The organism is Streptomyces plumbidurans, from assembly GCF_019857225.1.
Classification (GTDB): Bacteria; Actinomycetota; Actinomycetes; order Streptomycetales; family Streptomycetaceae; genus Streptomyces; species Streptomyces plumbidurans.
Map to the genome: position 1 here is coordinate 1 of NZ_JAFJSY010000071.1, position 56,115 is coordinate 56,115.

The 56,115-nt window shown below is 71.5% G+C and carries 53 protein-coding genes and 1 pseudogene (1 of these 54 only partly in view); 27 read left to right on the forward strand and 27 right to left on the reverse strand.

Annotated elements, in window-relative coordinates; translation table 11 throughout:
- Window positions 1-193: 193 nt before the first annotated feature.
- Both JYK17_RS32025 and JYK17_RS32030 read right to left on the reverse strand, forming a co-directional pair.
- Window positions 194-409, reverse strand: a complete 216-nt coding sequence (locus tag JYK17_RS32025) for a hypothetical protein (RefSeq protein ID WP_128801011.1) — start codon at window positions 407-409, stop codon at window positions 194-196.
- A 186-nt stretch (window positions 410-595) separates the two neighbouring features.
- Window positions 596-1,828, reverse strand: coding sequence for an MFS transporter (locus JYK17_RS32030; RefSeq protein WP_234548332.1), 1,233 nt, complete (start codon window positions 1,826-1,828; stop codon window positions 596-598).
- Between the two features lie 70 nt (window positions 1,829-1,898).
- Here JYK17_RS32030 and JYK17_RS32035 point away from each other — a divergent pair, with 70 nt between their 5' ends.
- Window positions 1,899-2,849: a helix-turn-helix domain-containing protein gene (locus JYK17_RS32035; RefSeq protein ID WP_222811757.1), complete on the forward strand. Its 951-nt coding sequence runs from the start codon at window positions 1,899-1,901 to the stop codon at window positions 2,847-2,849.
- 118 nt (window positions 2,850-2,967) lie between these two features.
- Here the strand turns inward: JYK17_RS32035 and JYK17_RS32040 are convergent, their stop codons facing one another.
- Window positions 2,968-4,029 carry a Glu/Leu/Phe/Val dehydrogenase dimerization domain-containing protein gene (locus JYK17_RS32040; RefSeq protein ID WP_222811737.1) on the reverse strand — a complete coding sequence of 354 codons (1,062 nt, stop codon included), beginning with the start codon at window positions 4,027-4,029 and terminating at the stop codon, window positions 2,968-2,970.
- 79 nt (window positions 4,030-4,108) lie between these two features.
- On the opposite strand from JYK17_RS32040, the gene JYK17_RS32045 reads away from it, so the two are divergent.
- The 4 genes from JYK17_RS32045 (at window position 4,109) to JYK17_RS32060 (ending at window position 7,139) form a co-directional block, all read left to right on the forward strand.
- Complete coding sequence (locus JYK17_RS32045; RefSeq protein ID WP_222811738.1) at window positions 4,109-4,585, forward strand: Lrp/AsnC family transcriptional regulator; 477 nt, start codon at window positions 4,109-4,111, stop codon at window positions 4,583-4,585.
- A gap of 79 nt (window positions 4,586-4,664) precedes the next feature.
- Window positions 4,665-5,111 carry a MarR family winged helix-turn-helix transcriptional regulator gene (locus JYK17_RS32050; protein ID WP_108014333.1) on the forward strand — a complete coding sequence of 149 codons (447 nt, stop codon included), beginning with the start codon at window positions 4,665-4,667 and terminating at the stop codon, window positions 5,109-5,111.
- Window positions 5,104-6,522: an MFS transporter gene (locus tag JYK17_RS32055; RefSeq protein ID WP_181362571.1), complete on the forward strand. Its 1,419-nt coding sequence runs from the start codon at window positions 5,104-5,106 to the stop codon at window positions 6,520-6,522. The genes JYK17_RS32050 and JYK17_RS32055 overlap by 8 nt, the downstream gene beginning before the upstream one ends.
- Window positions 6,523-6,578: 56 nt before the next feature.
- The gene (locus tag JYK17_RS32060; protein WP_108014334.1) at window positions 6,579-7,139 is read left to right on the forward strand and encodes a cysteine hydrolase family protein; all 561 of its coding nucleotides are present in this window, start codon (window positions 6,579-6,581) and stop codon (window positions 7,137-7,139) included.
- An 836-nt stretch (window positions 7,140-7,975) separates the two neighbouring features.
- Here the strand turns inward: JYK17_RS32060 and JYK17_RS32065 are convergent.
- Window positions 7,976-8,578: a TetR/AcrR family transcriptional regulator gene (locus JYK17_RS32065; protein ID WP_128801014.1), complete on the reverse strand. Its 603-nt coding sequence runs from the start codon at window positions 8,576-8,578 to the stop codon at window positions 7,976-7,978.
- A gap of 46 nt (window positions 8,579-8,624) precedes the next feature.
- On the opposite strand from JYK17_RS32065, the gene JYK17_RS32070 reads away from it, so the two are divergent.
- Entirely contained in the window at window positions 8,625-9,080 is a 456-nt protein-coding gene (locus JYK17_RS32070; protein ID WP_108014394.1) for an SRPBCC family protein, read from the forward strand.
- Between the two features lie 49 nt (window positions 9,081-9,129).
- On the opposite strand, the gene JYK17_RS32075 is transcribed toward JYK17_RS32070, so the two are convergent.
- Together JYK17_RS32075 and JYK17_RS32080 are read right to left on the reverse strand one after the other, a co-directional pair.
- Complete coding sequence (locus JYK17_RS32075; protein WP_222811758.1) at window positions 9,130-10,284, reverse strand: MFS transporter; 1,155 nt, start codon at window positions 10,282-10,284, stop codon at window positions 9,130-9,132.
- A gap of 184 nt (window positions 10,285-10,468) precedes the next feature.
- Window positions 10,469-11,665 (reverse strand): erythromycin esterase family protein, encoded by a 1,197-nt coding sequence (locus JYK17_RS32080; protein WP_222811739.1) that lies wholly within the window; start codon window positions 11,663-11,665, stop codon window positions 10,469-10,471.
- 58 nt (window positions 11,666-11,723) lie between these two features.
- On the opposite strand from JYK17_RS32080, the gene JYK17_RS32085 reads away from it, so the two are divergent.
- Together JYK17_RS32085 and pepN are read left to right on the forward strand one after the other, a co-directional pair.
- Window positions 11,724-12,461, forward strand: a complete 738-nt coding sequence (locus JYK17_RS32085) for a TioE family transcriptional regulator (protein WP_222811740.1) — start codon at window positions 11,724-11,726, stop codon at window positions 12,459-12,461.
- A gap of 113 nt (window positions 12,462-12,574) precedes the next feature.
- A complete protein-coding gene (gene pepN, locus JYK17_RS32090) occupies window positions 12,575-15,013 on the forward strand; it encodes an aminopeptidase N (RefSeq protein WP_108014338.1) in 2,439 nt (812 codons plus the stop codon).
- A 22-nt stretch (window positions 15,014-15,035) separates the two neighbouring features.
- Here the strand turns inward: pepN and JYK17_RS32095 are convergent, their stop codons facing one another.
- Window positions 15,036-15,959, reverse strand: a complete 924-nt coding sequence (locus JYK17_RS32095) for a lysozyme (protein ID WP_108014339.1) — start codon at window positions 15,957-15,959, stop codon at window positions 15,036-15,038.
- Between the two features lie 216 nt (window positions 15,960-16,175).
- Between JYK17_RS32095 and JYK17_RS32100 the strand changes: the two genes are divergently transcribed.
- Together JYK17_RS32100 and JYK17_RS32105 are read left to right on the forward strand one after the other, a co-directional pair.
- Window positions 16,176-17,066, forward strand: a complete 891-nt coding sequence (locus tag JYK17_RS32100; protein WP_222811759.1) for a PfkB family carbohydrate kinase — start codon at window positions 16,176-16,178, stop codon at window positions 17,064-17,066.
- Between the two features lie 241 nt (window positions 17,067-17,307).
- The gene (locus JYK17_RS32105) at window positions 17,308-18,333 is read left to right on the forward strand and encodes a 6-phosphofructokinase (RefSeq protein ID WP_108014340.1); all 1,026 of its coding nucleotides are present in this window, start codon (window positions 17,308-17,310) and stop codon (window positions 18,331-18,333) included.
- Window positions 18,334-18,393: 60 nt separating this feature from the next.
- Here the strand turns inward: JYK17_RS32105 and JYK17_RS32110 are convergent, their stop codons facing one another.
- Window positions 18,394-18,834 (reverse strand): OsmC family protein, encoded by a 441-nt coding sequence (locus tag JYK17_RS32110; RefSeq protein WP_108014341.1) that lies wholly within the window; start codon window positions 18,832-18,834, stop codon window positions 18,394-18,396.
- A 21-nt stretch (window positions 18,835-18,855) separates the two neighbouring features.
- Window positions 18,856-19,944: a PP2C family protein-serine/threonine phosphatase gene (locus tag JYK17_RS32115; RefSeq protein ID WP_108014397.1), complete on the reverse strand. Its 1,089-nt coding sequence runs from the start codon at window positions 19,942-19,944 to the stop codon at window positions 18,856-18,858.
- A 298-nt stretch (window positions 19,945-20,242) separates the two neighbouring features.
- Here JYK17_RS32115 and JYK17_RS32120 point away from each other — a divergent pair, with 298 nt between their 5' ends.
- The gene (locus tag JYK17_RS32120; RefSeq protein WP_234548330.1) at window positions 20,243-20,665 is read left to right on the forward strand and encodes an ATP-binding protein; all 423 of its coding nucleotides are present in this window, start codon (window positions 20,243-20,245) and stop codon (window positions 20,663-20,665) included.
- 26 nt (window positions 20,666-20,691) lie between these two features.
- On the opposite strand, the gene JYK17_RS32125 is transcribed toward JYK17_RS32120, so the two are convergent.
- Window positions 20,692-21,192, reverse strand: a complete 501-nt coding sequence (locus tag JYK17_RS32125) for a cysteine dioxygenase (protein ID WP_108014343.1) — start codon at window positions 21,190-21,192, stop codon at window positions 20,692-20,694.
- On the reverse strand, window positions 21,189-22,124 hold the full coding sequence (locus tag JYK17_RS32130) for an amidohydrolase family protein (protein ID WP_128801019.1): 936 nt from the start codon (window positions 22,122-22,124) through the stop codon (window positions 21,189-21,191). The genes JYK17_RS32125 and JYK17_RS32130 overlap by 4 nt, the downstream gene beginning before the upstream one ends.
- A 226-nt stretch (window positions 22,125-22,350) precedes the next feature.
- Between JYK17_RS32130 and JYK17_RS32135 the strand changes: the two genes are divergently transcribed.
- Window positions 22,351-23,355: a LacI family DNA-binding transcriptional regulator gene (locus JYK17_RS32135; protein WP_108014345.1), complete on the forward strand. Its 1,005-nt coding sequence runs from the start codon at window positions 22,351-22,353 to the stop codon at window positions 23,353-23,355.
- A gap of 26 nt (window positions 23,356-23,381) precedes the next feature.
- Here JYK17_RS32135 and JYK17_RS32140 read toward each other — a convergent pair whose 3' ends face one another.
- Complete coding sequence (locus JYK17_RS32140) at window positions 23,382-25,091, reverse strand: tetratricopeptide repeat protein (protein ID WP_222811741.1); 1,710 nt, start codon at window positions 25,089-25,091, stop codon at window positions 23,382-23,384.
- Between the two features lie 166 nt (window positions 25,092-25,257).
- Between JYK17_RS32140 and JYK17_RS32145 the strand changes: the two genes are divergently transcribed.
- A complete protein-coding gene (locus tag JYK17_RS32145) occupies window positions 25,258-26,466 on the forward strand; it encodes a chitinase (protein ID WP_181362572.1) in 1,209 nt (402 codons plus the stop codon).
- 34 nt (window positions 26,467-26,500) lie between these two features.
- On the opposite strand, the gene JYK17_RS32150 is transcribed toward JYK17_RS32145, so the two are convergent.
- Complete coding sequence (locus JYK17_RS32150) at window positions 26,501-27,145, reverse strand: dienelactone hydrolase family protein (RefSeq protein ID WP_234548532.1); 645 nt, start codon at window positions 27,143-27,145, stop codon at window positions 26,501-26,503.
- A gap of 293 nt (window positions 27,146-27,438) precedes the next feature.
- On the opposite strand from JYK17_RS32150, the gene JYK17_RS32155 reads away from it, so the two are divergent.
- Window positions 27,439-28,170, forward strand: coding sequence for an FAD binding domain-containing protein (locus JYK17_RS32155; RefSeq protein ID WP_222811743.1), 732 nt, complete (start codon window positions 27,439-27,441; stop codon window positions 28,168-28,170).
- 200 nt (window positions 28,171-28,370) lie between these two features.
- A complete protein-coding gene (locus JYK17_RS32160) occupies window positions 28,371-28,838 on the forward strand; it encodes a hypothetical protein (RefSeq protein WP_128801022.1) in 468 nt (155 codons plus the stop codon).
- Between the two features lie 44 nt (window positions 28,839-28,882).
- Here the strand turns inward: JYK17_RS32160 and JYK17_RS32165 are convergent, their stop codons facing one another.
- The 5 genes from JYK17_RS32165 to JYK17_RS32185 all read right to left on the reverse strand — a co-directional run bounded on the left by JYK17_RS32165 (window position 28,883) and on the right by JYK17_RS32185 (window position 34,563).
- Window positions 28,883-29,878 carry an MASE1 domain-containing protein gene (locus JYK17_RS32165; RefSeq protein WP_222811744.1) on the reverse strand — a complete coding sequence of 332 codons (996 nt, stop codon included), beginning with the start codon at window positions 29,876-29,878 and terminating at the stop codon, window positions 28,883-28,885.
- Between the two features lie 50 nt (window positions 29,879-29,928).
- On the reverse strand, window positions 29,929-30,759 hold the full coding sequence (locus JYK17_RS32170) for a PP2C family protein-serine/threonine phosphatase (RefSeq protein WP_108014351.1): 831 nt from the start codon (window positions 30,757-30,759) through the stop codon (window positions 29,929-29,931).
- Between the two features lie 117 nt (window positions 30,760-30,876).
- Window positions 30,877-32,517 (reverse strand): phosphoglucomutase (alpha-D-glucose-1,6-bisphosphate-dependent), encoded by a 1,641-nt coding sequence (gene pgm / locus JYK17_RS32175; protein ID WP_128801023.1) that lies wholly within the window; start codon window positions 32,515-32,517, stop codon window positions 30,877-30,879.
- A gap of 79 nt (window positions 32,518-32,596) precedes the next feature.
- Window positions 32,597-33,799: a serine hydrolase domain-containing protein gene (locus tag JYK17_RS32180; RefSeq protein WP_222811760.1), complete on the reverse strand. Its 1,203-nt coding sequence runs from the start codon at window positions 33,797-33,799 to the stop codon at window positions 32,597-32,599.
- A 563-nt stretch (window positions 33,800-34,362) separates the two neighbouring features.
- Complete coding sequence (locus tag JYK17_RS32185; RefSeq protein WP_234548329.1) at window positions 34,363-34,563, reverse strand: alpha/beta hydrolase; 201 nt, start codon at window positions 34,561-34,563, stop codon at window positions 34,363-34,365.
- 159 nt (window positions 34,564-34,722) lie between these two features.
- On the opposite strand from JYK17_RS32185, the gene JYK17_RS32190 reads away from it, so the two are divergent.
- Entirely contained in the window at window positions 34,723-35,673 is a 951-nt protein-coding gene (locus tag JYK17_RS32190) for an SDR family oxidoreductase (protein ID WP_222811745.1), read from the forward strand.
- 82 nt (window positions 35,674-35,755) lie between these two features.
- On the opposite strand, the gene JYK17_RS32195 is transcribed toward JYK17_RS32190, so the two are convergent.
- The 4 genes and pseudogenes from JYK17_RS32195 to JYK17_RS32210 form a co-directional block, all read right to left on the reverse strand.
- A complete protein-coding gene (locus JYK17_RS32195; protein ID WP_372465346.1) occupies window positions 35,756-36,766 on the reverse strand; it encodes a sigma-70 family RNA polymerase sigma factor in 1,011 nt (336 codons plus the stop codon).
- Complete coding sequence (locus JYK17_RS32200; protein WP_222811746.1) at window positions 36,763-37,725, reverse strand: sigma-70 family RNA polymerase sigma factor; 963 nt, start codon at window positions 37,723-37,725, stop codon at window positions 36,763-36,765. The genes JYK17_RS32195 and JYK17_RS32200 overlap by 4 nt, the downstream gene beginning before the upstream one ends.
- Window positions 37,726-37,894: 169 nt before the next feature.
- Window positions 37,895-39,488 (reverse strand): annotated as a pseudogene (locus tag JYK17_RS32205) (sodium/solute symporter).
- Window positions 39,482-39,865, reverse strand: a complete 384-nt coding sequence (locus JYK17_RS32210) for a DUF485 domain-containing protein (protein WP_372465347.1) — start codon at window positions 39,863-39,865, stop codon at window positions 39,482-39,484. The pseudogene JYK17_RS32205 and the gene JYK17_RS32210 overlap by 7 nt, the downstream one beginning before the upstream one ends.
- A gap of 332 nt (window positions 39,866-40,197) precedes the next feature.
- Here JYK17_RS32210 and JYK17_RS32215 point away from each other — a divergent pair, with 332 nt between their 5' ends.
- From JYK17_RS32215 to JYK17_RS41080, 7 genes are read left to right on the forward strand one after another with little or no spacing between them, the layout of a single operon-like run.
- Window positions 40,198-41,076, forward strand: a complete 879-nt coding sequence (locus JYK17_RS32215) for an FAD binding domain-containing protein (RefSeq protein ID WP_222811747.1) — start codon at window positions 40,198-40,200, stop codon at window positions 41,074-41,076.
- Window positions 41,077-41,078: 2 nt separating this feature from the next.
- Window positions 41,079-41,576, forward strand: a complete 498-nt coding sequence (locus tag JYK17_RS32220; RefSeq protein ID WP_108014359.1) for a (2Fe-2S)-binding protein — start codon at window positions 41,079-41,081, stop codon at window positions 41,574-41,576.
- On the forward strand, window positions 41,573-43,972 hold the full coding sequence (locus JYK17_RS32225) for an aerobic carbon-monoxide dehydrogenase large subunit (protein ID WP_222811748.1): 2,400 nt from the start codon (window positions 41,573-41,575) through the stop codon (window positions 43,970-43,972). The genes JYK17_RS32220 and JYK17_RS32225 overlap by 4 nt, the downstream gene beginning before the upstream one ends.
- A gap of 11 nt (window positions 43,973-43,983) precedes the next feature.
- Window positions 43,984-44,862 (forward strand): XdhC family protein, encoded by an 879-nt coding sequence (locus tag JYK17_RS32230; RefSeq protein WP_222811749.1) that lies wholly within the window; start codon window positions 43,984-43,986, stop codon window positions 44,860-44,862.
- A gap of 3 nt (window positions 44,863-44,865) precedes the next feature.
- The gene (locus JYK17_RS32235) at window positions 44,866-45,759 is read left to right on the forward strand and encodes an AAA family ATPase (RefSeq protein ID WP_222811750.1); all 894 of its coding nucleotides are present in this window, start codon (window positions 44,866-44,868) and stop codon (window positions 45,757-45,759) included.
- Entirely contained in the window at window positions 45,756-46,475 is a 720-nt protein-coding gene (locus JYK17_RS32240) for an SRPBCC family protein (RefSeq protein ID WP_108014363.1), read from the forward strand. Before JYK17_RS32235 ends, JYK17_RS32240 begins: the two co-directional genes overlap by 4 nt.
- On the forward strand, window positions 46,472-47,692 hold the full coding sequence (locus tag JYK17_RS41080; protein ID WP_128801028.1) for a vWA domain-containing protein: 1,221 nt from the start codon (window positions 46,472-46,474) through the stop codon (window positions 47,690-47,692). The genes JYK17_RS32240 and JYK17_RS41080 overlap by 4 nt, the downstream gene beginning before the upstream one ends.
- A 54-nt stretch (window positions 47,693-47,746) precedes the next feature.
- Here JYK17_RS41080 and JYK17_RS32250 read toward each other — a convergent pair whose 3' ends face one another.
- The 3 genes from JYK17_RS32250 to JYK17_RS32260 form a co-directional block, all read right to left on the reverse strand.
- The gene (locus tag JYK17_RS32250) at window positions 47,747-48,220 is read right to left on the reverse strand and encodes a carboxymuconolactone decarboxylase family protein (RefSeq protein WP_108014365.1); all 474 of its coding nucleotides are present in this window, start codon (window positions 48,218-48,220) and stop codon (window positions 47,747-47,749) included.
- Window positions 48,221-48,351: 131 nt separating this feature from the next.
- Window positions 48,352-49,308 carry a LysR family transcriptional regulator gene (locus JYK17_RS32255; protein ID WP_128801029.1) on the reverse strand — a complete coding sequence of 319 codons (957 nt, stop codon included), beginning with the start codon at window positions 49,306-49,308 and terminating at the stop codon, window positions 48,352-48,354.
- Window positions 49,309-49,443: 135 nt separating this feature from the next.
- The gene (locus JYK17_RS32260; RefSeq protein WP_108014367.1) at window positions 49,444-49,896 is read right to left on the reverse strand and encodes a flavodoxin family protein; all 453 of its coding nucleotides are present in this window, start codon (window positions 49,894-49,896) and stop codon (window positions 49,444-49,446) included.
- Window positions 49,897-50,027: 131 nt separating this feature from the next.
- Between JYK17_RS32260 and mgrA the strand changes: the two genes are divergently transcribed.
- A complete protein-coding gene (gene mgrA, locus JYK17_RS32265) occupies window positions 50,028-51,071 on the forward strand; it encodes an L-glyceraldehyde 3-phosphate reductase (RefSeq protein WP_128801031.1) in 1,044 nt (347 codons plus the stop codon).
- Between the two features lie 40 nt (window positions 51,072-51,111).
- Here mgrA and JYK17_RS32270 read toward each other — a convergent pair whose 3' ends face one another.
- Window positions 51,112-51,993 carry a YegS/Rv2252/BmrU family lipid kinase gene (locus JYK17_RS32270; protein ID WP_222811751.1) on the reverse strand — a complete coding sequence of 294 codons (882 nt, stop codon included), beginning with the start codon at window positions 51,991-51,993 and terminating at the stop codon, window positions 51,112-51,114.
- Window positions 51,994-52,100: 107 nt separating this feature from the next.
- Window positions 52,101-53,699: an FAD-binding oxidoreductase gene (locus JYK17_RS32275; protein WP_164932108.1), complete on the reverse strand. Its 1,599-nt coding sequence runs from the start codon at window positions 53,697-53,699 to the stop codon at window positions 52,101-52,103.
- Window positions 53,700-53,779: 80 nt separating this feature from the next.
- Here JYK17_RS32275 and JYK17_RS32280 point away from each other — a divergent pair, with 80 nt between their 5' ends.
- The 3 genes from JYK17_RS32280 to JYK17_RS32290 form a co-directional block, all read left to right on the forward strand.
- Window positions 53,780-54,391, forward strand: coding sequence for a TetR/AcrR family transcriptional regulator (locus JYK17_RS32280; protein WP_108014370.1), 612 nt, complete (start codon window positions 53,780-53,782; stop codon window positions 54,389-54,391).
- On the forward strand, window positions 54,388-55,965 hold the full coding sequence (locus JYK17_RS32285; protein WP_222811752.1) for a glycerol-3-phosphate dehydrogenase/oxidase: 1,578 nt from the start codon (window positions 54,388-54,390) through the stop codon (window positions 55,963-55,965). Before JYK17_RS32280 ends, JYK17_RS32285 begins: the two co-directional genes overlap by 4 nt.
- A gap of 68 nt (window positions 55,966-56,033) precedes the next feature.
- Window positions 56,034-56,115, forward strand: the 5' end (the start) of a protein-coding gene (locus tag JYK17_RS32290; protein WP_222811753.1) for a hypothetical protein. It continues 194 nt past the right edge of the window; the window shows 82 of its 276 coding nt (coding positions 1-82); its start codon is at window positions 56,034-56,036; the stop codon falls past the right edge of the window.

The window sequence follows — 56,115 nt, forward strand, 5'->3', positions numbered from 1 at the left end:
AGCGGTGCGCAGGGCCCGGGCGGGCAGCGCGAGATGCGGGCGAGCGGTGCGGGGGGTGCGGGCGAGCGACGCGGGGCGCGGGCGAGCGGTGCGCAGGGCCCGGGCTAGCAGCGCAGGGCCCGGGCGACCAGCGCAGGATGCAGGCGACCAGCGCGGAAAGGGCATGCTCAGGCCGCCGTCCCTCACGCTTCCCTCACCGCTCCCAGACGTCCGGCCCGCCGCCTCGCCACTCGATCAGGTCGGACTGCCGTACCCACACGTCGTCGACGTCGTCCAGGCCCGCCAGGCGCAGGAACTCGATGATGTCCAGGAGGCCGTACGCCATGCCGCGGAACTGATCGCCCATGCGTACCCGCCGTCCGCCGTCCTCGGCGGGCGGGTAGATCACCACGGGCTGTGAGCCGGCCACGGGACCAGGGTGCGCCGTGCGGCGGATGCGCGCATGCGGGCCGCTTCGGCTCGGAGTGGAGGGGTGGGCGCTGTTGGCTGGGATGTGAGGGCAGGTGAGCGCAGGTCGGGGTCTCGGCCACTCGGGTGAGTTCCGGGGTCGGCCGTGCGCGCGGGTGGGGCACCAACTGCCCTGCCGCCCAAGGTCTCACTTCGCCGTGGTGGCCGGCTTGCCGGTCGCGTCGAGAGCCTCCCCGGCGCGTTCTCCGGTGGATCGTGACAGCCACCAGGTGAGGAACGCCGCGAGCGCGGCGAAGGTCGCGGCGATGGGCAGCAGGAGGCCCGCGGAACCGGTGGTGGTGAGGATGACCGCTCCGATGGTGCTGGCCAGGAAGTTGCCGAGGTACCCGGCAGAGGTGTTCAGCGAGGTCACGAGCGGCGCACCCTCGGGCGGGGCGTAGGCCATGATCCGGTGCTGCTGCGGCCCGATCACCGAGTACGACACGACACCGCCGAGCGCTTCGGCGATCAGCACGGGAACGAAGACCTCCCGAATCGGAAGCATGATCACGAACACCACGGCGACGCCTGTGGTGGCGCCGATCACGACGCGCCGCGGGCCGTACCGGTCGGTGAACGAGCCGGCCGTCAGGTTTCCCGCTGTGGCGGCAACTCCGAACACCAGCAGCAGGAGCGCGAGTCGGGATGGCGCGCCGCCGACAGCCGGCGCGAAGACCGCGCTCATGTACGTGAAGGGAAGAAAGATGCCGATGAACGCCAGCAGTGTGACGACCAGGATCCGCATGACCCGCCGGTCGGTCAGCGGCGCGATGCGCCGCCGCAGTGTCGCGCCTTGACCGAGTTGCATGGGCGGCAGCAGGACGGCGAGGACGACCGCAACGGCACCGGCGACCGCGGCGACGAACCAGATCGCCTTCCGCCAGCCCCATGCTCCACCGATGAGGGTGCCGAGCGGAGCACCCAGCACCAGCGACAGCGTCGCCCCGGCGGTCACCATGGCGATGGCCCTGCCCCTCTGCCGGTCGCCGGCGAGGTGAGCGGCCGTGGCCACGGCGCTCGCGACGAACAGCGCCGCACCGGAACCCGCCAGCACGCGGGAGGCGAGGACCAGTCCGTACATGTGCGCCGACGCGGTCACGGCGTTCCCCGCCGCGAGCAGCGCGACTCCGGTCACGAGGACTCGGCGCCTGGGCCACCTGCCCGTGAATGCGGCGAGGACGGGCCCCAAGAGGGCGTAGGCAATGGCGAACACACTCACGAGCTGGCCGGCTGCGGCAGTACTGACATGCAGCGTTTCGTGGATCTCGGGAAGGAGACCCACGACGATGAATCCGTCGGTTCCGACCGCGAATGTTCCGAGCGTCAGAATCGCGGTCCGTGCTCGCCAGGGGTGCGTGCCGGAGGCCTTTCCATTGGTCATGGGGCCAGCCTGGCGACCGGTAGTTGTCCTGCCGAGTGTCAGGAAAGACGTCATGAGGTACTTTCCTGCCATGCATCGAGTGGTGGCGCTCGTCCGCCCAGGGCAGTCGACCTTTGAACTGGCCTGCGCGGCCCAGGTGTTCGGGATCGAGCGGCCGGAGCTTCCGGCGCGGTACGCCTTCGGCGTGTGCACGGAGGATCCTGGCCCGGTCGCGACGCGCGCCGGGTACGACATGCTCGTGACCGACGGACTGGACGCGCTCGATCGGGCGGACACCGTCGTCGTTCCGGGCTGGCTGCCGCACATGGAGCCGCCTTCACCTGCGGTCGCCCGGGCACTGCGGCGCGCGCACTCCCATGGAGCGCGGCTGGTCAGCATCTGCTCCGGCGCCTTCGCACTGGCCCACGCCGGTCTGCTGGACGGACGAGCGGCGACCACCCACTGGGCGCTGACGGACGAACTCGCCGCGCGTTTCCCGCACGTCCAGGTCGACCCGGACGTGCTGTACGTGGACCACGGCGACGTGGCCACCAGCGCCGGCGCCGGGGCCGGCCTCGACCTGTGCGTGCACCTGGTCCGCAGCGACCAGGGCGCACGGTACGCCGCGCACATCGCACGGACCATGGTCATGCCGCCCCACCGTGAGGGCGGGCAGTTGCAGTACTCGGCGCCGCCGCACCCCGCACAGATCGACGGCACGCTCGCGCCGTTGCTGGAGTGGATCACCGGGCGGCTCGGCGAACCGGTGACCGTCGAAACCCTGGCCGCGCACGTGGGCGTCTCGACGCGTACTCTCGCCCGACGCTTCGCCGACCAGCTCGGTACCAGCCCGGGGCAGTGGCTGCTCGCCCGGCGGATCGCCACAGCCCGAGACCTGCTGGAGTCCTCCGACCTCCCCTTGGACGCCATCGCCCGCCGCGTCGGGCTCTCCTCCGCCACCAACCTCCGCAGACGCTTTCTCGACGCCCTGGGCACCACACCGGGCGCCTACCGCCGGGCGTTCCGAGCCGATTCACGATGACAACCCGCCGGTTCATCACGTCAGCAGTGGGGTGGCGGGCGTAGCGCCCGGGTCGAGAGCGAGGGTGGGCGCCGTCGGTGTTCTTCAGGCACCGCGCGGGGAGGCAGCGGCGTAACCACTACGACGCCGTCGCATCACCTCCGCCGCCGGAGGCCAGCCTGCGCTCCGCCATCTGCCGGGCCGCCCGCAGTGGGGTGACACCCGTCGAGCGTGCCACGTCGAGTACCTGGCTGACGGTGTCGCCGATGCCCAACACCCGCTTGTGGGCTGCCTCGTGGTCGTAGTGCTCCGATTCGCGGCTGAGGACGTAGACGATGCCGCCGGCGCTCGCGACGTAGTCGGGCACCCAGACGATGCCGCGCTCCGCGAGGGCATCTGCGACGGACTCGTCGCTGAGCTGGTTGTTGGCGGGGCCGACCACCAGGGGTGCGGTGAGGCGGGGCACCGTCTCGCCGTTCAGGACGCCGCCGACGGCCGCCGGGACGAGGATGTCGGCCGGTACGGACAGGGCCTCTTCGGGCTCCACCCAGCCGTACCCGCGTTCCAGAGCGGCGTCCTTGCGGGAGTGGTCCACGTCCGAGACGACGACGTGCGCGCCCTCGGCGGCGAGGCCGGCCGCGACGCCGCCGCCGACCGACCCGAATCCGCTGATGACCACGGTGCGACCGGCGCAGGACGCGTCGCCGAACACATGGCGTGCCCCCGCGCGCAGGGCGGCCAGGACGCCCGTCGCGGTGGGGACGCCGGAGTTGCCGGTGCCGCCGTGCTCCTCGGGAGTGCAGTACGCGTACGGCGAGAACCGCTTCAGGACCACCATGTCCTGCGGGCCGGTGCCGATGTCGGGTCCGGTGCGGTAGGACCCGTCGAAGGAGGCGATCAGCTCGCCCAGGTCCTCGAGCGCCAATTGGCGCCGTTCCGCGGTGAGTTCGGTGCCCTTCTCCAGGGCGATCACGCTCTTGCCGCCGCCGAAGTCCAGACCGGCGACGGCGGCCTTGTAGGTCATGGCCTCGGACAGGCGCAGCGCGTCCGCCAGTCCGTCCTGCCAGGTGTCGTAGCGGCGCAGCCGGCAACCGCCGACCGCCGGGCCCAGAGTGCGGGAGTGGATCGCGACGATCAGCGGAAGACCGGAACGGCGGCCGCGCCGGACGACGACCTCTTCATGCGCAAATGCTTGGCTCATGCGTCAGAAGTTAGGCTGATGCGCGGACCACCAGGTGATCCGCCGAATTAAATTCGGCGCCTTCGAGACGGGAGCAGTCATGGACGAACTTGATTCGGCGATCGTGCACCATCTGCAGCTGGACGGTCGGCTGTCCAACCGCGCACTCGCCGAGAAACTCGGCATCGCGCCCTCAACCTGCCTGGAACGCACGCGACTTCTGCACCGGCGCGGCATCATCCAGGGCTACCGGGCGCAGGTCTCCCTGAGCGCGCTCAACCGCTCGGTGCAGGCGATGGTGGCCACCCAGATCCGGCCGTTGCGCCGGGACGTCGTCGCGGCCTTCGAGAAGTCGGTGACCCAACTGCCCGAGGTGGTCTCCGTCTACACCATGGCGGGCAGCGACGACTTTCTCGTCCATGTCACCGCGCAGGACATCGACCACCTGCACGCGTTCCTCCTGGACCACTTCACCGAGAGGCGCGAGATCATCAGCTTCCGCACCTCGATCATCTACCAGCACCTGACCAATCCGGTGCTCGGTCCGCTGCCTCCGACCACCGAGCAGCGCCCCTGAGAGCGACTATCTCCGATTGTCCAGGTTAGCTGCGCAGGTAAACTGGACAACCTGGGCTGTCGTTCCTAGAGTGGTCCGTATGAGTGATCTCGGTGCTCCGTCGCCCACAGCCGTCAGTGCCGCGCACGCCGTGCGGACCGTCGTCGGGCGCCTGCGGCGCCGTATCCGCGCCGCCAGTGACATGGGGGACGTCAGCCTCACCCAGGCGTCGGTGCTGGCCCGGCTCATCGACAACGACGGGCTCACGGTCAGCGATCTCGCCGCCATCGAGGGCATGCGGCACCAGTCGATGGCGAGCACGGTCGCCGCGCTGGAGGGCCCGAAGCTGGTCGAGCGGCGCCGGGACCCCGGGGACGGTCGCCGCATGCTGATCGCCCTCACCGCCGAGGGGCGCCGACGCGCCGAGGAGGCACGACAGGCCCGCGGCGAATGGCTCGCGGACCAGTTGCAGAAGAAGTGCACCGAGGAGGAGAGGCGGACCGTGATCACGGCCATGTCGGTACTGGAGCGACTCCTCCATGACTGACCGGACCACCGTGAAACGCGCCCCCACCGGCACGGCGGGCATCGACCGCCGGCTCATACCCCCGATGATGCTGGGTTCGGTCCTCAACCCGATCAACTCCACCGTCATCGCCGTCGCGCTCGTGCCGATCGGCGCCGCGTTCGGGGCGCCGCCCGCGCAGACCGCCTGGCTGGTCTCGGCGCTCTATCTGGCCACCGCCCTCGGGCAGCCGATCGTCGGCCGACTCATCGACATCTTCGGCCCGCGCCGCCTCTTCCTCGTCAGCACCAGCCTCGTCGGGGTCGCCGGCGTCGTCGGCACCCTGGCGCCCGGCCTCGGGGTCCTGATCGCCGCGCGCGTCCTGCTCGGCTTCGGCACCTGCGCCGGCTACCCGGCCGCCATGGCGCTCCTGCGCAGCGAGGCCGCGCGGACCGGCAAGGACAGCCCGGCGGGCCTGCTGACCGCGCTGGCGGTCGCCAACCAGACCATCGCCGTGATCGGCCCCCTGCTCGGCGGTCTGCTGATCGGGCTCGGCGGATGGCGCTCCACCTTCGCGCTCAACATCCCGCTGGCCGCGGTCGCGGTGACCCTCGGCGCGCTGCGGCTGCCGAAGCAGCGCGCCGGTGCGACGGTCCGGGGCCGGGTGGCCGCGCAGATCGATCTGCCCGGCATGGGCCTGTTCGCGGCCATGCTCTTCTCGCTGCTGCTGTTCCTGATGAACCTGCACGCGAGCAGCTGGTACCTGCCGGTGATCACCGTCGCCGCCGGAGCCGCCTTCGCCGTCCGCGAGCTGCGCGCCGCCACACCCTTCATCGACCTACGGGTGCTCAGCGGCAACGCACCGCTGCTGGCCACCTACGGCCGTGCACTGGTGGCGTACGTCGTCTCGTACGCCTTCCTCTACGGCTTCACCCAGTGGACCGAGGAGAGTTACGGGCTCGACCCCTTCCACGCCGGGCTCGTGCAGATCCCGATGTTCCTGGTGGGCATCGGCGTCTCCGTCGTGGCCGGTCGCAGCAGCGGAGTTCTGGGAAAGCTCCTGCTCGGCGGCGCCGGCCAGATCGTGGCCTGCGCGCTGATGCTGACCCTCACCGCGGACAGCCCCCTGTGGACGCTGCTCCTGCTGGCCGTGATCTTCGGCGTGCCGCAGGGGTCCAACAACCTGGCCCTGCAGAACTCCGTCTACTTCCAGTCCGACCCCGAGCGCACCGCCTCCTCAGCGGGACTGCTGCGGACCTTCGCCTATCTGGGCTCGATGGTCGCCTCCTCCGCGACGGCCGCGTCCTTCGGGCAGCACGCAAGCACCTCCGGGATGCACCACCTGGCCTGGATCATGCTCGGCGCCGGAGTCCTGTACCTCCTGATCACCGTCCTCGACCGCAGCCTGCGCCGCGTCACGCCCGAACCGGCCCAACCCGCGCCCAAGGCATAGCCGTTGGGCAGCCCCGTAGCAAAAAACCCACCCCTCCCGTTCTGAAAGGCCGCACCATGTCCGGTACCGCCCTGCTCTCCATGGATCACCAGGTCAGCAATCTCGCCCACGTTCCCGACGGCTATCTGCCCGCCGCCGTACGGGCGTTGGAGACGGCCCGAGCCGCCGGGGTTCCCGTCATCCATGTCGTGCTGCGGCTCCGTCCCGGCCACGTCGACGTGCATCCGCGCAACAAGATCTTCGGCGGCCTGCCGTCCGGACTGTTCACCGAGGACGACCCGAACGCCGCGATCCACCCGGACCTGGCCCCGCGCGGCGACGAGATCGTCGTGGCCAAGAACCGCGTCAGCGCCTTCGCGGGCAACAACCTCCGGCAGATCCTCGCCGCCCAGGACATCGACCACCTCGTCCTGACCGGCATCGCGACCAGCGGCATCGTCCTGTCGACCGCGCTGCAGGCGGCCGACCTGGACTACCGCGTCACCGTCCTGTCCGACGCCTGCGCCGACCCCAGCCCCGACGTGCACGACACCCTGCTGACCAAGGTCCTCAACCGCCGTGGCGACGTGGCCACGACGAAGGAGTGGGGCGACTCGCTGACGGCGAGCGCTTCATAGCCGTACGGCCACACGCATCGCGACGAGACCGACGGGCGACCGAACTGCCGCCCAGGCTGCACCAGACCGAGCAGCAGGCCCCGGACGATGCCCAGGCGCCCGGACCGGACCCACGCGGTCGCGACCCGGCCCCGACCGGCCGGACACACATCGCGGCGCGGCCCGCGGGGCGGCCGATGCCGCCGCCCAGGCTGCACCAGACCGAGCAGCAGGCCCCGGACGATGCCCAGGCGCCCGGACCGGACCCACGCGGTCGCGACCCGGCCCCGACCGGCCGGACACACATCGCGGCGCGGCCCGCGGGGCGGCCGATGCCGCCGCCCAGGCTGCACCAGACCGAGCAGCAGGCCCCGGACGATGCCCAGGCGCCCGGACCGGACCCACGCGGTCGCGACCCGGCCCCGACCGGCCGGACACACATCGCGGCGCGGCCCGCGGGGCGGCCGATGCCGCCGCCCAGGCTGCACCAGACCGAGCAGCAGGCCCCGGACGATGCCCAGGCGCCCGGACCGGACCCACGCGGTCGCGACCCGGCCCCGACCGGCCGGACACACATCGCGGCGCGGCCCGCGGGGCGGCCGATGCCGCCGCGCCAGTGACGAGTAAGGCGAGCAACCGGCCGCGGACAATGGCGAGGCCTAGCCCCAGCCTGGCGCGTTTGCGACCCCGCCCCGAGCTGATGGCCCAGCTCCTCAACCGTCGCGTCGACGTCGCCTCGTCGAAGGAGTGGGGCAGTTCGCTGGCGGCCGACGTGCCATTGGTCGCCGTCCCGCCCGTCTCGCCGCGATGTGCGTGGCCGTACGGATTGCGCACCTCGGCAACGGCACCAACCCACGTCACTCCGAGCCGTAGTACAACCGCAAGAACTCCTCCATCGCCGCGTCCACGCCGTCGCGGTCGCCGGTGGCGAGCAGATCGAGCAGGAGGCCGCGGACGGTGGCGAGGCCCAGCCTGGCGCGGTTGCGGGCGGTCGCCGGGTCCGCCCCGGCGGCGACCTCGGCGGCCACGAGGGGCTCCAGCCAGTCCGTCACCAGGTTGTCGAGCACCGGCACCGCCTCGGGGCGGCCCCGCAGTGCCTGGCCGTAGATCTCGAAGAACAGCCGTTCCTGGTTGGCCAGTTGAGGATCCGTCAGCTGCCGCCAGAGCAGCCGCGCTGCGTCGATGGGCGAGACACCGGGCTCCCGTCGCAGCCGGGACAGCAGATCGCGCTGACGCTGCTCGGAGGTGCGGACGATCTCCACGAGCAGCTGCTCCTTGGAGCCGAAGTAGTGGATCAGCATCCGGTGGCTGACGCCGATCGCCGCGCCCAGGCCGCGCAGGCTCAAGTCGCCGATGCCGTACGCCGCGACGTAGTCGACCGCCGCGTCCACCAGCTGCGCGCGCCGGTCCCCGACCTTGCCGCCCACGCCTTCGGGACGCGAGTCGTCCGTCCTTGTCACTTCGCGAGTGTACCAATTGGTACACGGTGGATGTACCGTGTGGTACATGCAGCCCGTCACCGTGTCGATCGACGTTCCGCAGACGCCCGAGCAGGTCTACGACTTCCTCGATGTCATGGCGCACCACGAGCGCTTCACCGATCACTACCTGACCGACTGGCGCTACAGCGGCCCCGACCGCGGCAAGGGATCGTGCGCCACGGTCACCGCCGCGCTGGGCGGCACGAAGACCGAGGTCACCATCGAGGTCGTCGAAGTCGACGCACCGCGCCGGATCATGGAGCGCAATGTCAGCGCGGCAGGCCGGCGCGTCGCCCACGGCACCTACACCATCGAGTCGCTGCCGGACGGCGGGAGCCGTGTCGCCTTCACCTACAGCTGGGTGCGCGCCCCACTCCCCGACCGACTGCTGGCCCCCGTCGTCCGGGCCACGATGCGACGTGCGAACCGTACGGTCATGCAACGCCTGGCCACCGAGCTGGCCAGGCACGTCGCTTCCTGACGCGCCGGTGACGTGCGGTCCCCCGCGCTCCCCTTGGCCCCCGCCCCCGTCAGCCCGTGGTGTCCATGGCTCTGCGGCGCGTCGCACCGCCCATGTTCCGAGCCTGAAGCAGCCGCCCGCCGAGCAGCACCACTCCGGCCGCGCACGTGAGCAGCCCGCCCGCGAGGAACGCGGCCCGTACGTCGGCCAGTGCGAGCACCAGCCCGCCGAGCGCGGCGCCGGCTGCGATTCCGGCGTTGTAGGCACCGGAGTTGGCCGCGAGCGCGATGTCGGTGCGGCCCGGTGCGCAGTGCAGCATCTCGTTCTGGGTGGTCATGAAGACCGGTCCGAGCGCACCGCCCATCAGCACCAGGAACACCACCGCGGTCACCGGCCGGTCGCCGAACGCGTAGAGGCCGGTCAGGCCCACCGCCTGGGTCGCCACGGCGGCGGACAGGGCGGAGCGCGGGAAGCGGTCCAGCAGGGCGCCGGTGATGCTCACGCCGGCCAGACACGCGAGTCCGAACACCACGAACAGCAGGCCGACGGCGCTCGGGGAGAACCCGCTCACGTCGCCGAGGAACTTCGCGATGTAGGTGAATCCCGCGAACGCGCCGGTGGCGGACAGGGCCCCGGCCGCGAGCACCGTGGCGAACCGGCGCACGTCGGGACCGGTCCCGTAGGCGGCGGGCTCCTCGTCCGGGCGTGAGGTCGGCAGCAGCGTCGCAATGGTCACGAGCGACACGGCGGCGAGCGCGGCCAGGGCTGCGACCGGCACCTGCCAGGCGGTCCGGCGTCCCAGCCAGGTCCCGGCAGGCACGCCGAGCACGAGGGCGAACGAACCCGCGACGGACAGGGCCCCGACCACGCGTCCGCGCACCCGCGGCGGGAACAGGCCCACCGCGACCGGGCCCATCACGGCCCAGAACAGGGCCTGCGCGAGCGCGGTCAGCAGCCGTGCGCCGAGAAGCAGCCAGTACGACGGCGCGAGCGCCGCGACCAGGCTGGACACGGCGAGCGCGGCCAGCAGCGCGGTGAGCACATGACGGCGGGGCACGGTGCGCACGACGTGGGCGATCGGTACGGAACTGACCGCGACCGTCACGGCGTAGCCGGTCACCAGGAGACCGACCGCCGGTACCGACACCCGCAGGCTGTCCGAGATCGGCTCCAGGAGTCCGACCGGCAGATTCTCCGCCGTGTTGAAGGTGAAGGCGGCCAGCATCAGCGCCCCGAGCACCGCGAGCCGCTGCCACGGAGCCGGTCGCCTCTCCCGCGCCCGGTCACTCGCTGTGCGCGACCGCAGCGCCTGTTCCGTGGCACCGCCCATGCCACCACCTCACGGGATCACCGGCATCACCGCAACCGATTTCCGCTGGACGGCGACGCGACCGCCCATGGTGGCCGTTCTACGTGGCGTCCTTGACGAACACGATGCCGTCCCGGTCCGCGAGGTGGGCCGGGTCGAGCGGGGCGTAGCCGAACCACGGGGAGGTGCGGGGTGCGGGCGGTGTGTCACCGAGGGTGGCGGCCAGGCGCGGGGCGTCGACGACGCAGCGGTCCCCGGGGAGTGCGTACAGGAACCCTTCGACGGTGTCCGGCGGCGGGGTGTCCACTCCCTGGTGCCGGATGGTGCCGACTGCCATGGCGACGAAGGCGTACGCGTCCCCGAGCCGCGCGCTCACCAGCGCACCGGCGCTCCACCACCGAACCGGCCCCTGCCACATCTGCATGGTGCTCAACTCCCGCTGGAAATGAGCGTTTTGGCCGTTGGCGAGTGCCGGGCCCCGATCGGCGAGGGCGAGGAGGTTGTCGGCCATCATCAGGTCGCGCTGGGCGCACAGCCGTGTCATGCGCGCCGGTGAAGGGTCGGCCATCCAGTGGTGGTAGCGCAGCAGCCCGGTGGCGGTGCGCCCGTACAGCCGCGCCCGGTCGAACTCGTCCCGTGAGCTCACCGCCTTCAGATACGGCGTCTGCGTGTCGAGCAGCGCCACCAGGTCGTCGGCGAGCAGCCGCAGCCGGGCGGCCTCGGGCGACTGCCCCACGGACCGGGCCGGATCCATCATCGCGTCGGGGTCGGTCCACCGCTCGTCGTCACCGAGCAGCCGGTCGAGTGTCCGTGCGGTGCAGGGCAGCAGGTTTGCGTCCACGCGGGCCGCGAGGTAGTCGTGGAGGGCCGTGAGGGTCTGCCGGGGGCTCGCGGCTGCGGTGATCTCCAGGGGGCCGTCGAACCCGGCGAAGCGGACCTGCTCGGACTCGGGCCGGCCGTCGTTGTGGGCGCGCATGTGGCGCACGAGTTCGCGGTTGCCGGTGAAGTCGCCCCAGCCGTGGCTGAATCCGTGCTCCATGACCTCGTCGAGGGTGCCGGTGCCCGAGGTGACGTAGTCGTCCACGACCAGGCCCTTGACGCAGTCGCTCTCGATCGCGATCGTCCGGTAGCCCTCCTCCTCGACGAGTTGCCGGAAGATCTCGTTGCGCAGGCCGAGCAGCGTGTCCTCGCCATGTGCGGGCTCGCCCAGGGCGAGCAGTCGCGGGCGCGCCGGGAACAGCTCCATGAGGGCGGCAGCCTCGACGGGACGGACGGTGTCCGTGATGTCAGTAGCCATGCCTTGAACGCTATCGTTGAACCTTCGGTTGAGACTTTCCATCGATATGGTCGGCAGCATGGAGCACAACCCTCAAAGCGGCAAGCGGCTCAGGCCGGTCGACCTGGCGCGCGAGCACGGTCTGTCCACCCAGGCGGTCAGGAACTACGAGGACGCCGGGATTCTCCCGGTGGCCGATCGCACACCCCACGGCTACCGCACCTACACTCCCCTGCACGCCATGGCCCTGCGCGCCTTCCTCGCCCTGGTGCCCGGCCACGGCCATGCCACGGCGACGTCGATCATGCGGGCCGTGAACGAGGGCGCGACCGAGGAGGCGTTGCGCCTCATCGACGAGAGCCACGCCCAACTCCTCGACGACCGCGCGACCTTGCGGGCCGTGGAGAGCGCCCTGCGGGACCTGAAGCCGCTCCCTTCGTCCGCGCCGCGCACCGCGTCCGACAGGTTCATCGGGTCGCTGGCGGGACAGCTCGGCATCCGGCCCGCGACGCTGCGCAAATGGGAGCTCGCCGGGCTGGTGAGTCCGCGGCGCGACCCGCAGACCGGATATCGCGTCTACGACGAGGCAGCGGTACGGGACGCCCGGCTCGCCCATCAACTCCGGCGCGGCGGCTATCTGTTGGAGCAGATCGCCCCGCTGATCGCCCATGTACGGGCGGCGGGCGGCCCGGAGCCGCTGGAGGCCACGCTGCGCGAGTGGCACGCCCGGCTGGCCGCCCGCGGACGCGCGCTGCTGACCGGGGCCGCCGCGCTGGAGACGTATCTGCGGGACGGGCGCGAGCAGCAGCCGGCCTGACGGCGAAACCGGAGAAATCGAGCGACCGCCTGCGCAGATCCAGGGAAAACCCTCTGCGCCCTTGACCGTTCCGCGGCATACGCTTGCGCCGGCTGTCTGTCGAAGGAGGATGCATGGGGATCAGGAGCCTCACCCGGGGTGAAGCCGAGCGCCGGGCCGCGCTGGTCGCTGTCGAACGGTACGACGTCGACATCGACTTCACCGCGCTGCCCGAGGGACCCGAGGTCCGCAGCGTCTCGACCGTCACCTTCACCTGCCGTGAGCCGGGTGCGGAGACCTTCGTGGACTGCGCGGCCCAGGTGGTGAGCGCCACGCTCAACGGCACCGCGCTGCGGCCCACCGACGACGGCCGAATCCCCCTGCCCGATCTGGCCGAGCACAACGTGCTGAGGGTGGAGAGCGTCCAGGCCGACACCTCCACGGGCGAGGGCGTGCACAAGGCGGTAGACCCCGCGGACGGCGAGGTCTATGTGTGGACGAGCTTCGAGCCGGACGAGGCCCGGTTCGTGTGGGCGTGTTTCGACCAGCCCGATCTCAAGGCCCCGCACGCCTTCACGGTCACGGCCCCGGCCGCGTGGATCGTCACCAGCAACTCCGGTGACGCGCGCGTCGAGGAGCTGGACAAGGCCCGCCGCTGGGTCTTCCCCGACACTCCCCCGCTCGCCGTGTACAACACCGTCGTCAACGCGGGCCCCTTCCACGAACTGCGCCGCGAGATCGACGGCCACGATCTCGGCCTGTACGCCCGCCGCTCGCTCGCCGACGTCCTCGACCGCGACGCCGACGAGATCTTCACCCTCACCCGACAGGGCCTGGCCTTCTACGCCGAGGCCTTCGCGATGCCGTTCCCGCAGCGCCGGTACGACCAGGTCTTCATGCCCGAGTTCGGTGGCGCGATGGAGAACTACGGATGTGTGACCTGGTCGGACGCGTTCCTGCGGCGGGCCGAACCGACGCCCGCCGAGCGGGAGTTGCTGGCCAAGGTGCTGCTGCACGAGATGGCGCACATGTGGTTCGGCAACATCGTCACCATGCGCTGGTGGGACGACCTCTGGCTGAACGAGGCGTTCGCCGAGTTCGCCTGCCACTGGGCCGCCGAGGGCGCCACGCGCTACACCGACGCCTGGGCGGGCCATCTGGTGAGCGACAAGCTCAAGGCGTATCTGGCCGACCAGGGCCCGGTCTCGCACCCCATCCATCAGCCCATCCACGATGTCGCCCAGGCCGCGTCGATCTTCGACAACATCACCTACCCCAAGGGCGCCTCCGTCCTGCAGCAGCTCATGACGTACGTCGGCGAGGAGCACTTCCGGGCGGGCATGGCCGCCTACTTCGCCCGGCACGCCTGGCACAACACCACCCTCCAGGACCTGATCGACGCCCTGTCCGAGGCCAGTGGGCGCGACCTCGACACCTGGCGCACGGCCTGGCTCGCCACGGCCGGCACCGACCGGTTCGTCCTCGAACGCGACGGCGAGCAGGTCACGTTGGTGGCCGCCGACACCGCGCGTCCGCAGGTGCTCGCCGTCGGCGCCTACCGCCGCGACGGGCAGGCGCTGGAGCGTACGGGGCTGGTACGCGTCGAGGTGACCGGGCCCCGTACCGCCGTCACCGGCCTCCCGGCCGCCGCGGACCTCCTGCTGATCAACGACGACGACCTCACCTTCGCCACGGCCCGCCCCGACCACACCACCCGGGACGCGCTGTTCTCCTCGGCGGCTCAACTGCCCACCGCCCTCTCCCGGGGCGTGGCCGCCGCGACCGTCTGGGACATGCTGACGACCGGTGAGGCCTCGGCGGCGGAGGCCGGGCGGTGCCTCACCACGATCCTCGCGACCGAGAGTTCCGACGCGGTGATCGAACCCCTGCTGACGCTCGCCGCCGACATCACCGAACTGTGGGCCCCGTCCGCCGAACGCCCGGCGCTCACCGCGGAGTTGACCGCTGTCTGCCGGCGCCTCGCCGCCGATCCGGGCCGCCGCCAGGTGGCACTGCGCGGCCTGGCCCGCACCGCGGCCACCGGCGACGATCTGGCCTGGCTGCGTGAACAGGCGGGCGACGACGTCGACTTGCACTGGCGCGCCCTGGTCCGCGAGGCGCAGCTCGGCGGGGACGTCACGGCCGAGACGGACCGTCTGCTCGCCCGCGACTCCGATCCCGATGCCTGGGTCCGCGCCCTCACCGTGCGGGCCGCCCTGCCCGACGCCGCCGCCAAGGCGGAGGTGTGGCAGCGGGTCGTCGAGGACCGCACCGTCCCCGTGCACCCGGTCGGCCAGGTGATGACGGCCTTCTGGCGGCCCGGCCAGGACGCCCTTCTGGCCCCGTACACCCAGCGCTATCTGGAGGTGATCCCCGAGCTGGACCAGGGCGGGATGATCCTGGCGATGGTCTTCACCAGGTGTCTGTTCGCGCCGTTCGCCATCGACGACGCGTACATCGAGACCGCCCGGCAGGCCGCCGAGAAGGCGGCCCCGGTCGTCCGCAAGACACTCCTGGAACGCTCGGACATCGTCCGCCGGATGCTCCGGTCCCGGACGGGCGCCACGGCCTGACCGGCCGGGGCGACTTCAGGTCTCAACCGGTCGCGAACTTCCGCAGCTTGTCGGTGGTGTCGTGGAAGCGGTCGCGATCGCCGACCGTCGGGCCGGACGACGTGTACTGCCACATCGTGTACGTCTTCCAGCCCGCCGGGAGCGTTCCCGCCGAGGAGGCGTAGCGGGCGATCCAGAGGGGGTTGGTGGCGCCGAAGCCGCTGTAGTTGCCGGTGCAGGAGGACCACCAGGCCGTGGCCGTGTAGATGACGGCGTCACGATGGGTGCGGGCCTTGTAGCGCTTCAGGAAGTCACGGATCCAGGTGACCATGGCGGACTTGGACTTGCCGTAGCAGGAGTCGCCGTAAGGATTCCACTCGATGTCGAGGGCGCCGGGCAGCGTCCTGCCGTCCTTGGACCAGCCGCCGCCGTGGTCGACGAAGTAGTCGGCCTGTGCGGTGCCGCTGGTGGTGTCGGGGGTGGCGAAGTGGTAGGCGCCGCGGATCATGCCGACGCCGTAGGAGCCGTTGTACTGCTGGGTGAAGTAGGGGTTCGTGTAGTACGTCCCCTCCGTGCCCTTGGTGTAGGCCCATCTGACGCCGCCGCTCCACAGGGTGGGCCAGGCAACGTCGCGCTGGTAGCTGGCCACGTCGACGCCCTCGGTCTGGTTGGCCTTCGCGGTCGGGGCGATGTCGCCGGGCGGGACACCGAGCCCTTCGTGGGCCCGTACCCCTATACCCATGTACGCGCTGCCGCGCGCAGGGACGGGGACAGCTGTGGGTGTGGGGACAGCGGTGGGGACTGGGACAGTGGTGGGGGCGGGGTCCGGCTCGGCTGCCGCGGCGTCCGTCGTCGCGAACGCCGTGGGCAGTCCGGACAGGGCGAGAAGGAGGCCGGTCAGGGCGGCGACGAGACGCCGGCGTGAGCGGCCCTGCTGGGGGGATATGGAGCTACGCACGTCACCCATCTGAACCCCGGCCCGGCCGCACCGCACGTCAGGTACCGCCCAACGGGCGTTCCGGCACGGCGGTGTTGTCGTTTGCGGCACGTTCGTACACTGGCCGCAGATCGGGAAGACCCCAGGTCCGGGGCGGCCGCGCGTCCGGAAGGCCGCGGTTTCGGGCGGGCCACTGGGCCGGTGAGCCCCGGGCCGGGCAGAAGGAGGTGCGTGCGGGTGGAGCCGATGCCGGGCGGACGGCCCGCCGGGCTGTTCGTGGGCCTGTGCACCCTGGATGTCATCCAGCTGGTGGACCGTGTACCGGCGTCCGACGAGAAGCTGACGGCTCGTGAGCAGGTCGTGGCCGCGGGCGGTCCCGCGGCGAACGCGTCCGCGGCCTTCGGTCATCTGGGGGGCAGGGCCAAGCTGCTCACCGCGATCGGGTCCCATCCGCTCGGTCTCGCGGCGACCGCCGACCTCGACGCGCTGGGCGTGACCGTGACGGATCTGGCGGCCGAATCGGCCGAGCCGCCCGCCGTGTCCTCCATTCTGGTGACCGCGTCCAGCGGGGAGCGGGCGGTCGCCTCCACCAACGCGACGGGCCACCGGCTCGCCCCGCCCGGCGATCTCGACGCCCTGGTGACGGCGAGCGACGTCGTCGAGTTCGACGGCCATCACATGGAGCTGGCGCTGGCCGCCGCCCGGGCCGCGCGCGCCGCGGGCCGGGTGACCCTCCTCGACGCGGGCAGTTGGAAGGACGGCACGCCGGAACTGCTGCCGTACATCGACGTGGCCGTCTGCTCGGCCGACTTCCACCCGCCGGGCGTGGCCGACTCCGTGGCGGCCACCCTGGGGTTCCTGCGCGCGCACGGGGTGACCTGGCGGGCGGTCAGCCGCGGCGGCCGGCCCCTCGTGTGGGCGGGCCCCGACGGCGGCGGCACGGTGGAGGTGCCCGCCGTCCGGGTGGCCGACACGCTGGGCGCGGGCGACTTCCTGCACGGTGCCCTGGCCCATCACCTCGCGGTCCGCGGACGCCTGACCCCGGAGGGTTTCGCCGAGTCCCTGCGCGGTGCGGCGGCCGTGGCCTCACGGGCGTGCGCGTCGTTCGGGACCCGCGCGTGGATGCGGGAGGGGTGAAGGGGGCGCCGGGATCGGGGCGATCCGGCCGGTCCAGGGTAGGGCGGTGGCCGGGCCCACCGACCGAACCCGCACCGTGTGGGACGTCGAGCGGGTGCGGCAGCACTTTCGCGGGCATGACGTGCGGGTTCACTGACGCGCAGGGGAGAGCGATGGGCGGGTCGCCGCCGGGAGCGACGGAGCCCATGATGGAGAGAGAGGCCCCATGGCTCTCCAGGATCTCTTCTGTCGGGAGGAAGCCATGAAGATCGGAGTGCTGACCGGCGGCGGAGACTGCCCCGGCCTCAACGCCGTCATCCGCAGCGTCGTCCGCAAGGGCACCCAGGAGTACGGCTTCGAGTTCGTCGGCCTGCGCGACGGCTGGCTCGGCGCACTCCGGGACAAGGTGGTGCCGCTGGACATCGCCGCCGTGCGGGGCATCCTGCCGCGCGGCGGCACCATCCTCGGCTCCTCCCGCACCAACCCGTTCAAGCACGAGGACGGGGTGGCGCGCATCAAGGACACCCTGACCGCGCACGGCGTGGACGCGCTGGTCGTGATCGGCGGCGAGGACACCCTCGGTGCGGCCACCGAACTGAGCCGTCAGGGCGTCCCGCTGGTCGGCGTGCCGAAGACCATCGACAACGACGTGGCCGGCACGGACTACACCTTCGGCTTCGACACCGCGGTCGGCATCGCCACCGAGGCCATCGACCGCCTGCACACCACCGCCGAGTCGCACATGCGCACCCTCGTGGTGGAGGTCATGGGCCGGCACTCCGGGTGGATCGCTTTGCACGCCGGCGTCGCTGGTGGCGCCAACGTGATCCTCGTGCCGGAGCGTCCGTTCGACATCGACCAGGTCTGCGGGTGGGTGAAGAACCGCTTCCGGACCAACTACGCGCCGATCGTCGTCGCCGCCGAGGGAGCCGTCCCCAAGGAGGGACACGTGATCGTCCAGGACCGGGCGCTGGACGAGTACGGCCATGTGCACCTGTCCGGCATCGGCGAGTGGCTGGCCCAGGAGATCTCCCGGCGCACCGGCACGGACGCCCGCACCACGGTCCTCGGCCACATCCAGCGCGGCGGCACGCCCAGCGCCTTCGACCGGTGGCTGGCCACACGCTTCGGACTGCACGCCGCCGACGCGGTCAACGACGGCGCCTTCGGCACCATGGTGGCCTTGCGCGGCACCGAGATCGTCCGTGTCCCTCTCGACGAAACCCGGGGCAGGACCAAGGTGGTGAACCCGTCGCTGTACGACGAGTTCGAGGTGTTCTTCGGCTGATCCGCTCCTGCGGGGCCTCTGTCCTGAGGCCGACGGGGCGCTGGTGGGCGGTGGCTTCGTTCAGGCGTCCTCGACCCGCGCGGTGACCGGAGTGCCCGTCTCGACCGTGCGGCTGACCGTGCAGAGCCGGTCGTGGGAGGTCTTGACCGCCCGCGGGAGGATCGCCCGGGCACGGTCCGCGCCCTCGCCGTCCGGGAAGGTGACGGTGAAGGTGACGGCCAGATCGGTCATCCGGTTGCCGAGGTCGTCGCTGATCTTGTTGCCGGTCACCGCGACGGAGAACCGGTCGGGCTCCGCGTGGCGCGTGGTGGCGATGTCCACGTCCACCGCCGTGCAGCCGCCGATCGCGGCGAGCAGCAGCTCGACCGGGGTGAACGCGTTCGGTCCGTCCGGTTCGGACCCGCTGCCGAAGGTGATCGTGCCGCCGCGCGCGTTCGTCGCGACGAAGTGTCCGGTGCTGATGCGCTCGACGGTGACGGAGCGCAGGGTGTCGTCGGTCATGGTCACGACCCTAATGCCGGCTCAGGGCTCCCCCGCGGATTCGCCTCCCGCATGACGGTGGTAGCGCAGCAGAAGCATGGCCGCGTCGTCGTGGGGCGGCCCGGCGGTGTGCCGGACCAGGTCCTCGCGCAGGGCGTCCAGCGCGTCCTGTGCGTCGGCCTCCTTGAGGAGACCGGCCCGTTCGTCGAGGGGGTAGAAGTCGCCGTGCGCGTCGCGCGCTTCGCTCACGCCGTCGGTGTAGAGCAGCAGTTGCTCGCCGGGCGCGAAGTCCACGGAGAACGGCTTGGGGCCGCCGCCCGACTGCACGCCGAGGCCGAGGGGTGGAGCGAAGGCCGGCGGCTGCGGGAAGTGGGCGGTGCCGTCCGCCCGTACGACCATCGGGGGCGGGTGGCCGTAGTTGAGGAAGACGGCCTCGTGCCGGTCACCGACCTCGGCGAGGACCGCGGTGACGAACTTCTCCCCCTCCAGCACCCGGGACACGCTGCGCTCCAGGCGTTCGCCGAGACCCACCAGGTCGGGCTCGTCGTGGGCCGCCTCCCTAAAGGCGCCGAGCACCACCGCGGCGGTCTCCACCGCGGCAAGTCCCTTGCCCTGTACGTCGCCCACAATCATCCGCACGCCGTGCGGGGACGCGACGACCTCGTAGAGATCGCCGCCGATCCTGGCCTCCGCCACGGCCGAGGTGTACGACACGGCCGCCTGCAGCGGGCCCGCGGTCAGCGGCACCGGGCGCAGCAGTACGCGCTGGGCGACCTCCGCGATCGAGCGCACGCTGGCGAGTTCGGCCTCTCTGCGCCCGCGCATCACGGCGGCCACGACGCTCGCGCCGGTCACGCCCACCACCGACACCATCGCCATGAAGCCCCGGCGCTCCTGGAACAGCCCGTCGTACAGGCCGAGTGCCACGCACAGCAGCAGGGCCGCCAAGCCGAACCACGCCGTGCGCCGCCATCCGCCGACCAGTCCCGCGAAGGCCGGACCGAGTGACGCCAGCGGCAGGAAGCCCACTCCGGGGCCGGTGAGGATGTCTCCGACCGCGACGACGGCCATCACTGCGACCGGCAGCCGGCTCAACAGCGCCTGACTGCGCTGCGGCTTCTTTGCGGCCATCTTGTGCTCCATCGGCGACGCGCCCACCCGGAGCCGCCTTCCGCAGGGGCCCCTCTTTCACCCTCGGACTCCACAGGCTGCCAGGTGGCCCCAGTGCGGACCGGCCCCTTTACCCAATTGAGGCCCAGGACCGATATTTCCCGAACCGTACGGTAGCGGAACGGGGTGTCAAGGGTTGCGGATCACGGACTCAGGGCATCAGGAGTGGGCAGGACCGGTCGCGCAGACAGGCGCGGCGCCCGGTTGGGCGGACAGGCCGCGGGGCAACCGGGTGTCCTAGGAGGGGATGTGATTCGCCGTGCGTGCGCAGAGGCGTACCCATGGGCGTTCCGTACGAGTGGAGTACCTGCTGCTCGACGAGGCCGCATCGGCAGGCCGGGCACGAGGACTCACCTCGAAGTTCCTCGCGCGCTCGCGGGCCCGGACGGGGGCGGGGGACGAACAGCTCGACGACGTGAAGCTGGTGGTGTCCGAGCTGGTCGCCAACGCCACCCGGCACGGCCGCAGCGCCTGCCGGCTCAGGCTGCACGCCTCCCAGGAGCGGGTGACCGTCGAGGTCTACGACGACAGCCCGCTCCCGCCGCGTGTACGGCCGTTCACCGCCGACGGTGAGCACGGGCGCGGGCTCGCCATGGTGCGCTGCCTGGCGCAGCGCCTCGACGTCTGCGCGGTCACCGGCGGCGGCAAGAGGGTGCGCGCGGTCCTCGCACTGCCGGGCTGAGCGCCGCCGGTGGGAGCAGCCCCGGATCAGGCCACCGGTGCGTCCAGCGGCCGTAGTTCGTCCGCGTACGACACGGAGATCCGGCGCATCAGGCCGTCCTCGGCGATGTCGTACTGCCCCAGGCGCCACAGCGGTGGTGAATAGGCGTGGATCGAGACGGCGTCGTCGCTCGCCCCGGTGAGCCGGTGGATGTGCTCGGGGCCGAAGCAGAAGGACTCCCCCGCCTCGAAGGTGACGCGGAGATGGGTGCCGCCGATGCGCGGCGTGCCCTCGTTGAGCCTGCCCTGGACGACGGTGACGGCGCCCGACGAGATGTCGTGGTCGTGCCAGCCGGTGTCGTTCTGCCGGGTCCAGCACAGCAGCCAGACGTCGACGTACTCGTCGCGATACAGGGATGCGTAGTGACGCTTGCTGTCGGAGAAGGCCACCTGTTCGCGCCACAGGTCCGGGCGGGCGGCCAACTCCACCACGAGTGACTGCAGTTCGCGTTTGTCGAGAGTCCTCTGAGGCAGGGACTCGTACGTCATGAGTGGCTCCTTTCTTTGCTGCGCCCGGCCCGCAACACGGCCGGGGCGCGGCCGTGCAGCAGGCGGGCGGGGTTTGCGGTGCGCAGGGCGTGGACGGCGGCGTCCGCGCCGAGGTCGGGGAGGACGGGCGACGCGTAGGGGCGGTCGCTGCCGCTGACGACGACGTCGATGCCTACGGCCCTGACGAGTGCGTCGACGGCGCGGGTGCCGTAGGAGGAGGTCTCGTAGAACACGTCGAAGTCGATCTCACCGCGGCCGCCGCCGCGCGCGGCGAGACGTTCACCGTGCAGGGGCGCGAGGCCCGCGAGGGCGGCGAAGCAGACACGGAGACCGGGGTGACGGGCGCGTCCGAAGGCGCGGAAGGCGAACCAGGACGCGTGCAGTTGCTGGACGTACGGGACCAGGGCCGGCCACCACTTCGGGGTGCCGCCGGCGGGCGGGGCGGCGCCGGGGTGGACGAAGAGAGGCTTGTCGTGACGGGTGAGGACGTCGAGGAGGGGTGCGCAGTGGGCCCAGCCCGCCGCGTCGAGGAGTGCGCAGGCGGGGAGTTGGAGGCCCACGCAGCCGCGGCTCAGTTCGTGTGCCACGGCGTCCGGGTCGGGTGCCGTGAGGCAGCAGGAGGCCCAGACGCCGAAGGGGGCGGGGAGGTCGAGGGCGCCGTCGTGGAAGGCGGTCAGCAGCGGGGCGGCCTCGCCGGGCGGCAGATGCTCTATGCCGAGGGGGCTGGAGAGGGACACCAGGGCCAGGTCGAGCCCGTCGGACGCGGCGAGGCGGGTCCGGGCCGCGATGTCGTGGTCCGCGGGGTCGACGGCGTAGGGCGGTTCGCCGGTCAGGTGCAGTGTCCAGCCGTCGAGGCGCGGGGGTGCGGTGCGGGAGCGCAGCAGCTCGACGAAGGCGGGTGGCCAGATGTGCTGGTGAACGTCGGTGAGCACGCGGGACGATCCTCTGAGCGGGCGCAGCGGGCACAACGGGGAGGGTTGAGGGAGTCGGGTTAAGCGGTTCACTGATGCGGTTAACTTAACCGCTTAACAAGATGTCCTGTCAACCTCGCGGGAGTAAAAAGGGCGGCAGCCGCGCCCGGCTGCGGACGAGTGTCCGGCGGCACCTTCGGCGGGCCGCGCGCCCCCGATGCGCACCTGCCCCGGTAGGCTTCCCCGCATGGCCAGGCCCAACAAGCGCACCACCCTTCGTGAGGTGGCCGAGGCGACGGGCCTCTCCACCGCAGCCGTCTCCTACGCCCTGCGCGGCAAGCACGTCTCCAAGGAGACCGAGGAGCGGGTGCGCCGGACCGCGGCCGAACTGGGCTACGAGGCCGATCCCATCGCCCGCGCCCTCGCCAGCGGCCGCACCAGCATGGTCGGCGTCCTGGCCGGTGACCTCCAGGACCTGTGGCTGCAGCAGCTGACGGCGGCCATCGGGCGTGAACTGCTCGCCGGTGACCGCTACGCGCTGATCCTGGACGCGGGCGGCGACCCCGACCGTGAGCTGGCCCTCGCCAAGCAGCTGCGCGACCAGCGCGTCGACGCGCTGCTGGTCTCCCCCGTGAACCCGTCGGCGGAGGGGTGGGCCGCGATCGCCGACGCGCTCCCGGTGGTGGCCGTGGGCGACTCGCTGAGCCGGGCCCGCACCGCCGGGCAGGTCATCTTCGACAACCGCGCCGGCATCGACGCCGTACTGGAGTATCTGCACGGGCTCGGCCACCGCCGGGTGACCGTCCTGACCCCGACCCGCCCGAGCACCCCGGACCGCCCGGCGGACGTGTATGTCGGCGAGGCGGCCGGGCGGCTCGGTCTGCGCGCCGAACTGGTGCCCTGCCCGCAGGAGTTGGGCGAGGCGACCGCGGTGGCGCGGCGCGTACTGCAGAGCGCGCACTCGCCGACCGCCGTGTTCTGCTTCTCCGACTCGCTGGCGTACGGCGTGTACGCGGCGGCGGCGGAGGACTCGTTGGAGGTGGGCCGGGACGTCTCCGTGGTCGGTTTCGACGACCATCCGGTCTCACGGGTGCTCACGCCGCCGCTGACCACGGTGGACTGGGGGCTGAGCGAGATCGCGGAGGAGGCGGCACGGCTGACCGTGGCCGCCATCGAGGGCAAGCGGGTGCGCAAGAAACGGGTGCTGTGCGCTCCGCGCATGCGCGAGCGGGGGTCGACCGTGCGGGCCTGAAGAGCGAGCGGCGCGACCGCGTCGGCTCAGTCGGCCGCGAGTCCGCCCTCCCCCGCACAGCACGCATCCTGGGCCACGGTGGCCGGCTTCGTGTCCAGCCGGCAGTGGCAGGACGCCTCGATCGGGACGTCCGCCGTCGCCGTGGCGATCTTCAGCTGCTGAGCCACGATGCGGGCCTCGCCGTCCTTGCCGAGTCGCACGAGGCACTCGTGGAAGCCGTGCAACGACCAGACGTTGCCCGGGTGTTGCTGAGCGCGCGGCAGTGTGGCGTCCAGGCCCAGGTCGGCCCGGTAGACGGCTTCGGCCTCGGCGACCAGGCCCTGTTCGAGGAGCAGCGCCCCGTACGCGTGCCGGGTGGGCTGCATCCAGCCCCAGGGTTCGTCGTACGGCAGTCCGTCGTCCAGCTCGATCGACCGGCGCAGTGCCGCGAACGCCGCGTCGTGGCGCCCCTTGCGGTACTCCAGTTCGCCGTCCAGCATCGCCCCGGCGATCGCCAGTACGTCGGCGCAGGTGTTGTTGAACAGCATCCGGGTCTCCGGGACTTGGGCGACCGCCTCGCGGAAGAGTGCGCGCTCGGTCTCCGCCTCGTCGACGCGGCCCGTGGCCGAGAGGGCGACGCCGCGGGCGTAGTGCAGCATGGCCGTGCTGACGCAGTACAGCCGCGCATCGGCGGGCATCGGGAGGGCGAGGATGTCGTCCCAGCGGCCGAAGCGGATGAGGACGTGCACCCGCATCGCGAGGAAGCCCTCCAGCCAGTCCGCCATGGGCGGGCTCTCGACGCGCAGCAGTTCCTCGGGGACGGCCGCCTCCAGTCGGCGCACGGTCTCGATGGCGTCCGCGTAGCGGCCCAGGAACATCGCTCCGTAGATCCTGAAGTGCAGGTTGTGGCAGCGGTAGAGGGTGTAGAAGTTCATCGCCCCGGCCCTGGCCAGGTACTTCTCGTCGGCCTCGATCGCCGTGGTGTTGTCGGAGACGACCCGGCGGTAGTCGCCGCAGAGCACCTCCAGATGGGAGGGCATGTGCTGCAGATGTCCCGCGTCGGGCATCAGGCCGCGCAGCCGGTCGCCGGCGAACAGGGCGGCCTCGGGGGTGGGGGACATCTCCATCAGGTGGATGTACATGTGGAGCAGGCCCGGGTGCCGTGCGCCCGCTTCCGTGTCGATCGCCCGCTCCAGCACAGCCCTGGCCTCCGTCGTGCGCGCTCCGGGGGCCGGTGTGCCGGTGCGCAGGTCCCACAGCTGCCAGGGAGTGAGGTTCATCAGGGCGTCGGCGTACAGCGTCGCCACGTCGAGGTCGTCGGGGGCCAGTTGGTGGACGTCCCGCATGCTGTCGGCGTAGGCGGTGTTCCACACGGAGCAGGTCTCGGCGTCGTGGGCCCGCTGCTGCGGGTAGCGGGCGCGCAGGGCGCCGACGAGGGCCTGCTCGACGGGGGTGGCGCGGGCGGCCTTGGCGTGGGCGCGCTCGACCGCGGCGTGGGTGCGCTCCACCGTCCGGGCCAGGTCCTGTTCGTCGAAGAACTCCCAGCGCTTGTTGTAGTTGGGGCCCAGCGCGTAGGCCACGCCCCAGTCGGCCATGGCGCAGTTCGGGTCCGCCGCGGCGGCGGCCTCGAAGCAGCGCACCGCCTCCTCGTGGTTGAAGGCGTACGTCCAGTTCAGTCCGCGGTCGAACCACGTCTGCGCCTCGGCGGACGAGGTCGTCACCCGTCGGCCGTGGCTGCCGAGGTCGTAATAGGTCACGCATCACGAAATATCGCAGACCGGCCGTAAGGCACAAGTCGCTCTGCCAGGCAAAGGAATTGCATGGTCCGGACCAAAAGCGTGTTTGGTCTAGTCCAACCGATGGACGGGGTGATCCGACAGCAGGAAGCTGGGGCCCTCTCCCCACCCCCACCGGAGGCACATCGTGAGACGTCTTCGCGCATGTCTGGGCGCAGCCGCCGCAGTTGGACTCACCGCCGCGGGTACCACCGCTCTGATCACAGGACAGGCCTCGGGCGCGACCAGCGCGCTCGACAACCGCTGGTACGCGGCGGCTCCCTATCTGATGCCGCTGGACAACGACCCGCCGGACGCGGGCGCCATCATGGACGCCACCGGGCTCAAGGCCTTCCAGCTCGCCTTCATTCTCGCCCCCAACGGCGGTGGCTGCTCCCCGACTTGGGGCGGAACCGCGCCCGTCTCCTCGGACACCGCCGTCCAGTCGGTCATCAACACCATCCGCGGCAAGGGCGGCGACGTCTCCGTCTCCATCGGCGGCTACGGCGGCACCAAGCTCGGTCAGGCGTGCTCGGACGCGGCCTCGACGGCGGCCGCGTACCAGCAGGTCATCACCAAGTACGGCCTGCACGCGATCGACTTCGACCTGGAGGAGCCGGAGTACGAGAACACCGCGGCGATCAAGAACGAGATCGGCGCGGCGAAGATACTCCAGCAGAACAACCCTGGTCTGTACGTCTCCGTCACCACCGCAGGGACCGCCGACGGCACCGGCTGGTTCGGCAAGCAGATGCTGCTGGAGGCGAAGTCGCAGGGCTTCACGCCCAACAACTTCTCCATCATGCCCTTCGACGGCGGCTTCAACGGAGCGGCCTCGCAGACGAGCGCGCTGACCAACTTCAACTCCATCCTGCAGTCGACCTTCGGCTGGGACCAGGCCACGGCCTACGCCCACGAGGGCTTCTCCGGGATGAACGGGCGCAGCGACACCGGCGAGATGTTCACGCAGTCCGACTTCCAGACCGTGCTGGACTACGCCACCAGTCACCACATGGACCGCTTCACCTTCTGGTCCCTCAACCGCGACCGCCAGTGCTCTCCGCCGGACAACGGCGGCCGTACGTCCGGCACTTGCTCCAGCGTGGCGCAGAACTCCTGGGACTTCGCCAAGTACTCGGTGAAGTTCGCGGGCGCCACGCCTCCGGAGACGAACCCGACTCCCACCCCCACGCCGACGCCCGGCGAGTGCAAGACCGCCTGGAGTTCGAGCGCGGTCTACACCGCCGGCGACGAGGTCTCCTACAACAAGCACAACTGGAAGGCCAAGTGGTGGACCCAGAACGAGGCGCCGGTCGCCTCCGACTGGGGCGTGTGGCAGGACGAGGGCGCCTGCTGAGGGCTGCCCGGCCGCTCCACGGTGCCGTTCGCCGCTACAGGTGAACGGCACCGTCCGTCGCGCAGGCCCGCGCCGTCAGCCCCTCGGCCGCCGGGTCCGCGACCAGCATCGCCGCGACGATCGCGGCCGTGGCGCGGTGCCAGTCGCCGATGCGGCGGATCATCGCGTGGTCTCCGCCCCGCACGATCACCAAGCCCGCCTGCGCCCCCGCCTCCCGGGCCCTGCGCACATAGTCCGCGGACTCGGCGGGAGGCGTGACGCGGTCGCGGTCACCGTGCAGGACCATGAGCCGTACGCCCGTGAGATGGCGCGCGGAGTCCTGGGGCGGACACCACGGCGCCAGGGCCAGCACCCCGCGCACCAACGGGTGCGACGCGGCCCGAAGAGCCGCCCTGCCGCACATCGAGTGCCCCACGAGGACCGTGGGCACGTCTCCCGCCAGGCGCCGCAGTTCGTCGAGCGCCCGCAGCGCGTCGTCGGCGGGATCGCTGCCGTTCCAGCCCCGGTGCCGGTAGCGGACCCGCCCGAGCAGGGTGTCGGGTGGCGCGTCCGCGGCTGCCGCCCGCAGCAGCGGATGCATGCGGAGCGCGGCCAGTTGCCAGGGGCGCGCCGACCGGCGGCTCAGCTCGCTGCCGCCGTGCAGCGTCACGACCGCCGCGGACGCGTCTCCCCGCGGCATGTGCCGCACGATCAGCGCGGACTCGCTCCGCTGCACTGCTCCTGCGTCTCCCACCGGTACGGCACCTCTCCGTTGCGGACCCCCATCCTCCCGCGGAGATCCCGAGGGGTGGTGCGGCGAGGGGCGCACGCCGGAGATCAGTGAGCCCTGTACGCGCCTCCACGCGGGCGGGGAAGATGCGCCATGTCCGCGCTCTCGCGACCGCGGCACTGTGCGCCGCAGCTCCATCTCGCCCTGAAAGCTCGCCAAGAAAGCTCGCCCAGAAAGCTCGCCAAGAAAGCAGGTCGGCTCCCGTGCTGCTACGTCTGCCCGAGTCCGTGTCCGAAGCGCAGGAGTGCATGGCCCAGGGCGCCGTACCGATCGGCGGGGCGACGCTGGTGTGGGCGCGCTGGCAACGCGACGGATTCCCCGAGCAGGCCATGTCGCTGCGCAATCTGCCGGAGGCCAATGTGATCGCGCGCGGCGCGCTGGGCGCCGCCGTGGTGCTGGGCCGCATCGACGACCGCGTGCCCGAGGTCCTGCAGCGGGCGGCCGCCTCGGTGGGGACGGGCGCCGTGCGCCGCACCGCCACCGTCGGCGGGAACATCGTCGGCAGCACCCTGCGCTGCCTGCTGCCCGCCGCGCTGGTGCTGGGCGCCCGGGCGACGGTCCTCGACCGGGACCGGGTCTTCGAGACCGATCTCGCCGAGGTCATCGCCAAGAGCCATCTGCTGCTCAGCCTGCACTGGCCGGAACCGGTCGCCAGCAGCTACCGCAAACTGCCCGCCGAGGCGGGCGGCCCGCCGCCGTTCGTCGTCGCCGCCGCGGTGCACACCCCCGCCGACGCGCCCGCCCGTCTCCATGTCGCCGTCCGCGACGGCTACGACGTGCTCTTCGACGACGTCCCCTGCCACACCGGCAGCGACGAGGCGATCGCCGCGCTGGGCGCCACCCCCGTCGGCACCCTCCACTCCACGGCCTGGAGGGTCGTCCGCGACCACGTCACCGACCTGCTGAACCGTCCCGTGGGCCGGTCGGAGCCGTAGCGGATTTGCCTACGGAGCAAGGGAGTTGGGGTTCGTGACTGCGGGGGTGCGGGCAGGACGGGCCGGGGGCGTCCTGCCGAGAGCCGCGGGGCCCTGTCGACGGCGAGTGCGGCGCTCGCGTTACTCCGTCCGAGTGGTGCGTTTCCGCCCGCGGTCGTAGCGTCGGTAGGGTCGGTTCCCGACGACAGGGGGCAGCGGACATGCGCAGCTACGCACTCAGGACTGTGGTGACGCTCTGTTTCGCGGCCTCGCTTGCGGCCGCCGCGGGCGCTCCGTCGTCCGCCCGGACCGCGACGGCACCGGTCTCGGACACGGTCCGCCACGAGCCCCGCTCCCCCGTGATCGTGGACTGCTTCTGGCACACGAACGTACGCCCCACCGACTTCATGCTCGCCTGCGGTGACGGCAACAGCCGGCTCACCTCGCTGCACTGGTCACAGTGGAGCCAGGGCTCGGCGCGGGCCGAGGGCGTCAACGTCGTCAACGACTGCAAGCCCTACTGCGCGGCGGGCAAGTTCCACCCCTACCGCGTCGTCGTCCGCCTGGACCGCGTCAAGCCCTGGAAGAAGCACCCCGAGGTGCAGCACTACAGCCGGATCACCCTCGACTACCAGGGCAGCAGGCCGGCCGGCTTCGCGAAGACGGTGACGTATCCCCTGTGGGACTGAGTCCGTCCCCCTGAGCCAGTCCCCTGAGTCCCTCTCCCGCCGTGTCACAAACGGTCCTTCGCGCTCATCGGCGGCCGGCTCGGCGGGGTCTCCCCCGCGGTGAGGTGTTCCAGGACCTCGACGAGTTCCTGGCAGGCCTGTTCCACCGAACGTCTGGTGTGGAGCTGCTCGGTGATCACGGCGGACAGCAGCAGGGCAGTCAGGGCCATGCCGCCGTTGAAGGCCTGGAGCTTGATCATCACCTCGATGCGGGTCAGCCGCTCGAACGGTCCGACCTGGTCCGTCGCCGCGATCGTGACCATGACGGAGGCGAAGAGGGCGCACAACATGCTGCCCGCCAGCTGGAAGCGCAGCGCCGCCCAGATCAGCAGCGGGTAGACGAGGAACAGCATGCTCAGGTCGCTGTGGGTGGCGAAGGGCACGACGACCCAGGCCACGACGGTCAGTACCAGGGCCTCCCGCCACCGCAGCGCGCGCAGTTGACGCTGTGCCCCGTGGAGCAGCAGCAGAACCGGGGTGACGATCAGGACGCCCATCGCGTCACCGGCCCACCAGGCCGACCAGACGAGCCAGAAGCCGCCCGAGGCCAGCTTGCCGGTGAGCACGAGGAGCCCGGCTCCCGCGGTGGCGCTGACCAGCGTGGCCGTCAGGGCTCCCAGGAACACCAGTGACACACCGTCCCGCAGCCGGGCGAGGTCGGTGCGGAAGCCGACCTTGCGCAGCATGTAGTACGCGCACACGGGGGCGGCCGTGTTGCCCACCAGGGTGCCGACCACGGCGGGCTGGATGGAGCTGATGGACAGGACGACGCAGAGGGCGCCGAGCGCGATGCCCGGCCAGGTGCGCAGCCCGAAGAGGAGCAGACAGGCGACGGCTACGCCCGTGGGCGGCCAGATGGGTGTGACCACCGCGTCCTCGACGACGAGCTGCCGCAGCAGTCCGAGCCGCCCGGCGGCGTAGTAGCAGGCGGCGACTGCCAGCGTCTGGAGGGCGAAGACGGCCGGCCGCCGCAGGTCCTGGAGAGCCACCACAGCTGCCATCAGACACCGCCACGGCCCGGTCGGCGAGGCGAGCCGCGGCGGCACCGGCGCTACGGCCGGACGTCGATCCCTTCGTGGCCGACCACCAGCACGGCCGCGTCGTCCTCGTGGCCGACCCGCTCGGCGATCCGCATCACACCGGCCGCGAGCGCGTCCGCGTCCATGCCGGCGACCGCGGCGACGCCCGCGAGCCGCACGACCTGGTCAAGCCCCTCGTCGACGTGCAGCGAGGGCCCCTCCACGACGCCGTCGGTGAGCAGGACGAAGACGCCGCCCGTGGTGAGCCGGTGGCGGGTCACCGGGTACTGCATGCCCTCCTGGATGCCGAGGGGCGGTCCGCCCTCATCCTCGGCGATGCCGGACTTTCCGTCGGCCGTGGCCCAGATGTGCGGGATGTGCCCGGCGCGTGCGCTCTCCAGCACGCCGGTGGACGGGTCCAGCCGCATGAAGGTGCAGGTGGCGAAAAGGCCGGTGCCGAGGGACAGGAGGAGGTCGTTGGTCCGGGAGAGGAGTTCGCCGGGGTCGCCGGTGACGGAGGCGAGCGCCCGCAGGCCGACCCGGACCTGGCCCATGAGGGCGGCCGCCTCGATGTTGTGGCCCTGCACGTCGCCGATGGACAGTCCGATACGGCCGTCGGGCATGGCGAAGGCGTCGTACCAGTCGCCACCCACGTTGAGCCCGTGACAGGCCGGCACATAGCGGACGGCGACATGGAAGCGGCTCGCGTGCGGCAGGTCCCGGGGCAACATGCCGCGCTGCAGTGCGAGGGCCAGCTCGACCCGGGAGCGCTGCACCTCCGCGAGCTCGCGTGCCCGGGCGGTCAGCGACCCGAGTCTGGCGAGCAGCTCGTCACCGTCCTCTGTCGGACGCTCGAGGGACATTGATCACTCCGGCGGGGCCATGGGCCGTGGCCCCTTTCTGCGCAAAAGCCCTGATTGCGGGTTCAAGGCGATGATAACGACATATCACGCAGAGCAGAGCTGAGCAGAGCGGGACGGTCAGCCGCCGAGCGCCGCGTTCACCACGTCCCTGGCCTCGTCCTGCACCTGGCGCAGATGGTCGGCGCCACGGAACGACTCGGCGTAGATCTTGTACACGTCCTCGGTGCCCGAGGGGCGGGCCGCGAACCAGGCGTTCTCGGTGCTGACCTTGATGCCGCCGATGGGTGCGCCGTTGCCCGGTGCCTCGGTCAGCACCCCGGTGACCGCCTCTCCGGCCAGGGTGTCGGCGGTGACCTGCGCGGGCGAGAGCTTGGCGAGCAGCGCCTTCTCCTCGCGGGTCGCCGGGGCGTCGATGCGCGCGTAGGCGGGCTCACCGAAGCGGGCGGTCAGGGCGGCGTAGTGCTCCGAAGGCGTCTTCCCGGTGACCGCGATGATCTCGGAGGCGAGGAGGGCCAGGATGATGCCGTCCTTGTCCGTGGTCCACACCGAGCCGTCCCGGCGCAGGAAGGACGCCCCGGCGGACTCCTCGCCGCCGAAGCCGATGGAGCCGCCGACCAGGCCGTCCACGAACCACTTGAATCCGACGGGCACCTCGACCAGCCGCCGCCCGAGGTCGGACGCGACCCGGTCGATCATGCCGGACGACACCAGGGTCTTGCCGATGCCCGCGTCGGCGGGCCACTCCGTGCGGTGGGCGTACAGGTAGGAGATGGCCGTGGCCAGGTAGTGGTTGGGGTTCATCAGCCCGGCGTCGGGCGTGACGATGCCGTGCCGGTCGGCGTCCGCGTCGTTGCCGGTGGCGACCTGGAAACGGTCGCGCTGCTCGATCAGGGAGGCCATCGCGTACGGCGAGGAGCAGTCCATCCGGATCTTGCCGTCCCAGTCGAGCGTCATGAACCGCCAGGTCGGGTCGGCGAGCGGGTTGACCACGGTCAGGTCGAGGCGATGCTGCTCGGCGATACGGCCCCAGTAGGCGACCGAGGCACCGCCCAGCGGGTCGGCGCCGATCCGGACGCCCGCCGCGCGGGCCGCGTCCAGGTCGAGCACGTTCGGCAGGTCGGCGACGTAGGCCCCGAGGAAGTCGTGGCGGCGGGTGGTCTCGGCGGCCAGCGCGCGGGTGAACGGGATGCGGCGTACGTCCTTCAGGCCGCTCGCGATGATCTCGTTGGCGCGGTCCTGGATCCAGGAGGTGGCGTCGGAGGCGGCCGGTCCGCCGCTCGGCGGGTTGTACTTGAAGCCGCCGTCGGCGGGCGGGTTGTGGGAGGGGGTGACCACCACACCGTCGGCCAGGCCTGAGCTGCGGCCCCGGTTGTGGGTGAGGATCGCGTGCGAGACGGCGGGGGTGGGCGTGTAGCCGTCCGCGCTGTCGATGAGCACGGTCACCTCGTTGGCCGCGAACACCTCCAGCGCGGTGACCCGGGCGGGCTCGGACAGGGCATGGGTGTCGGCGCCGAGGAAGAGCGGGCCGTCGGTGCCCTGCCGGGCCCGGTACTCGCAGATCGCCTGGCTGGTCGCGGCGATGTGGTCGTCGTTGAACGCGGTCGCCAGGGACGATCCGCGGTGACCTGACGTGCCGAACGCCACCCGCTGCCCCGGGTCGGCCGGGTCCGGGTGCAGCGCGTAGTACGCGGTGACCAGCCGGGCGACGTCGACGAGGTCCTCGGGGCCGGCCGGGCGGCCCGCTCGCTCGTGCTGCATGCCCGCTCCTCCACATCGGTTGACCTGAACGCTTGCCGCCCCATCTTCCCTCGTCGCGGTCGAGGAACGGGAGAGCGGGTCAGTGCCCGGAGCGCCCGAGCAGCGCGCAGACGAAGTTCTCCTCGACGGCCCGCAGCCGGCTCAGCAGCTCCGGGTTCAGGGACTCGTTGATCTGCGAGGTGACGGAGAAGGTCAGGGACCGGCGGCCGTCCGGGGTGGCGGCGATCAGCTGGGTGTAGCCGGGGAAGTTGCCGGTGTGTCCGAGCACGACCCCGCACCGGGTGGCGTAGCGGAAGAGGGCGAGGCCCGCCGTGTTCGCGCCGGGGCCCGCGGGCTGGGACGCGCCGGCGATCCAGCGCCGCTGCTCGCGCACGACGTTCTTGCCGTAAAGGGCGCCGCCCGCATAGCCGCGGATGAAGCGGGTCATGTCGGAGGGCGTGGAGATGATGCCGCCGGACGCCCAGGAGCCGGACGCGCCGAGGGCCTCGCTGACGTCCTGCGGAGGCGACGTCGTCGTGTCGTAGCCGTGCAGATAGGGCTCGGGCATCCGGTAGCCCTGGGGCAGGCTCGTGCTGCGCAGGCCCAGCGGCCGGTAGACGAGAGTGCGCAGGAGGTGTTCGTACGTGGTTCCGGTCGCCGCCTCGGCCATCAGGGCGACGGCGATGTTGTCGGAGTTGGAGTAGTGGTACTGGCTGCCCGGGGGGAATTCGAGGGGCCGGTCGGCGACGAAGTCAAGCAGCTTACGGGAGTCGAAGCGGTGGTGCGGGTCGGCCGTGAGGATGCTCCGGAACTCGTCGCTCTCCGTGTAGTCCGGCAGCCCGCTGGTGTGGTTGAGCAGCTGGCGCAGCGTCACCCGGTGCCAGGCGGCGGGCAGGCCCGGCAGCCGTTCGCCGATCGTCTCGTCCAGGCGCAGCACATGCCGGTCGACCAGGCTCAGCGCCACCGCCCCGCTGAAGGCCTTCGCCGTGCTGGCGATGCGCATGTGGTCGCGGATGCCGGGGGGCCGTCCCGTGGCGAGGTCCGCCACGCCCGCCCGTACGACGCGTGCGCGTCCGTCGCGGCGCAGCACGGCGATGGCGCCGGGCGGCCCGCCGGGACTCTGTACGAGCTGCTCCATCTGCTGCAGCAGGTCGGCGTCGCGGGGCTGGGGAGCGGCGATGGCGGTGCTGGTGGGGGCCTGGCAGAGCGCTGTCATGCAGAGCGCGGCCACGCAGGTCGCACGCAGGCGGTTCATACGTGAACCGCGCGGGCGGGGGCGGGCCGGGGTGGATCGAAGGGGCATCATGTCTCCCGAGGCTGGCCGGAGTTGCTGGCCAAGCCTTTCCCCGTGCCCGGCGCCGGTCTCTCCGGGCTGCTGCATCCGGCCCAACGGCAAGACCCCCGGCGGGCGCCGCTTCGTATGCCGCCGTGGTCGATCGAGGCAGCTGCGCGCTACTCCCCTTGCAGTAGCCCGCCAGTGCGGCGGGAGTAGCGGCAAGCCGCTTCCCCCGTAGGACGACCTTCGGGGCCGGTCGGCCGAGCATGAAGGAAACGGTCCTACGACGTGGAGGAGGCGACGCACGGTGCTCCATGCCCTGCTCGTCGCCGGTGGCCCGCTGGGCTGCGCGTGCCCGCACTGGCGGCGCATCGGCCTCCTCACACCGCCTCGGGCGACAGCGGACGGCGCTCCGGAACGGGGCTCACCCCGCCTTCGCCTGGCCTCCTCCTCCCAGGGCGGGGAGAGGGGCCGGGCGCAGCGGCCGGGGAGCTTTACGGCGGAGGGCGACCGCAGGGCGTCGTAGCGGGACAGGGGGCGTCGTAGCGGGACAGGAGGGCGTCGTAGCGGGAAAGGGGGGGCTCGTCCGGTCAGGAACTCGTCGGCGCGGGCGATGTCGGTTCGGTGACGCGGCTGATGAACTCGGCGATGGCGTCGCGGAGTTCACGGGATCGTGGGACCGCCGCCGACATCCAGTACGTGCCATGGATCAGCCCGTCGAATCGGATGATGTGCGTGTCCACGCCCGCATCGAGAAGTCGTGCGCCGAAGTCCTCCGCTTCGTCCCGCACCACTTCGTTCTCGGTTTTCAGGACCAGACTCCGTATCCGGTGGCGAACCGACTCCGGGAAGGGAAGCGGGTGTTGGGGTCACCCGAATCCGCTGGTCAGTTCACAGCGCCTGCTGCGTCTACCTGTACGCAACGGTTCACTTGGACTCGGGAGTTGAGCATGGAACGATCTCGCACCTATGCGGTCACCGCCGCCACAGGTCACGTCGGCGGATATGCCGTCCGCGAGCTCTTGCGGTTGGGGCACAGCGTCCGTGCCATGGGGCGCGATCGCGCGCGGATGAAGGGGCTGGAGGCGGCGGGGGCCGAGATCCTTGTCGGCGATCTCGCCGATCGAGACCATCTCGAGCGGGCATTCACAGGAGTGGACGGTGCGCTGCTGATCGTCCCTCCACAGCCGGCGGCAGAGGACTTCGTTCAGTATCAGATCGATATGGCCCGCGGCTATACCGCCGCGGCGCGGGCGACGGGTCTTCGCAATGCCGTCGTGGTGAGTGTCATGGGCGCCAATGACAAGCGGGCGGGAGCGCTGATCGAAGGGCACGCGAACATCGAGGCGGAGATCAATACGGTGCCCGGGCTCAATGTCGTACACCTTCACCCGACCAGCTTCTTCGAGATTCTCTACTATTTCCTCCAGCCCTTGCGGGAGGAGAACGTCCTGCGAACCTCGCTGGGGTCGGATGCTCAGCTGCAGCTGGTGGCCGGGCGTGATGTCGGGGCGACGGGTGCCAGGCTGCTGGCCGACCTGAGTTTCAGGGGAATCAGCAACGTCCCGGTTCTTGCGAACCGAACGATCTCGCTGCGGGAAGCCTGCGAGCTGATCTCCGAGCAAAGCGGCCGGACATTCACCGTCGAGCAGATCAGCGCAGAGGCCGATATCGCGGATCTCGTCTCCGCCGGGACGGGACACTCATTCGCCGCCAAGCTCGTCGACACTTGGGCGATGGCGACCGCAAGAGGTGAGATGCCGCAGGAGAAGCCCGCTCCGGCGTCGGTGGCCGAGTATCGGATCGAGGACTTCATCCGCGACGAACTGGTCCCGGCGATCGAGGCCGACGTCCCGATCTCGGAGTACTCCACCGCGACACGGCCACGGACGGCTTTCTGAGCAACCAGGACGAAGTCCGGTGGGAAACGCTGGGCGCCTTCACGCGAAGGCGCCCAGCACGCGCCGTCTCGGCACAGTTCGCTCAGGTCTGGATCGTCCTCGGGAGTCCGAATCTCCAAAACAGTTCCGGCTGGAGAAAGTTCTCTATCGCGGTGATACGGCCGCCGCCGAGGGTGAGGACCTGGATGGCGAAGGCGGACTGCTCGCCGCGTTCGTTGCGCCGATAGTGGGCGTAGGCCGGGGAGCCGTTGACCGCCAGAACGACCAAGCGGGAGTCGGAGCAGGCCTCGGCATGTCGGTGCAGCCAATCCACGATGTGGGCGGCACTGTGAATCCAGAGTGCGTACGGCGGCATCGACAGCCGAGCCTCCTCGTGCAATATCGTCATCAACCGGTCGAAGTCCTGACTCTGGAATGCCTCTACATATCGGGCCAGAAGTCGCTCTTGCTGCTCGGTCCGCGTCGACGCCCCGGGATCAGTGTGGTCGTCGCCCGACTGCTGCACGGTGGCCAAAGTGGCGCGGGCGCGTCGAAGCGACCCGTTGACCGAGGGCACCGTCGTCTCCAGGAGATCCGCCACCTCGGAGGCACGAAAAGCAAGGACGTCACGGAGGATGAGCACCGAGCGCTCGCGGGGTGACAGATGCTGCAGCGCCGTGACGAAGGCCAGGCGGATCGTCTCCTCGCGTACGGCGAGTTCCGCTGGATCGGTCGTTTCGGGCAGCACCCACGCGTTCGGGACGGGTCCTACCCAGGCATCCTCGGGCAGGGCCTGACCCGGCACGCCGTCACTGTTCGTGGGCGCCGCGATATCCATCGGCAGCGCCCGGCGCTTCCGGCCGCGCAATTGGTCGAGGCAGATATTCGTCGCTATGCGATAGAGCCAGCTTCGGACGGAGCTGCCGCCCCGGTACCGATCGCGCGAGCGCCACGCCCTTTCCAGGGTTTCCTGGACGGCGTCCTCGGCGTCGAACGCCGAGCCGAGCATGCGATAGCAGTACCCGGCCAACTCGACCCGGTAGGTGAGCAGAGACTCGGCGTTCGCTTCGGTGCTCGGGGCGGGCGAATTCTGCGGCAACTCACGGACGTTCACGGCAGCACCACCGGGAAGCCGAAGCGGGCGGCCTGTTCCGTGCCGAGGAAGATGGTGATGCGGGCGACGGTGCCGTGCCGCACGGTGAGCACGTGCACCGAGTGCGTTTCTTGCCTGCCGGCCTTTCCGGGGCAGTACATGAGCGCTGCCGACTGGCCGTTCGCGCGCGTGGGCAGCATCCGGCAGTCACCCACCTCGTGCCTGCGCGAGTGCAGGAATTTCAGTACGTCCTTGCTGCCGCGGAACCAGTCCGGGTGGGGCGGCATCTCCAACTCGACGCCGTCCTGCAGCAGATCGAGCAGTGCGTCCATGTCGGCGTTCTCGAGAGCGGCCATGTACCGGTCGAGCACCTCGCGGTCGGCGGCGCCCCCGGGTTCGACGACGAGGTCCTCGTCCGGGGCGATCTCCTCCAGCCGTGAACGCGCTCGCTGGAGGGCGGACTTCACGGCCGCCTGCGAGGTGCCGAGCAGTGAGGCGACCTCGGACGCCCGCCACGACAGCACGTCGCGCAGGATGAGGACGGCCCGCTGCCGGGCCGGCAGGTGCTGCAGTGCCGCGACCATGGCGAGCCGCAGACTGCCCCGTGCGGCCACGACACTTGCCGGGTCCACGAGGGCGTCGGGCAGGGGTTCCAGCCAAGGAACGTCCGTGACCGGGGCCTTCAGCGCTCCCTCGGGCGCCTGCGACGGCCCGCCCAGCCCCGAGGGCAGCGGACGGCGCACGCGTCTGTCCAGCTCCGTCAGGCACGTGTTGGTGGCGATGCGGTGCAGCCACGTCCGCATCGAGGCGCGGCCCTCGTAGCGCTCGTAGGAGCGCCAGGCCCGCAGGTACGTCTCCTGCACCAGGTCCTCGGCCTCGTCGACCGAGCCCAGCATCCGGTAGCAGAACGCCAGCAGCTCCCTGCGGTACGGATCGGTCAGCCGGACGAACTCCTCGCGGTCCGCCGTCGTTACAGCCATCCCCTCCCTCGTCGCTACGGCCATCCCCGCCCTCGTCGCTACAGCCATCCCCGCACTCTCCTCTCGACGGTCACGCACTACTGACCGTCGAGAGGGCCGAAAGGAATCGGTACCGGAGCATCCGGTACGGCGCGCGGTGAGGACCGGCTCGAACGCGCCCGACCGGTCGTCACTCGGCCCCGACCAGCGCGCGGATCTCGAACTCCTCATAGACCCCGGGGACTTCGGGCCGGCTGAGAACCGAGCCGAGCCAGCCCAGCAGGAATCCGGCCGGGATCGAGACGATGCCGGGGTTCTGCAGCGGGAACCAGGCGAAGTCCGCCGACGGCCAGAGCGAGTTGGGGGTGGAGGAGACGACGGGCGAGAGGACGACCAGGAGTACCGAGCACAGCAGGCCGCCGAAGAGGCTGAGAAGGGCTCCCGTCGCGGTGAAGCGCCGCCAGAACAGGGTGTAGACGAGGGTCGGCAGCAGGGCGGAGGCGGCGATCGCGAAGGCGAGGAAGGCCAGGGTGGCGCTGTTGGCGCCCCAGGAGACCAGGGCGAGCAGCATGCCGAGGACACCGATGACGGCGGCGGCGAGCCGGGCCACGAGGAGTTCCTCGCTCTGTTCGGCCCGCCCCTTGCGGATGACCTCGCCGTACAGGTCGTGGGCTAGCGAGGAGGCCGCTGCCAGGGTGAGTCCGGCGGCGACGGCGAGGAGAGTGACGAAGGCCAGACAGGACAGCAGGGCCGTGAGGAGGCCGCCGCCGAGGGCGTGTGCGAGCAGCAGGACGGCCGCGTCTCCCTTGCGGTCCGTCCGCGCGATCGCCTCCCGGCCCACGACGGCGGTGGCGCCGAGGCCGAGGACGCCCGCCGCCAGACAGACGAACCCCACCAGGCCCGCCGCCCACACCACCGAGGTGCGCAGGACGCTGCTCGAACGCGGGGCGAGCAGCCGCATCATGACGTGCGGGAGCGCGGCGAGGCCCAGCACGATTGCCAGTTGCAGGCTGAAGAAGTCGAGTTTGCTGGTGGTGCCGGCGCCGTAGCGGAGTCCGGGTTCGAGGAAGCGGGTGCCCATGCCGCTGTGGCCGGCGGCCGCGGTGAGCAGGGCGCCGATGTTCCAGTGGTAGCGGTGCAGCACCATCACGGCGGTCACGGCGATGCCCGAGACGAGCATGACGGCCTTGACGATCTGGATGAAGGTGGCGCCGGGCATGCCGCCGAGCGCGGCGTACACGATGACGATCGTGCCGATGACGACGACGCACAACGTCCGTGTGGCGGCGCTGGGTTCGCCGGTGAACTGGGTCAGCAGGGCCACGCTGCCGACCAGTTGGGCGACGAGGTAGAGGGTGGTGACGGCCAGGGTGCACAGGGACACGGCGAGCCGGACCGAGCGCTGCCTGGCCGGCATGCGCAGGGCGACGGTGTCGCCGAGGGTGAACCTGCCCGCGTTGCGCAGGGGTTCGGCGATCAGCAGCAGAACCCGTCATCCAGGCCACGGCGGTGCCGCACAGGTAGAGCAGGCCGTCGTATCCGGTGAGGGCGACCAGGCCGGTGCTGCCCAGCAGGGTGGCGACGGAGACGTAGTCGCCGCACATCGCAAGGCCGTTGCGCAGGGGTGTCATGGTGCGGTTGCCGAGGTAGAACTCGGCGATCTCGTCGCGGTGCGGCGCGGTCAGCAGCACGCTGAACAGGGTGACGACGACCACGCCGAGGAAGAGCAGGAACGTCAGCTGCAGACTGGCCCGGTCCGCGACGGCGGCCGCGGTCGTCACCATGGGCGGGACCCTCCGGCGCGGTGGGAGACGGGCCGCCTGGCAGGTTCGTCCGGCCGTTCGTGGTGCCGGCGGACGGTCCGGGTGCGAAAGCCCCGGGCCGGCGGATCGGCGTGGGTCCGCAGGTGCACGAGCCGCCGTCGTGCGATCACGGCCATGACCGCGAACTGCCCGAGGCCGAGGGCGAGTCCGAGCGTGAGACGGCCGCCGAGTGGTGTGTTCATGAGACCGGGGGCGAAACCCGACAGCAGGACGTACAGCAGGAACCCGCCGACGGCGAGTGACGTCATCCGCACTCCGGAGCGCCGGTGCGCACGGCGCAGCAGCTGGAATTCAGCACTCTCGATTATTGCGCGTCGCGTTGTCTGCTCGACATTCACGTCGGCACACCTTCTCCGCATTCCTAGTGCCGCACACATGCCCCGATCAATAGCGAGGTCAACACCGTGCGGACTTTGTGGGGGGCTCGTGAATCCGGAAAGACGGATTTCCCGATTCCTTCGGTCCCGCCGTGGGGTGGGGCGGGTCCGGGAGACCGGAGTATTGCAGTGCCCCCATTGAACTATCAACCGCACGGATGAGTGAATTTCCGGCGTCCGACGCGGTGTTCAGGAATAGTCCGTACCAGGTCGGCGACTTAAGTGAACGGTTAACCAACCGTTGACACCCCTGGGCGGTGAGCGCGCAATGGGCTCTGACAGGGGGGTGTGACATGCAGGTTCCCGCACCGTTCGAGTACCAGCGGGTGCACAGTGTCGGTGAGGCGATCGCGCTCCTTGACCGTCTCGGCGACACGGCACGGCTGGTGGCCGGCGGCCACAGCCTGATCCCGATGATGAAGCTCAGGCTGGCCAACTTCGAGTACCTGATCGACATCAACGAGCTGCACCACCAGCTCGGCTACATCCGCGTCGAGTCGGGCCTGATCCGCATCGGGGCCATGACCCGGCACCGTGAGCTGCTGGAGTCCGACGAACTGGCCGCGGCCTTCCCGATCTTCCGCGACGCGGAGCGCGTCATCGCCGACCCCGTGGTCCGCAACCGCGGCACCCTCGGCGGCTCGCTGTGCCAGGCCGACCCCTCCGAGGACCTCTCCGCGGTGTGCACGACGCTGGGCGCGTCCTGCGTCATCCAGGGACTCGACGGTGAACGGGTCGTCTCCATGGAGGACTTCCACCGGGGTCCCTACGAGACGGCGGTCGGCGACGCCGAGATGCTGACCGAGGTGCGCTTCCCGGTCCGCCCGGGCGGGTCGAGCGCCTACGAGAAGGTCGAGCGGCGCGCCGGTGACTGGGCCGTCGTCTCGGCAGGCGCGGCCGTATGGCTCGACGGCGGGTCGATCGCCGACGCCCGGGTGGGGCTCGCCGCGGTCGGCCCGAACACCGCCGGTATCCCGGGCATCGCCGACATCATGCGCGGCCGTGCGCCGGGCGAGGAACTGTACGCGCGGGCCGGACAGATCGCGGCCGAGGCCTGCTCGCCGGTGACGGACCGGCGCGGCAGCGCGGAGTACAAGCGCCATCTGGCGCGGGAGTTGACCGTGCGGGTACTGCGCCGGGCGGTCGCCCGGGCCGGCCGACAGGAGGCGTGAGGGTGCAGGTCACGATGAACGTCAACGGCGAAGAGGTCAGCCGGGAGATCGAGGGCAGGCTGCTCCTGGTCCACTTCCTGCGCGACCACCTGCGGTTGACCGGAACCCACTGGGGCTGCGACACCAGCAACTGCGGTACGTGCGTGGTCTGGCTGGACGGCGAGCCCGTCAAGTCCTGCACCGTGCTGGCCGCGATGGCGGGCGGCCACGAGGTGCGCACCGTGGAGGGCATGGAACAGGACGGCGAACTCGACGCCGTGCAGAAGGGGTTCGTCGAGTGCCACGGTCTGCAGTGCGGCTTCTGCACGCCGGGGATGATGATGACCGCGCGTGCCCTGCTGGACCGCAACCCCGACCCCTCCGAGCAGGAGATCCGCGAGGCGATCTCCGGGCAGATCTGCCGCTGCACCGGCTACGCCACCATCGTCCGCTCCATCCGGTGGGCGGCGGCCGAGGAGGCCGGCACCCGTACGACGGCCACGGAGGCGAGCACCTCATGACCACGACCGTTCCCGCCGACGGACACCGCACCGCCTTCGTCGACAACGACCAGAAGCCCTGCGGCCACGGACGGATGCTCCGCAAGGAGGACCCGCGCTTCGTCCGCGGCAAGGGCCGCTACGTCGACGACCTCCAGCTCCCCGGCATGCTGCACCTGGCGATCCTGCGCTCGCCGCTCGCCCATGCGCGCCTGCTGTCCGTCGACACCAGCCTCGCCGAGGCGCACCCGAAGGTCCGCCTGGTGGTGACCGGCGCGATGCTCGCGGAGAAGGGCCTGGCCTGGATGCCGACGCTCTCGGGCGACGTACAGGCCGTCCTCGCCACCGACAAGGTCCGCTTCCAGGGCCAGGAGGTCGCCTTCGTCGTCGCCGAGGACCGCTACGCGGCGCGCGACGCCCTGGAGTTGATCGACGTCGAGTACGAGCCGCTCGACCCGGTGATCGACGTCCGCACCGCGCTCGCCCCGGACGCGCCGGTCATCCGTGACGACCTGGAGGGCAAGCAGGACAACCACTGCTTCGACTGGGAGACCGGCGACGCCGCCGAGACCGACGCCGTCTTCGCCCGCGCGGACGTCGTGGTCAAGGAGGACATCGTCTATCCGCGGGTGCACCCGGCGCCGATGGAGACGTGCGGCGCGGTCGCCGACTACGACGCCGTCGACGGCAAGCTCACCCTGTGGTCCACCACCCAAGCGCCGCACGCCCACCGCACCCTGTACGCGATCGTCGCCGGGCTGCCCGAGCACAAGATCCGGGTCGTCTCCCCCGACATCGGCGGCGGCTTCGGCAACAAGGTCCCGATCTACCCCGGTTACGTGTGCGCGATCGTGGGCTCCCTGCTCACCGGCAAGCCGGTGAAGTGGATGGAGGACCGCTCGGAGAACCTCATCACCACCGGGTTCGCGCGCGACTACATCATGCGCGGCGAGATCGCCGCGACCCGCGAGGGGAAGATCCTCGCCGTGCGCACCCATGTCCTCGCCGACCACGGCGCGTTCAACGGCACGGCCGCGCCCGTGAAATACCCCGCGGGCTTCTTCGGTGTCTTCACCGGCAGCTACGACATCGAGGCCGCGTACTGCAAGATGACGGCCGCCTACACCAACAAGGCGCCGGGCGGGGTGGCGTACGCCTGCTCGTTCCGGATCACCGAGGCGGTGTATCTGATCGAGCGGATCGTGGACTGTCTGGCGTACGAACTCGGCGTGGATCCGGTCGAGTTGAGGATGAAGAACCTCATCCGTCCCGAGCAGTTCCCGTACCGCACCAAGACCGGCTGGGTGTACGACTCCGGGAACTACGCGCCCACCATGGAACTGGCGACGCAGCTGGCCGGATACGCCGAACTGCGCGCCGAGCAGGCCGAGAAGCGGGTTCGCGGTGAACTCATGGGCATCGGGGTGTCGTTCTTCACCGAGGCCGTCGGCGCGGGGCCGCGCAAGGACATGGACATCCTCGGCCTCGGCATGGCGGACGGCTGCGAGCTGCGCGTGCATCCCACCGGCAAGGCGGTCGTACGGCTGTCGGTGCAGAGCCAGGGGCAGGGCCACGAGACGACGTTCGCGCAGATCGTGGCCGAGGAACTCGGCATCCCGCCGCAGGACATCGAGGTCGTGCACGGCGACACCGACCAGACACCCTTCGGGCTCGGCACCTACGGCAGCCGTTCCACCCCCGTCTCGGGCGCGGCGGCGGCGCTGGTCGCCCGCAAGGTGCGCGACAAGGCCCGGCTGATCGCCTCCTCGATGCTGGAGGTGTCCGTCGCCGACCTGGAGTGGGAGAAGGGCTCCTTCCGGGTGGCCGGCGATCCCAAGGCCTCGGTGACCATCCAGGACATCGCGATGCGCGCGCACGGCGCGGGCGATCTGCCCGACGGGGTGGAGGGCGGCCTGGAGGCGCAGATCTGCTACAACCCGGAGAACCTCACCTACCCGCACGGCGCCTACATCTGCGTCGTCGACATCGACCCGGGCACCGCGAAGGTCACCGTCCGCCGCTTCGTCGCGGTCGACGACTGCGGCACGCGGATCAACCCGATGATCATCGAGGGGCAGGTGCACGGCGGGCTCACCGACGGCGTCGGCATGGCGCTGATGGAGATGATCGCCTTCGACGAGGACGGCAACTGCCTGAGCGGGTCGCTGATGGACTACCTCATCCCGACATCCCTCGAAGTCCCAGACTGGGAAACGGGGTTCACGGTCACGCCGTCCCCGCACCACCCCATCGGCGCCAAGGGCGTCGGCGAGTCCGCGACGGTCGGTTCACCGCCCGCGATCGTCAACGCCGTGGTCGACGCGCTCAAGCCCTTCGGTGTCCGGCACGCCGACATGCCGCTCACTCCGTCACGGGTGTGGGAGGCCATGCAGGGCCGCCCCACACCGCCGATCTGAAGGTGGACGCGATGACCGGCACAGTGAGCGCCCGAGCGCTCGAACTCGCCCGACGGCGGGTGCCGTTCGTGCACGCGCGCGTGGTCCGCGCCCAGGCGCCGGCCTCCGCGCATCCGGGCGACGAGGCCATCGTCCACGGCGACGGCACGATCGACGGCTTCGTGGGCGGCCAGTGCGCGGAGGGTTCGGTGCGTACGGCCGCGCTGGGCGCCCTGCACGGCGGCGGACCGCTGCTGCTGCGGGTGCTGCCCGCGGGCGAGGACGCGTTCCCGGACGCACCGGGTGCGCAGGTCGTGGTCAATCCCTGTCTGTCGGGGGGCGCGTTGGAGATCTTCCTGGAACCCGTCCTGCCGCCGCCGCTCGTCGAGGTCTCGGGGAACACGCCGATCGCCGAGGCGTTCGTCGCACTGGCCCGGGTGCTGGGCTACGCCACCGCCCGGTCGCTGCCGGGCGGGCGGCCCGCCGAGCACACGGCGGCCGTCGTCGTGGCGGGGCAGGGTCACGGGGACGCCGAGTCCTTGCGCGCCGCCCTCGACGCGGACATCCCGTACATCGCGCTCGTCGCCAGCCGCAGGCGCGGCTCCGCCCTGCTCGACGAACTCGGCCTGGACGAAACGGAGAAGGCCCGCATCCACTCCCCCGCAGGGCTCGACATCGGCGCCCGCACCGCCCCCGAGATCGCCCTGTCCATTCTGGCGGAGGTCGTGGAGGCCGTACGGGCAAGGCCGCACGTGCCCCCGCCCGCGCCGCCGGCCGAGGCCGTGGACCCCGTGTGCGGGATGACCGTGACCGTGACCCCCGGCACCCCTCATCTCACTACCGAGGACGGCGAGTTGTGGTTCTGCGGCACGGGCTGCCGGGACCGGCATGCCGCCGGGCTGGTGGGCTAGAGCGTGAGCGAGCTCTTCGGCGACGCGGAGGAGGTACGGCAACGGCTGGACACCGTCGGCCACTTGGTCGACGACGGGACCGCGACCGCCCTGTATCTGGCCACCGTGCTCGACCGTCCGCTGCTGGTGGAGGGCGAACCCGGCGTCGGCAAGACCAGCCTCGCCAAGGCACTCGCCCAGGCGCTGGACACCCCGCTGATCCGGCTGCAGTGCTACGAGGGACTCACACCGGGCGAGGCGCTGTACGAGTGGAACCACCAGCGCCAGCTGCTCGCCATCCGGCTCACCGAGGCGCGCGGCGGGCGGCTCGCCGACGCCGATGTGTTCACCGAGGAGTTCCTGCACGACCGGCCGCTGCTGCGCGCGGTGCGGCACGCGGGCCCGCTGCCGCCCGTGCTGCTGATCGACGAGATCGACCGGGCCGACGACGAGTTCGAAGCGCTGCTCTTCGAGTTCCTCGGCGAATGGTCGATCACCGTACCGGAGTTGGGCACGTTCGCCGCCGTACGCCCGCCCGTCGTCCTGCTCACCTCCAACCGCAGCCGCGAGCTGCACGACGCGCTGCGCCGCCGCTGCCTCTACCACTGGATCGACTTCCCCTCCCCCGAGCGCGCCGCGCAGATCCTGCGCCGCTCGGTCCCGGCCGCGAACGAGCCGCTGATCGCCTCGGCGACGCAGTTCATCGGCGGCGTACGCCGGCTGGACCTGGACAAGGCGCCCGGAATGGCGGAGGCGATCGACTGGGTGTCGGCGCTGGCCGCGCTGCGCGTCGCGCGGCTGACGCGCCCCGACGTCCTCAGCACCCTCAGCGCGGTCGCCAAGAGCCCCGACGACCGCACGGCCATCACCGAGGCACTTGATGAGCTCGGTTGTCCCGAACAGGCGAGGAGACCATGAAGATCGACCAGGAGTTCGGCGTCGAGGTACCCGTCGACCGCGTGTGGCGGGCCCTCACGGATCTGGAGGGCCTCGCCCCGTGCCTGCCCGGCGCCCAGCTCACCGGGGTGGAGGGCGACACGTACAAGGGACGGGTGAAGGTCAAAGTGGGCCCTGTCGTCAGCCAGTTCGCGGGTACGGCGCGTTTCGTGAAGCTGGACGAGGACGCCCGGATCGCCGTCATCAGCGCGGCCGGGAAGGACACGCGCGGCGCCGGGAACGCCTCCGCGACGATCCACGCCCGACTGCGCCCCGAGGGCGCGGGCACGGTGGTGACGGTCAGCACGGACCTCAACATCAGCGGCAGGCTGGCCCAGTTCGGCAGCGGCATGATCAACGAGATCTCGCAGAAGCTGTTCGCGCAGTTCGTCGAGAACGTGGAGACGCGGCTGCTGGCTCCGCAACCGGCCGCCGTGCCCGAGCCGGAGGGCGCGACACGGGCCGTCGCCGAGGCGGGGGGCGCGCCGCAGGCCGTCGCCGAACCGCTCCCGTCCGCCGCTCCGTCCGTAGCTCCGCCCCCGCAGCGGGAAAAGGCGTCACAGCGGGAGGAGGCGCCGGCGGACGAACCACTCGACCTGATGCGGCTGGCCGGGAGGTCGGTGTACCGAAGGCTGGTCCCCGCTCTGGTCGTGGTCGTCGTGGTGGTCGCCGCCGTGGTCCTGCTGCTGACCCTGTGACCCGGTCCGGGCCGCTCCTTCCGGCCGTCGACCGGGCCGCGTTCGCCGTCGCGTTCGCCACCCGGCTCAGGGAGCGGGGGGTGGCGGTGGGACTGACCGCCACCCAGGACTTCGTGCGTGCGCTGGTCGCCGTGGCGCCCGTGTCCCGGACGGCGCTGTACTGGTCGGCACGGGTCACCCTCGTCCGCCGCAGGCCGGACCTGGCGCGGTTCGACGAGGTCTTCGACGCGGTCTTCGGTCAGGCGCTGCTGTCCGTCGACCCCAACGCCCGCCGCAGCAGCGGGCGTTCGGCCGGGCGCGGGGGCGACGCCCGTCCGCCGTCGCCCACCGGGTCGTACGACGTTCCGGGAGGCTCGGCGGACCGGCGCGGTCTGCCGTGGGTGACCCTGCCGCCCGTGTCGCACGCCGAACACCGCGACGACGTCACGCTGTCCGTGCCGCAGCGTCTGCCCAGCGATCTCGCCGGGGCCCTGGACATGCCGTTCGAGCAACTCGACGCCGTACAGGCGCAGTTGCTCGGCCGGTGGCTGGAGCGGGCGCTGCGGGAGTGGCCCATGCGGCGCTCGCGCCGGTACGCGGTGCGGCCGGGCGGCCCCCGAGTGGCGATCCGCGAGACGGCGGCCCGGGCCCGGCGCACCGGCTGGGACCCGGTCCATCTGGTGCGCACCGGACCCGTGCACCGGCCCCGCCGGGTGGTGGTGCTGTGCGACGTGAGCCGGTCCATGCAGGCGCAGGCGATGGCCTGTCTGCATCTGATGCGGGCGCTGGCGCTGACCACGCACGCCGAGGTCTTCGCCTTCGCGACCTCGCTGACCCGGCTGACCACGACCCTCGGCCGCCGCTCGACCGAGTCGGCGCTCGCGGAGGCGACGGAACGGGTCGCGGACCGGTTCGGCGGGACGCGCATCGCGCACTGCCTGTCCACGCTGCTCGCCTCGCACCACGGCGGCACGGTGCGCGGCGCGGTCGTCCTGATCGCCTCGGACGGCTGGGACGGCGATCCGCCGGAGCGGCTGGCCGCGGTCATGGCCCGGCTGCGGCGCCGCGCACACCTGGTGATCTGGCTCAACCCGCGCGCCGCGACCCCGGGCTTCGTCCCGCGTACGACGACGATGACCGCCGCCCTTCCGTACGTGGACCTGCTGTTGCCCGCGGACAGCTTCGCGGATCTGCTGCGGGTTCCGGGCGAGGTGGCCCGTTACGCCCGCCGCGGCTGAACGGCCCGGGGCGAAGAGGCCGCCCGGGCCGTCCGACGCGGCCGGTGCCCGGTGTCAGCCGAACATGCCCGGCTGGTAGTCGCCGGCCGGCTGCTGGGTGATGACGTTGAAGCGGTTGTACATGTTGATCAGCGCGATGACGGCCACGAGCGCGGCGAGCTGCTCCTCGTCGAAGTGCTTGGCCGCGTTCGCCCAGGCCTCGTCCGTCACGCCACCGGCCGCGTCCGCGATACGGGTGCCCTGCTCGGCCAGCTCCAGCGCGGCGCGCTCGGCCTCGGTGAACACCTTGGCCTCGCGCCAGGCCGCCACCATGAGCAGGCGCTGCGGGTCCTCGCCCGCGGCCAGGGCGTCCTTGGTGTGCATGTCGGTGCAGAACCCGCAGCCGTTGATCTGGCTGGCGCGCAGCTTCACCAGCTCGGCCGTGGCGGCCGGCAGCGTCGAGTCCGACACCACCTTGCCCGCCGTGTTGATGTGCTTGAACAGCTTCCCGGCGATCGGGTTCTCGAAGAGGCTCATGCGAGCTTCCATGGTGCGCTCCTTTGTGCCGTGGTTCGGTGGGTACACCTCCTTGACGGACCGTCCCGGCGAACTGTGACGGGCGCGGATGTGACCTGCGTCTCCGCCGGGCCGGCGAAGGGATGCCGGTCAGCTCCTGCAGCTCAGCTCCACAGCGTGACGTGGATGGCGGGCCGGAACCGTCCCGCGGTCACGCCCGCGCCCCGCAGCATGGCCTGGGTGGCCCGGGGTGTGGTGACGAATCGGCGCAGTTCGGCCGCGACCTGGGGTGCCTCCCGGTCGTGCAGCGAGAGCAGGTTCCAGGAACCGCGGACCGGCAGATGGGGGCCGTCGAGCCGGCGCAGATGCCCGTCGGACAGGTCCTTCGCCACGGCGAAGGCCACCGCGAGGGCGATCCCCTTGCCGCGCTTGGCCTCGTCCAGGGCGGCGGCATGGCTCTGGAAGATGCGCTGGTTGTGCTCGGGCACGCTCAGCCGGCGCAGCACCGAGGGAACGAGCCCGGTGCGGCCTACGGCGGAGGGGCCGAGCAGCCAGGTCTGCCCGCGCAGCTCCGTGACCCCGGCACCGCCCGCGGCGAGCGGATGGTCGGGCCCTACGACCGCGATCACCTGGTAGTTGAGGAAGTGGGTGCAGCTCATCGTGTCGTCGAGGGTGGCGGGCCGCGGCCCGACCGCCACGTCCACCGTGCGGTTGACGAGCAGCACGGCGAACCGCTCCGGGTCGTGCACGCTCAGCTCGACGTCCAGGTCGGCGGCGCGCTGCGCGAACAGCTCGATGAGGCCGGGCGCGGCGTACTCGGCGAAGAGGCTGGAGGCGGCCACCCGCAGCAGCCGGCGGCCCGAGCCCGCCCGCCGTACCTCGAGGATGGTGCGGTCCTGCAGGCCCAGCATCTCCGTCGCGCGGCTGGCGAGCCGGAGCCCTCCGGGCGTGAACGCCAGGCCGTGTGCGGTGCGAGTGAAGAGCTGGTCGCCGAGTTCCTTGCGCAGATGCGCGATGTGCATCGATACGGCGGCCTCGGTCACGGCGAGGTCGGCGGCGGCTGCCTTCACCGACCCGAGGCGCACGGTCGCCGAATAGGCCCGCAGTTGTGACGGGGTCAACGCGTACCTCCCCGTTCGCCACGGGTGCACATCACCTGTGACCTGCACCTCAAATTAGCGCACCAGTTCCCCGAAGGCCACTGTCGTGCGGGGCTCGCGAGCCTCAAGTGGCGGCTGGGGCAGGCGTGTTCGAGCTCAGTCCAGCAGTCCGGCAGCGAGCGTCGCGCCGAGCTCCCAGCACGCCTCGAGATCGGACCTGGACGGCTCGCCCGTCACCGTGACCGGCTTCGCGGCGGCGCGCCAGCCGAGGCCGGTCGTGATCGTTTCGATCCCCCGCACCGCGCCCGTCACATCGCTGCCGCCGTGGACGTAGTACCCGAAGGGCCTGCCCTGGGTGGCGTCCAGGCACGGGTAGTAGATCTGGTCGAAGAAATGCTTCAGGGCCCCGGACATGTAGCCGATGTTGGCCGGGGTGCCCAGCAGACAGGCGTCGGCGGCGAGCACGTCGGACGCCGTGGCGGCGAGGGCCGGTCGCCGTACGACCTCGACGTTCTCGATCTCGGGTGCGGTCGCGCCGGAGACGACGGCTTCCAGCATGGCCTGGCAGTTCGGCGAGGGGGTGTGATGCACGATCAGCAAGGTGGGCACACTCGGCACCTTAAACGAGACACCAGCACGGGACTCGTATCCGATTCAGCAGCTATTCAGAAGCGACACCTCTGAATCCGATGAAGAGTAGTTGTTGGACTTAAGAATCGTGCGCGAGCACAGTGAAACGCATGACCCACCTCGCACATCCCGAGCGCTACGACGGCACCATGCGCTACCGGCGGACCGGCCGCTCCGGTCTCGATCTGCCTCTCCTCTCCCTCGGCTACTGGCACAACTTCGGGGACGACCGGCCCTTCGAGACGCAGCGCGAGATCGCCCTGCGCGCGTTCGACCTCGGGATCACCCATCACGACCTGGCGAACAACTACGGCCCGCCGTACGGCGCTGCCGAGATCAACTTCGGCCGTCTGATGAAGCAGGACCTCGGGCCGTACCGCGACGAGCTGGTGATCTCCACGAAGGCCGGCTGGGACATGTGGCCCGGCCCGTACGGCCAGGGCGGCGGCTCGCGCAAGTACGTGCTCGCCTCGCTCGACCAGTCGCTCACGCGCATGGGCCTCGACTACGTCGACATCTTCTACTCGCACCGGCTCGACGCGACGACTCCGCTGGAGGAGACGATGGGCGCGCTCGACACGGCGGTGCGCCAGGGCAAGGCCCTCTACGTCGGCATCTCCTCCTACGACGCCGAGCGCAGCCGCGAGGCGGTGGCGATCCTGCGGGATCTGGGCACCCCGCTGCTGATCCACCAGCCGTCGTACAACATGCTCAACCGCTGGATCGAGACCGAGGGTCTGCTGGACGTCGCCCAGGAGGAGGGCTTCGGGGTCATCGGGTTCACGGCGCTGGCCCAGGGCCTGCTGACCGGGCGCTATCTGGACGGTGTTCCCGAGGGTTCGCGGGCCGCGGCGGGCACGTCGTTCGACCGGTCGTGGCTCACCGACGACATGCTCGGCCGGCTGCGCGCGCTGAACGACGTCGCGGCCCGGCGCGGCCAGACGCTCGCCCAGATGGCGCTGGCCTGGGCGCTGCGCGACGAGCGGGTCACCTCGCTCGTCATCGGCGCCTCGCGCACCGAGCAGCTGGAGCAGAACGTCGCCGCGCTGGAGAACCTCGACTTCAGCGCCGAGGAACTGGCCGAGATCGACAAGTACGCCACCGACGGCGGCGTCGACCTGTGGCGGGAGGCCCGGCTGGGCAACCTCGGCTGAGGCCGAGGCCGTAGCCGGTGATGCGGTCCGAGCCGACCGCTCAGCACAGCACGCGCAGCGCCCCGGGCAGGACCCTGACCGTGACGGGCAGGACGGCGTCGACCTCTCCGTCGGCGCCGTAGGGAACGTCACGGTCGGCGGAGATGGCGATCTCCCTGCCGCGCAGGACGCGCACCTGCGGCCGTTGCACGTGGGTGCCCGTCTTGAGCTCGTTCATCATGGCGAAGAAGAGCCACCGGGGCGCCTCGCTGATCATCACGATGTCCAGCAGTCCGTCGTCGACGCGGGCGTCCGGGGCGATGAGCCGACCGGAGCCGTAGTAGCCGGAGTTGGCGGCGACCACGGTGTATCCGATGTGGAGGTGTTCCTCGCCGTCGACCGTGACGCGGTAGCGGGCGGGCCGCCAGGTGGTGACGGCGCGCAGTCCGCCGGCGTAGTAGGAGGCCGAACCGCGCAGCAGTTTCGCGTGGTTGGCGTGCCGGTTGGCCAGGGCGTCGACGCCTGCGTACACGCTGCCGAGGACGACGGTGCGGCCGTGGGTGGCCGACTCGACCTCGATGGTGTCGACCGCTCGGGGCTCGTTGTGGAGCAGGACCTGCGCCAACTCCTCGGGTTCCGTGGGGAGTTCGAGGGCTCTGGCGAAGTCGTTGCCGCGGCCTGCGGGGACCAGGCCGAGGACGGCGCCGGTGCCGCTGAGGGCGCCGCCGATGCCGCCCGCGATGCCGTCCCCGCCGACGGCGAGCACGATCCGGCCCTGCTGCCCGGCCTGCCGTGCGAGTTCCTGGGCGTGGGCGAGGCTGCGGCTGTACTCGGTCTGCAGCTCGGCACCCGCCTCGCGCAGCAGCCGGGCCACGGCGAGCAGCGCGGCGGCCGAACTCGACCCGCCCGCGGTGGGGTTGACGACGGCGGTGAACTGTCGCATCGGTGTGCCTCCGGGGCGGACGTGCCGGTTGTGCGGGACGGGGAACAAGGGGCGGGGACGAGGGACTGGGGACGAGAGGGCGGTCGGTCGCCGGGACGGGGTCCCGGTCAGTCGTCGAGGGGCAGCAGGATGCCGGGGTTGAGCAGTCCCTCCGGGTCCAGTTGTCGCTTCACGGCGCGCAGCGCCTCCACGGCCTGAGGGCCGACCTCGCGGACGTACCAGTCGCGGTGGTCGGTGCCCACGGCGTGGTGGTGGGTGATGGTGCCGCCCGCGGCGAGGATCGCCTCGTTGGCGGCGTGCTTGGCCCGTGTCCAGTGCGCGACGGGGTCCTGGCCCTGGGCCGAGACCACGGTGAAGTACAGGGAGGCGCCGTTCTCGTAGACGTGCGAGACATGGCACATGACCAGGGGCGGGGTGCCGGCCTCGGTGAGGGTGGCGGTGAGGGCGTCGCGCACGGCCGCGTAGAGCTCCGGGACGCGGGACCAGAACGTGGCCGTCTCCAGGGTCTCGGCGAAGGCGCCCGCGTCCAGCAGGGCGTCGCGCAGATACGGGGCCGAGTAGCGGCCGTGCGCCCAGCGTTCGCCCGGCTCCTCGCCCAGGGGTGTGCCGCCGCACGCGCGCAGCACTGCGGCGGCGCGCTCCCGACGGTAGGAGGTGTCCTCCTGCGTTCCTTCGTAGCCGGTAATGGCCGTGCAACCAGCGGCCGGTGGAGCGTCGGAGGCACCGATGGCGTCGGGCTGGGCGAGGCCGATCAAGGTCTCGGTCTCGTCGGACAGGCGCAGCACCGTCGGGCGCGGCCCGTCCTGCGCGAGCCGGCGCAGCGCCGCGGTGCCCTCCTCGAACGAGGCGAACCTCCAGCCCTCGTAGCGGCGGACCTCGGGGACCGGGCGGATGCGGACCGTCACGGACGTGATGACGCCGAAGGCGCCCTCCGAGCCGAGGAACAGCTGGCGCAGGTCGGGGCCGGCGGCCGAACGCGGGGCGCGGCCCGTGTCGATGGTGCCTTCGGGGGTGGCGAGGGTGAGGCCGAGGACCATCTCGTCGAAGCGGCCGTAGCCCGCGGAGGCCTGGCCGCTGGAGCGGGTGGCGGCGAAACCGCCGATGGTGGCCCACTCGTAGGACTGGGGGAAGTGGCCGAGCGTGAAGCCGTGTTCGGCGAGCAGGGCCTCGGCCTGCGGTGCGCGCAGGCCGGGTTGCAGGGTGGCGGTGCGCGAGACGGGGTCGAGGGCGAGCAGGCCGTCCATGCGGCGCAGGTCCACGGCGACGAAGAGGCCGCGTCGTCCGGGTGCGAGACCGCCGACGACGGAGGTGCCGCCGCCGAACGGGACCAGGGCGAGCCGGTGTTCGGCGCAGGCCCGCAGGACGGCGAGGACCTCGTCGTGACCGGCGGGGAGCAGTACGGCCGCCGGGGTGTCGAGGGTGTCGCCCTCGCGGATGCGCAGCAGGTCGGGGGTGGACTTGCCGCGGGTGTGCCGGATCCGGGTCTCGGCGTCCGTGCGCACGAACTCCTCGCCGCCGACGGCGGCCGCGAGGGCGCGGTGCGCTGCGGGCTCCAACTGCCCTTCCGGTACGGCGATGTCGGCGAGGCCGACCGGTTCGGTGCCGCGTGGCTTGACGCCGAGCAGATCGCGCAACAGCCCGATCACCGTGTCGGGCAGCGGTGCCGCCTTGGCCGGGTCGCCCCAGCCGCTCCACAGCATGTCCATGACTGTCGTCCTCACCGGTCGATTCGAGCGATTCTCTCTCCGTCGACGTCCGAGGGCGCCGAGGCGTTACACTGTGACACATGACGCCTATTCGTCACAACGCCTCAGGCGGCAGCTCGCACAATGACGCGGTCCTCGACGCGGTGCGGGACTGCGTCCTGGCCGTCGGGGTCCGCCGTACGACGCTCACCGACGTGGCCCGCCGCGCGGGGGTCTCCCGGATGACGCTGTACCGGCGCTGGCCCGACGTACGCACCCTCGTCGGCGATCTGATGACCCGCGAATGGATCGACGTGGCCACCCGGGCGATACCGGAGCGCCGGGACGGGGCGCACGCGCGCAGGCTGCTCGTGGACGGGCTCGTGGAGGGAGTGGCCTCCTTCCGCGCCCATCCGCTCTTCCGCAAGATCGTGGACGTCGACCCCGAACTGCTGCTCCCCTATGTGCTCGACCGGCGCGGCGCGAGCCAGAACGCCCTGCTGGAGCTGCTGGCCGACGGCCTCAAGGACGGTCACGCCGACGGATCGGTGCGGGCCGGGCATCCCGAGCGCCAGGCCCGTTCCGTCCTGCTGATCGTGCAGTCCTTCACCCTGTCCCTGCGGACGATGACCGACGAGGAGGACGCGGATCTGAACTCCGCGGCCTTCCTCACGGAGCTGCGCACCATTCTGGAGAGGACCCTCACGCCATGAGCCAACGCCCTGCTTCCGGCTCGTCCCTGTCCGCCGCCCGGCGCTCGCGCGAGCTGGCCGGGTCGGTGGGCGGCCCCACGGTGGACGTCCTCGTCGTCGGGCTCGGCGCCACCGGTGCCGGGGCCGCCCTGGACGCGGCGGCCCGCGGCCTGAGCGTGGTCGCCGTCGACGCGCACGACCTGGCGTTCGGCACCTCCCGCTGGAGCAGCAAGCTGATCCACGGCGGGCTGCGCTATCTCGCCTCCGGTCAGCTCGACGTCGCGCACGAGAGCGCGGTCGAGCGGGGCACGCTGATGGAGCGCACGGCGCCGCACCTGGTCCGCGCGCAGCCGTTCGTGCTGCCCCTGACGCCGCTGGTGTCCCGGGGGCAGGGGGCGCTCGCCTGGGCCGGGTTCCGGGCCGGTGACGCCCTGCGGGTGGCGGCGCGCACGGCCCGGGCCACGCTGCCCGCGCCGCGGCGCCTGTCCGCGATGGAGACCCGGCATCTCGCCCCGGCCCTGCGCACCGGCGGACTGCGCGGCGGGTTGCTGTCCTGGGACGGCCGGCTCGTCGACGACGCCCGTCTGGTCACCGCCGTCGCCCGCACCGCGGCGGCACACGGCGCGCGCGTCCTCACCCGGGTACGGGCGCTGGAACTCACCGGCACCGGCGCCCGCGTCCGTGACGAACTCACCGGCGAGGAGGGCGAGATCCGGGCCCGCGCGGTGATCAACGCCTCCGGCGTCTGGGCGGGCGGCCTGGTGGACGGCATCCGCATCCGCCCCTCGCGCGGCACCCACCTGATCCTGCGCTCCGACGACCTCGGCCCGCTGCCGGCCGGCTTGCACATCCCGATCCCCGGCGAGACCAACCGCTTCGTCCTCGTCCTTCCGCAGGGCGACGGCCGGGTCTACGTCGGCCTGACGGACGAGCCCGTCGACGGCGCGATCCCCGATGTGCCGGAGGTGCCCGAGACGGACATCGGGTTCCTGCTCGACGTCCTCGGCTCGGTGCTGAACCTCCCGGTACGGCGCCAGGACGTCGTCGGGGCCTTCGCGGGGCTGCGCCCGCTGCTGGACACCACACCGCAGGACGGTCCGGGCGCCACCGCCAGGACCGCGGACATCTCACGGCGGCACGCGGTGCTCACCTCGTCCGAGGGCGTGATCACCGTGGTCGGCGGCAAGCTCACCACGTACCGGCGCATGGCCGAGGACGCCGTGGACGCCGCCGTCGCGGCCCGCCGCCTCACCGCGGGCCCCTCCCCGACCGCATCCCTCCCGCTCGTCGGTGCGGCGTCGCCCCGCACCCTCGACGCGCTGAACGCGCCGCCCCACCTGATCCGGCGCTACGGCACCGAGGCGCCCGCCGTCCTCGCGCTCGCCGAACACGACCCCCGCCTCGGCGAGCGGGTCCTGCCGGGACACCCCGTCACCGCGGCCGAACTGCTGTGGGCGGTACGCCACGAGGGCGCCCTCGACGAGGCCGACGTACTCGACCGCAGAACCCGCATCGGCCTGGTCCCCGCGGACCGCGCGGCGGCGCTGGAGACGGCACGGGACCTGCTGGCCGAGGTGACCGCTCAGCAGGGCTGAGTCCGGCCGCCCGGTGGACGACCGACTCGCCTCGCAAATCCGTACATACCGCCCTATGCTCCATTTGCGTGACACATACTTTCGACGAGCTGGTGGAGAAACAGCGCGCAGCCGAGCAGGCACACCACCGGGTCGATCAGCTGCGCCACT

Coding starts and splice junctions, on each gene's coding strand:
- JYK17_RS32215 (WP_222811747.1), top strand. CDS start 40,198: ATGCAGGTTCCCGCACCGTTCGAGTACCAGCGGGTGCACAGTGTCGGT.
- JYK17_RS32110 (WP_108014341.1), bottom strand. CDS start 18,834: ATGACCGACGACACCCTGCGCTCCGTCACCGTCGAGCGCATCAGCACC.
- JYK17_RS32230 (WP_222811749.1), top strand. CDS start 43,984: ATGACCGGCACAGTGAGCGCCCGAGCGCTCGAACTCGCCCGACGGCGG.
- JYK17_RS32030 (WP_234548332.1), bottom strand. CDS start 1,828: ATGACCAATGGAAAGGCCTCCGGCACGCACCCCTGGCGAGCACGGACC.
- JYK17_RS32035 (WP_222811757.1), top strand. CDS start 1,899: ATGCATCGAGTGGTGGCGCTCGTCCGCCCAGGGCAGTCGACCTTTGAA.
- JYK17_RS32160 (WP_128801022.1), top strand. CDS start 28,371: ATGCGCAGCTACGCACTCAGGACTGTGGTGACGCTCTGTTTCGCGGCC.
- JYK17_RS32280 (WP_108014370.1), top strand. CDS start 53,780: ATGACGCCTATTCGTCACAACGCCTCAGGCGGCAGCTCGCACAATGAC.
- JYK17_RS32100 (WP_222811759.1), top strand. CDS start 16,176: ATGCCGGGCGGACGGCCCGCCGGGCTGTTCGTGGGCCTGTGCACCCTG.
- JYK17_RS32080 (WP_222811739.1), bottom strand. CDS start 11,665: ATGGCTACTGACATCACGGACACCGTCCGTCCCGTCGAGGCTGCCGCC.
- JYK17_RS32180 (WP_222811760.1), bottom strand. CDS start 33,799: ATGCCCCTTCGATCCACCCCGGCCCGCCCCCGCCCGCGCGGTTCACGT.
- JYK17_RS32115 (WP_108014397.1), bottom strand. CDS start 19,944: ATGGCCGCAAAGAAGCCGCAGCGCAGTCAGGCGCTGTTGAGCCGGCTG.
- JYK17_RS32150 (WP_234548532.1), bottom strand. CDS start 27,145: ATGCCGCGGGGAGACGCGTCCGCGGCGGTCGTGACGCTGCACGGCGGC.
- JYK17_RS32170 (WP_108014351.1), bottom strand. CDS start 30,759: ATGTCCCTCGAGCGTCCGACAGAGGACGGTGACGAGCTGCTCGCCAGA.
- JYK17_RS32250 (WP_108014365.1), bottom strand. CDS start 48,220: ATGGAAGCTCGCATGAGCCTCTTCGAGAACCCGATCGCCGGGAAGCTG.
- JYK17_RS32075 (WP_222811758.1), bottom strand. CDS start 10,284: ATGCTGGCCGCCTTCACCTTCAACACGGCGGAGAATCTGCCGGTCGGA.
- JYK17_RS32055 (WP_181362571.1), top strand. CDS start 5,104: ATGACTGACCGGACCACCGTGAAACGCGCCCCCACCGGCACGGCGGGC.
- JYK17_RS32125 (WP_108014343.1), bottom strand. CDS start 21,192: ATGACGTACGAGTCCCTGCCTCAGAGGACTCTCGACAAACGCGAACTG.
- JYK17_RS32095 (WP_108014339.1), bottom strand. CDS start 15,959: ATGGGTGACGTGCGTAGCTCCATATCCCCCCAGCAGGGCCGCTCACGC.
- JYK17_RS32285 (WP_222811752.1), top strand. CDS start 54,388: ATGAGCCAACGCCCTGCTTCCGGCTCGTCCCTGTCCGCCGCCCGGCGC.
- JYK17_RS32135 (WP_108014345.1), top strand. CDS start 22,351: ATGGCCAGGCCCAACAAGCGCACCACCCTTCGTGAGGTGGCCGAGGCG.
- pepN (WP_108014338.1), top strand. CDS start 12,575: ATGGGGATCAGGAGCCTCACCCGGGGTGAAGCCGAGCGCCGGGCCGCG.
- JYK17_RS32070 (WP_108014394.1), top strand. CDS start 8,625: ATGCAGCCCGTCACCGTGTCGATCGACGTTCCGCAGACGCCCGAGCAG.
- JYK17_RS32190 (WP_222811745.1), top strand. CDS start 34,723: ATGGAACGATCTCGCACCTATGCGGTCACCGCCGCCACAGGTCACGTC.
- JYK17_RS32085 (WP_222811740.1), top strand. CDS start 11,724: ATGGAGCACAACCCTCAAAGCGGCAAGCGGCTCAGGCCGGTCGACCTG.
- JYK17_RS32050 (WP_108014333.1), top strand. CDS start 4,665: ATGAGTGATCTCGGTGCTCCGTCGCCCACAGCCGTCAGTGCCGCGCAC.
- JYK17_RS32040 (WP_222811737.1), bottom strand. CDS start 4,029: ATGAGCCAAGCATTTGCGCATGAAGAGGTCGTCGTCCGGCGCGGCCGC.
- JYK17_RS32200 (WP_222811746.1), bottom strand. CDS start 37,725: ATGGCTGTAACGACGGCGGACCGCGAGGAGTTCGTCCGGCTGACCGAT.
- JYK17_RS32275 (WP_164932108.1), bottom strand. CDS start 53,699: ATGGACATGCTGTGGAGCGGCTGGGGCGACCCGGCCAAGGCGGCACCG.
- JYK17_RS32165 (WP_222811744.1), bottom strand. CDS start 29,878: ATGGCAGCTGTGGTGGCTCTCCAGGACCTGCGGCGGCCGGCCGTCTTC.
- JYK17_RS32240 (WP_108014363.1), top strand. CDS start 45,756: ATGAAGATCGACCAGGAGTTCGGCGTCGAGGTACCCGTCGACCGCGTG.
- mgrA (WP_128801031.1), top strand. CDS start 50,028: ATGACCCACCTCGCACATCCCGAGCGCTACGACGGCACCATGCGCTAC.
- pgm (WP_128801023.1), bottom strand. CDS start 32,517: ATGCAGCACGAGCGAGCGGGCCGCCCGGCCGGCCCCGAGGACCTCGTC.
- JYK17_RS32225 (WP_222811748.1), top strand. CDS start 41,573: ATGACCACGACCGTTCCCGCCGACGGACACCGCACCGCCTTCGTCGAC.
- JYK17_RS32060 (WP_108014334.1), top strand. CDS start 6,579: ATGTCCGGTACCGCCCTGCTCTCCATGGATCACCAGGTCAGCAATCTC.
- JYK17_RS32270 (WP_222811751.1), bottom strand. CDS start 51,993: ATGCGACAGTTCACCGCCGTCGTCAACCCCACCGCGGGCGGGTCGAGT.
- JYK17_RS32045 (WP_222811738.1), top strand. CDS start 4,109: ATGGACGAACTTGATTCGGCGATCGTGCACCATCTGCAGCTGGACGGT.
- JYK17_RS32105 (WP_108014340.1), top strand. CDS start 17,308: ATGAAGATCGGAGTGCTGACCGGCGGCGGAGACTGCCCCGGCCTCAAC.